At 61.6% G+C, this 56119-nt stretch carries 53 protein-coding genes (1 of these 53 cut by a window edge); 27 read left to right on the top strand and 26 right to left on the bottom strand.

Features of this window, described 5'->3' with window-relative positions:
- Positions 1-544: the start of a CoA-acylating methylmalonate-semialdehyde dehydrogenase gene (locus ACTJKS_RS24665; RefSeq protein WP_041067919.1), read on the bottom strand. 950 nt of this gene lie to the left of the window's left edge; the window shows 544 of its 1494 coding nt (coding positions 1-544); its start codon is at positions 542-544; its stop codon lies beyond the left edge, outside the window.
- Between the two features lie 76 nt (positions 545-620).
- The gene (locus tag ACTJKS_RS24660; protein WP_041067922.1) at positions 621-1970 is read right to left on the bottom strand and encodes an aspartate aminotransferase family protein; all 1350 of its coding nucleotides are present in this window, start codon (positions 1968-1970) and stop codon (positions 621-623) included.
- 138 nt (positions 1971-2108) lie between these two features.
- On the opposite strand from ACTJKS_RS24660, the gene ACTJKS_RS24655 reads away from it, so the two are divergent.
- The 9 genes from ACTJKS_RS24655 to ACTJKS_RS24615 all read left to right on the top strand — a co-directional run bounded on the left by ACTJKS_RS24655 (position 2109) and on the right by ACTJKS_RS24615 (position 12616).
- Positions 2109-3029, top strand: a complete 921-nt coding sequence (locus ACTJKS_RS24655; RefSeq protein ID WP_108181602.1) for a LysR family transcriptional regulator — start codon at positions 2109-2111, stop codon at positions 3027-3029.
- Positions 3030-3158: 129 nt separating this feature from the next.
- On the top strand, positions 3159-4547 hold the full coding sequence (locus ACTJKS_RS24650) for a uracil-xanthine permease family protein (protein ID WP_198760268.1): 1389 nt from the start codon (positions 3159-3161) through the stop codon (positions 4545-4547).
- Between the two features lie 87 nt (positions 4548-4634).
- Positions 4635-5285, top strand: coding sequence for a TetR/AcrR family transcriptional regulator (locus ACTJKS_RS24645; protein WP_027613646.1), 651 nt, complete (start codon positions 4635-4637; stop codon positions 5283-5285).
- Positions 5286-5292: 7 nt separating this feature from the next.
- Positions 5293-5874, top strand: a complete 582-nt coding sequence (locus ACTJKS_RS24640) for an IMPACT family protein (protein WP_108181600.1) — start codon at positions 5293-5295, stop codon at positions 5872-5874.
- A gap of 606 nt (positions 5875-6480) precedes the next feature.
- Positions 6481-8028: an ABC transporter ATP-binding protein gene (locus ACTJKS_RS24635; RefSeq protein WP_108181599.1), complete on the top strand. Its 1548-nt coding sequence runs from the start codon at positions 6481-6483 to the stop codon at positions 8026-8028.
- 14 nt (positions 8029-8042) lie between these two features.
- On the top strand, positions 8043-9149 hold the full coding sequence (locus tag ACTJKS_RS24630) for an ABC transporter permease (RefSeq protein ID WP_041067939.1): 1107 nt from the start codon (positions 8043-8045) through the stop codon (positions 9147-9149).
- On the top strand, positions 9149-10075 hold the full coding sequence (locus ACTJKS_RS24625; protein ID WP_003221385.1) for an ABC transporter permease: 927 nt from the start codon (positions 9149-9151) through the stop codon (positions 10073-10075). The genes ACTJKS_RS24630 and ACTJKS_RS24625 overlap by 1 nt, the downstream gene beginning before the upstream one ends.
- A gap of 248 nt (positions 10076-10323) precedes the next feature.
- Positions 10324-11010 (top strand): SDR family oxidoreductase, encoded by a 687-nt coding sequence (locus ACTJKS_RS24620; protein ID WP_095138233.1) that lies wholly within the window; start codon positions 10324-10326, stop codon positions 11008-11010.
- Between the two features lie 247 nt (positions 11011-11257).
- A complete protein-coding gene (locus ACTJKS_RS24615; protein ID WP_108181598.1) occupies positions 11258-12616 on the top strand; it encodes an 8-oxoguanine deaminase in 1359 nt (452 codons plus the stop codon).
- 109 nt (positions 12617-12725) lie between these two features.
- On the opposite strand, the gene ACTJKS_RS24610 is transcribed toward ACTJKS_RS24615, so the two are convergent.
- Positions 12726-13817: a calcium:proton antiporter gene (locus tag ACTJKS_RS24610; RefSeq protein WP_108181597.1), complete on the bottom strand. Its 1092-nt coding sequence runs from the start codon at positions 13815-13817 to the stop codon at positions 12726-12728.
- Between the two features lie 274 nt (positions 13818-14091).
- Between ACTJKS_RS24610 and ACTJKS_RS24605 the strand changes: the two genes are divergently transcribed.
- The 3 genes from ACTJKS_RS24605 (at position 14092) to ACTJKS_RS24595 (ending at position 17312) form a co-directional block, all read left to right on the top strand.
- Complete coding sequence (locus ACTJKS_RS24605) at positions 14092-15165, top strand: BMP family ABC transporter substrate-binding protein (protein WP_108181596.1); 1074 nt, start codon at positions 14092-14094, stop codon at positions 15163-15165.
- Positions 15166-15310: 145 nt separating this feature from the next.
- Positions 15311-16276, top strand: coding sequence for a 2-oxoglutarate and iron-dependent oxygenase domain-containing protein (locus tag ACTJKS_RS24600; RefSeq protein WP_108181595.1), 966 nt, complete (start codon positions 15311-15313; stop codon positions 16274-16276).
- Positions 16277-16358: 82 nt separating this feature from the next.
- Positions 16359-17312 (top strand): adenosine deaminase, encoded by a 954-nt coding sequence (locus ACTJKS_RS24595; protein WP_003221371.1) that lies wholly within the window; start codon positions 16359-16361, stop codon positions 17310-17312.
- Positions 17313-17420: 108 nt separating this feature from the next.
- Here ACTJKS_RS24595 and ACTJKS_RS24590 read toward each other — a convergent pair whose 3' ends face one another.
- The 3 genes from ACTJKS_RS24590 to ACTJKS_RS24580 form a co-directional block, all read right to left on the bottom strand.
- Positions 17421-18800: an MFS transporter gene (locus ACTJKS_RS24590; protein WP_108181594.1), complete on the bottom strand. Its 1380-nt coding sequence runs from the start codon at positions 18798-18800 to the stop codon at positions 17421-17423.
- Positions 18801-18929: 129 nt separating this feature from the next.
- Positions 18930-19661 carry an ArsR/SmtB family transcription factor gene (locus ACTJKS_RS24585; protein ID WP_041067961.1) on the bottom strand — a complete coding sequence of 244 codons (732 nt, stop codon included), beginning with the start codon at positions 19659-19661 and terminating at the stop codon, positions 18930-18932.
- A 316-nt stretch (positions 19662-19977) separates the two neighbouring features.
- A complete protein-coding gene (locus ACTJKS_RS24580; RefSeq protein ID WP_086794394.1) occupies positions 19978-20907 on the bottom strand; it encodes a LysR family transcriptional regulator in 930 nt (309 codons plus the stop codon).
- 118 nt (positions 20908-21025) lie between these two features.
- On the opposite strand from ACTJKS_RS24580, the gene ACTJKS_RS24575 reads away from it, so the two are divergent.
- From ACTJKS_RS24575 to ACTJKS_RS24565, 3 genes are all read left to right on the top strand, one after another.
- Positions 21026-21319, top strand: a complete 294-nt coding sequence (locus ACTJKS_RS24575; protein ID WP_041067967.1) for a putative quinol monooxygenase — start codon at positions 21026-21028, stop codon at positions 21317-21319.
- Positions 21320-21351: 32 nt separating this feature from the next.
- Entirely contained in the window at positions 21352-22365 is a 1014-nt protein-coding gene (locus tag ACTJKS_RS24570; protein ID WP_047291086.1) for a zinc-binding alcohol dehydrogenase family protein, read from the top strand.
- Positions 22366-22518: 153 nt separating this feature from the next.
- Complete coding sequence (locus tag ACTJKS_RS24565; RefSeq protein ID WP_169842458.1) at positions 22519-22692, top strand: hypothetical protein; 174 nt, start codon at positions 22519-22521, stop codon at positions 22690-22692.
- Between the two features lie 3 nt (positions 22693-22695).
- Here ACTJKS_RS24565 and ACTJKS_RS24560 read toward each other — a convergent pair whose 3' ends face one another.
- Positions 22696-23898, bottom strand: a complete 1203-nt coding sequence (locus tag ACTJKS_RS24560; protein ID WP_041067973.1) for a multidrug effflux MFS transporter — start codon at positions 23896-23898, stop codon at positions 22696-22698.
- Positions 23899-24113: 215 nt separating this feature from the next.
- Complete coding sequence (locus ACTJKS_RS24555) at positions 24114-24314, bottom strand: heavy-metal-associated domain-containing protein (RefSeq protein WP_047291084.1); 201 nt, start codon at positions 24312-24314, stop codon at positions 24114-24116.
- 148 nt (positions 24315-24462) lie between these two features.
- Here ACTJKS_RS24555 and ACTJKS_RS24550 point away from each other — a divergent pair, with 148 nt between their 5' ends.
- The 3 genes from ACTJKS_RS24550 to cueR all read left to right on the top strand — a co-directional run bounded on the left by ACTJKS_RS24550 (position 24463) and on the right by cueR (position 27813).
- Positions 24463-24846 (top strand): hypothetical protein, encoded by a 384-nt coding sequence (locus ACTJKS_RS24550; protein WP_041067979.1) that lies wholly within the window; start codon positions 24463-24465, stop codon positions 24844-24846.
- 163 nt (positions 24847-25009) lie between these two features.
- The gene (locus ACTJKS_RS24545; RefSeq protein WP_108181593.1) at positions 25010-27403 is read left to right on the top strand and encodes a heavy metal translocating P-type ATPase; all 2394 of its coding nucleotides are present in this window, start codon (positions 25010-25012) and stop codon (positions 27401-27403) included.
- Positions 27400-27813, top strand: a complete 414-nt coding sequence (gene cueR, locus ACTJKS_RS24540; RefSeq protein ID WP_007962968.1) for a Cu(I)-responsive transcriptional regulator — start codon at positions 27400-27402, stop codon at positions 27811-27813. The genes ACTJKS_RS24545 and cueR overlap by 4 nt, the downstream gene beginning before the upstream one ends.
- Here the strand turns inward: cueR and ACTJKS_RS24535 are convergent.
- The 3 genes from ACTJKS_RS24535 to ACTJKS_RS24525 all read right to left on the bottom strand — a co-directional run bounded on the left by ACTJKS_RS24535 (position 27767) and on the right by ACTJKS_RS24525 (position 31604).
- Positions 27767-29011: an MFS transporter gene (locus tag ACTJKS_RS24535; protein ID WP_108184360.1), complete on the bottom strand. Its 1245-nt coding sequence runs from the start codon at positions 29009-29011 to the stop codon at positions 27767-27769. The genes cueR and ACTJKS_RS24535 overlap by 47 nt on opposite strands.
- 184 nt (positions 29012-29195) lie before the next feature.
- Entirely contained in the window at positions 29196-30092 is an 897-nt protein-coding gene (locus ACTJKS_RS24530) for a PA4780 family RIO1-like protein kinase (RefSeq protein ID WP_041067990.1), read from the bottom strand.
- 234 nt (positions 30093-30326) lie between these two features.
- Positions 30327-31604, bottom strand: a complete 1278-nt coding sequence (locus ACTJKS_RS24525; RefSeq protein WP_108181592.1) for an acetyl-CoA C-acetyltransferase — start codon at positions 31602-31604, stop codon at positions 30327-30329.
- A gap of 235 nt (positions 31605-31839) precedes the next feature.
- On the opposite strand from ACTJKS_RS24525, the gene ACTJKS_RS24520 reads away from it, so the two are divergent.
- The 4 genes from ACTJKS_RS24520 (at position 31840) to ACTJKS_RS24505 (ending at position 37907) form a co-directional block, all read left to right on the top strand.
- Entirely contained in the window at positions 31840-33192 is a 1353-nt protein-coding gene (locus ACTJKS_RS24520; RefSeq protein WP_108181591.1) for a 3-oxoacyl-ACP reductase, read from the top strand.
- 2 nt (positions 33193-33194) lie between these two features.
- Complete coding sequence (locus tag ACTJKS_RS24515) at positions 33195-34049, top strand: MaoC family dehydratase (RefSeq protein WP_108181590.1); 855 nt, start codon at positions 33195-33197, stop codon at positions 34047-34049.
- Positions 34050-34350: 301 nt separating this feature from the next.
- Positions 34351-36102, top strand: a complete 1752-nt coding sequence (locus ACTJKS_RS24510) for a collagen-like triple helix repeat-containing protein (RefSeq protein ID WP_108181589.1) — start codon at positions 34351-34353, stop codon at positions 36100-36102.
- Positions 36103-36236: 134 nt separating this feature from the next.
- Positions 36237-37907, top strand: a complete 1671-nt coding sequence (locus ACTJKS_RS24505) for a ShlB/FhaC/HecB family hemolysin secretion/activation protein (protein WP_108181588.1) — start codon at positions 36237-36239, stop codon at positions 37905-37907.
- Positions 37908-37973: 66 nt separating this feature from the next.
- Here ACTJKS_RS24505 and ACTJKS_RS24500 read toward each other — a convergent pair whose 3' ends face one another.
- From ACTJKS_RS24500 to cpaB, 8 genes are read right to left on the bottom strand one after another with little or no spacing between them, the layout of a single operon-like run.
- Complete coding sequence (locus ACTJKS_RS24500; RefSeq protein WP_041068008.1) at positions 37974-38246, bottom strand: DUF3613 domain-containing protein; 273 nt, start codon at positions 38244-38246, stop codon at positions 37974-37976.
- A 17-nt stretch (positions 38247-38263) separates the two neighbouring features.
- Positions 38264-38986, bottom strand: a complete 723-nt coding sequence (locus ACTJKS_RS24495) for a tetratricopeptide repeat protein (RefSeq protein WP_041068011.1) — start codon at positions 38984-38986, stop codon at positions 38264-38266.
- Between the two features lie 23 nt (positions 38987-39009).
- Positions 39010-39894 carry a type II secretion system F family protein gene (locus ACTJKS_RS24490; RefSeq protein ID WP_041068014.1) on the bottom strand — a complete coding sequence of 295 codons (885 nt, stop codon included), beginning with the start codon at positions 39892-39894 and terminating at the stop codon, positions 39010-39012.
- A 1-nt stretch (position 39895) separates the two neighbouring features.
- The gene (locus tag ACTJKS_RS24485) at positions 39896-40780 is read right to left on the bottom strand and encodes a type II secretion system F family protein (RefSeq protein ID WP_108181587.1); all 885 of its coding nucleotides are present in this window, start codon (positions 40778-40780) and stop codon (positions 39896-39898) included.
- Positions 40781-40798: 18 nt separating this feature from the next.
- Positions 40799-42067 carry a CpaF family protein gene (locus ACTJKS_RS24480; RefSeq protein ID WP_041068020.1) on the bottom strand — a complete coding sequence of 423 codons (1269 nt, stop codon included), beginning with the start codon at positions 42065-42067 and terminating at the stop codon, positions 40799-40801.
- Positions 42064-43254, bottom strand: coding sequence for a pilus assembly protein (locus tag ACTJKS_RS24475; RefSeq protein ID WP_041068023.1), 1191 nt, complete (start codon positions 43252-43254; stop codon positions 42064-42066). Before ACTJKS_RS24475 ends, ACTJKS_RS24480 begins: the two co-directional genes overlap by 4 nt.
- A complete protein-coding gene (locus ACTJKS_RS24470; protein ID WP_086794445.1) occupies positions 43251-44474 on the bottom strand; it encodes a type II and III secretion system protein family protein in 1224 nt (407 codons plus the stop codon). Before ACTJKS_RS24470 ends, ACTJKS_RS24475 begins: the two co-directional genes overlap by 4 nt.
- Before the next feature lie 20 nt (positions 44475-44494).
- Positions 44495-45424, bottom strand: coding sequence for a Flp pilus assembly protein CpaB (gene cpaB / locus ACTJKS_RS24465; RefSeq protein WP_108181586.1), 930 nt, complete (start codon positions 45422-45424; stop codon positions 44495-44497).
- Between the two features lie 335 nt (positions 45425-45759).
- Here cpaB and ACTJKS_RS24460 point away from each other — a divergent pair, with 335 nt between their 5' ends.
- From ACTJKS_RS24460 to ACTJKS_RS24450, 3 genes are all read left to right on the top strand, one after another.
- Positions 45760-45975, top strand: coding sequence for a Flp family type IVb pilin (locus tag ACTJKS_RS24460; RefSeq protein ID WP_371260371.1), 216 nt, complete (start codon positions 45760-45762; stop codon positions 45973-45975).
- 119 nt (positions 45976-46094) lie between these two features.
- A complete protein-coding gene (locus tag ACTJKS_RS24455; protein ID WP_041068032.1) occupies positions 46095-46307 on the top strand; it encodes a Flp family type IVb pilin in 213 nt (70 codons plus the stop codon).
- A gap of 66 nt (positions 46308-46373) precedes the next feature.
- On the top strand, positions 46374-46781 hold the full coding sequence (locus ACTJKS_RS24450) for a response regulator (RefSeq protein ID WP_095138201.1): 408 nt from the start codon (positions 46374-46376) through the stop codon (positions 46779-46781).
- A gap of 61 nt (positions 46782-46842) precedes the next feature.
- On the opposite strand, the gene ACTJKS_RS24445 is transcribed toward ACTJKS_RS24450, so the two are convergent.
- The gene (locus ACTJKS_RS24445; RefSeq protein WP_108181584.1) at positions 46843-47628 is read right to left on the bottom strand and encodes a response regulator transcription factor; all 786 of its coding nucleotides are present in this window, start codon (positions 47626-47628) and stop codon (positions 46843-46845) included.
- Positions 47629-47746: 118 nt separating this feature from the next.
- Positions 47747-48217, bottom strand: coding sequence for an A24 family peptidase (locus ACTJKS_RS24440; protein WP_108181583.1), 471 nt, complete (start codon positions 48215-48217; stop codon positions 47747-47749).
- 76 nt (positions 48218-48293) lie between these two features.
- Between ACTJKS_RS24440 and ACTJKS_RS24435 the strand changes: the two genes are divergently transcribed.
- Positions 48294-48740 carry a TadE/TadG family type IV pilus assembly protein gene (locus ACTJKS_RS24435; protein WP_041068044.1) on the top strand — a complete coding sequence of 149 codons (447 nt, stop codon included), beginning with the start codon at positions 48294-48296 and terminating at the stop codon, positions 48738-48740.
- On the top strand, positions 48737-51484 hold the full coding sequence (locus ACTJKS_RS24430; protein ID WP_108181582.1) for a PAS domain-containing sensor histidine kinase: 2748 nt from the start codon (positions 48737-48739) through the stop codon (positions 51482-51484). Before ACTJKS_RS24435 ends, ACTJKS_RS24430 begins: the two co-directional genes overlap by 4 nt.
- Here the strand turns inward: ACTJKS_RS24430 and ACTJKS_RS24425 are convergent.
- The 5 genes from ACTJKS_RS24425 to ACTJKS_RS24405 form a co-directional block, all read right to left on the bottom strand.
- Complete coding sequence (locus ACTJKS_RS24425; RefSeq protein ID WP_108181581.1) at positions 51481-53484, bottom strand: pilus assembly protein TadG-related protein; 2004 nt, start codon at positions 53482-53484, stop codon at positions 51481-51483. The genes ACTJKS_RS24430 and ACTJKS_RS24425 overlap by 4 nt on opposite strands.
- A gap of 253 nt (positions 53485-53737) precedes the next feature.
- Positions 53738-54295 carry a DUF4136 domain-containing protein gene (locus ACTJKS_RS24420; protein ID WP_007963018.1) on the bottom strand — a complete coding sequence of 186 codons (558 nt, stop codon included), beginning with the start codon at positions 54293-54295 and terminating at the stop codon, positions 53738-53740.
- A 51-nt stretch (positions 54296-54346) separates the two neighbouring features.
- A complete protein-coding gene (locus tag ACTJKS_RS24415) occupies positions 54347-54958 on the bottom strand; it encodes a DUF4136 domain-containing protein (RefSeq protein WP_108181580.1) in 612 nt (203 codons plus the stop codon).
- A gap of 12 nt (positions 54959-54970) precedes the next feature.
- On the bottom strand, positions 54971-55720 hold the full coding sequence (locus ACTJKS_RS24410) for a methyltransferase (protein WP_108181579.1): 750 nt from the start codon (positions 55718-55720) through the stop codon (positions 54971-54973).
- Positions 55720-56022, bottom strand: coding sequence for a MazG-like family protein (locus ACTJKS_RS24405; RefSeq protein WP_108181578.1), 303 nt, complete (start codon positions 56020-56022; stop codon positions 55720-55722). The genes ACTJKS_RS24410 and ACTJKS_RS24405 overlap by 1 nt, the downstream gene beginning before the upstream one ends.
- Between the last annotated feature and the right edge of the window lie 97 nt (positions 56023-56119).

The raw sequence follows: 56119 nt of genomic DNA, 5'->3' as shown, positions 1-56119 counted from the left end.
GTGTCGAGCTTGGGTCACGCTCGGACGGTTTCAAAATGAAGCAGTTACCGCAGACGATCGCCAACGGGTACATCCACAGTGGCACCATCGCCGGGAAGTTGAACGGCGTGATTCCGGCAACCACACCCAGTGGCTGGAAGTCCGACCAGGCGTCGATGTTCGGGCCGACGTTGCGGCTGTACTCGCCCTTGAGGATTTCCGGCGCGGCGCAGGCGAACTCGACGTTCTCGATACCACGCTTCAGTTCACCGGCGGCGTCTTCGAGGGTCTTGCCGTGTTCTTCGCTGATCAATTGCGAGATGCGCGCTTCGTTCTGCTCCAGCAATTGCTTGAAGCGGAACATCACCTGGGCACGTTTGGCCGGCGGGGTGTTGCGCCATGCCGGGAACGCGGCCTTGGCGGCGTCGATCGCGTGTTGAATGGTTTCGCGGGTGGCCAGCGGCAGCTTGTGGATTGCCTGACCGGTGGACGGGTTGAACACATCAACCGCGCGACCGTTCTCGGTCACCAGTTCGCCATTGATCAAATGCGGGATAACGCTCATCGAAAACTCCTGAATTCTTGTGTACAGACGCCCGCATGGAGCGCCTGTTATTCGCAGGTATATATAGAGGGAAAAATCAGTCGAGCTTGTTCAGCACTTCGCCAACCGCGTCAAACAGACGATCGAGGTCTTGCGGCTTGCTGTTGAAGGTTGGGCCAAACTGCAGGGTGTCGCCGCCGAAGCGCACGTAGAACCCGGCTTTCCACAGGGCCATGCCGGCCTCGAACGGACGCACAATGGCGTCGCCGTCGCGGGCGGCAATCTGGATCGCACCGGCCAGGCCGTAGTTACGGATATCGATGACGTTCTTCGAACCTTTCAGGCCGTGCAGGGCATTTTCGAAATGCGGTGCAACCTCGGCCACGCTCTGCACCAGGTTTTCCTTTTGCAGCAGATCGAGTGCCGCCAGGCCAGCGGCGCACGCCACCGGATGCGCCGAGTAGGTGTAGCCGTGGGGGAATTCCACCGCATATTCCGGCGTCGGCTGATTCATGAAGGTCTGGTAGATCTCGGAGCTGGCAATCACCGCGCCCATCGGGATCGCGCCGTTGGTGACCTGCTTGGCGATACACATCAGGTCCGGGGTCACGCCAAAGCTCTCGGCGCCAAACATCGATCCGGTGCGGCCGAAACCGGTGATCACTTCGTCGAACACCAGCAGGATGTTGTGTTGATCGCAGATCTCGCGCAGACGCTTCAGGTAACCCTGAGGCGGAACCAGTACACCAGCGGAGCCGGCCATTGGCTCAACGAAGACCGCCGCGATGTTCGATGCATCGTGCAGTTCGATCAGCTTCAACAGTTCATCGGCGAGGGCGATGCCGCCCTGCTCCGGCATGCCACGGGAGAATGCGTTGCTGGCCAGCAGCGTATGCGGCAGGTGATCGACGTCCATCATCGCCTGGCCGAACAGTTTGCGGTTGCCGTTGACGCCGCCGAGGCTGGTGCCTGCGATGTTCACGCCGTGATAACCGCGGGCACGGCCGATCATTTTGGTCTTGGTCGACTGACCTTTCAGACGCCAGTAGGCACGGACCATTTTCACCGCGGTGTCGGCACACTCGGAGCCGGAGTCAGTGAAGAACACGTGGTTCAGGTTGCCCGGGGTCAGATCAGTGATTTTTTCCGCCAGTTGGAATGACAACGGATGGCCGTACTGGAAGCCCGGCGAGTAATCGAGGGTGCCCAGTTGCTTGGCGACCGCTTCCTGGATTTCCTTGCGGGTGTGCCCGGCGCCGCAGGTCCACAGACCGGACAGCGAATCGTAGATCTTGCGGCCCTTGTCATCGAACAGCCAGCTGCCTTCGGCCCCCACGATCAGACGCGGATCGCGCTGGAAGTTGCGGTTGGCGGTGTACGGCATCCAGTGCGCGTCCAGTTTCAGTTGGCTGGCCAGTGGCGACGGCGCGTTTTCAGGCATGTTCATCGGGCAAAACCTCGCAGGGCATAAGCATCAGGGAGATAAAAAGCGTTGTTGCAGCTAAATTGCCACGGCGATAAAGTCGGTGAAATCCAACTTTTCTAACCTTCAGTTAGAAGCCTGCTAAACAATGAGAACAACAGCATGAGCAGTCGTCGCCCCGATCCGCTGGCCCAGGTCAGTGATTTTGATATTCGCCTGCTGCGGATTTTCCGCAGCGTAGTGGAGTGCGGCGGCTTCTCGGCGGCGGAAACCGTGCTCGGTATCGGGCGCTCGGCGATCAGCCAGCAGATGAGCGATCTGGAACAGCGCCTCGGCCTGCGCTTGTGTCAGCGTGGCCGCGCCGGATTCTCGTTGACCGAAGAAGGCCGCGAGGTTTATCAATCGGCGCTGCAACTATTAAGTGCGCTGGAAAGTTTCCGCACCGAGGTCAACGGATTGCACCAGCACCTGCGCGGCGAACTGATCATCGGCCTCACCGACAACCTCGTCACCCTGCCCCACATGCGCATCACCCATGCCCTCGCCCAGTTGAAGGAACGTGGGCCGGACGTGCAGATCCAGATCCGCATGATCGCGCCCAATGAAGTCGAACAAGGCGTGCTCGACGGCCGCCTGCATGTCGGCGTGGTGCCGCAGGCCAGTGCACTGTCGGGGCTGGAATATCAGCCGTTGTACAGCGAGCGCTCGCTGCTTTATTGCGCAGTGGGTCATCCGCTGTTTTATGTCGATGACAAGCAACTGGATGACGAACGCCTGAACAGTCAGGACGCGATTGCGCCGACGTTCCGTTTGCCGGCGGAAATTCAGGCGCATTACCAGGCACTCAACTGCACCGCCAGCGCTTCCGACCGTGAGGGCATGGCGTTTCTGATTCTGACCGGGCGTTATATCGGTTATCTGCCGGATCACTACGCCAGTCTGTGGGTGCAGCAAGGGCGCTTGCGTCCGCTGAAATCGACGACGCGTTTTTATGACTTGAGCCTCGCATCGGTCACGCGCAAGGGGCGGCGCCCTCATTTGGTGCTCGAGAGCTTTCTGGAGAGCCTGGCGGCGACGCGTTGAAAGCAAGATCAACAGATCGCAGCCTCCGGCAACTCCTACATTTGGCAATCGCAATCCCTGAAAGCTGAGCAAGTGGACAGGTTTTTGCAGTGAAGGGTGAACTCGATCCCTGAACAAGAAGCCAAACCCATGCAGCCAGATTCTGAACCGTCCAGCGAACTGATCTACGGCCTCGATGACCGCCCAAAACCACCGGCAGCTATCCTCGCCGCCCTGCAACACGTGCTCGCCAGTTTCGTCGGCATCATCACCCCGCCGCTGGTGATCGGCTCGGCTCTCGGGCTGACCGCGCACTTGCCGTACCTGATCAGCATGGCGCTGATGGTTTCCGGGGTCGGTACTTTTATTCAGGCGCGGCGACCGTTCGGCATCGGCGCCGGGATGATCTGTTTGCAGGGCACCAGCTTCGCCTTCCTCGGCGCAGTGCTGTCGGCCGGGTTTCTGGTCAAGCAGCGCGGCGGCAGTCCGGAGGACATTCTGGCGATGATTTTCGGCGTGTGCTTTTTCGGCGCCGTGGTGCAGATCGCCCTCAGCCGTTTCATCGGTCAGTTGCGCCGGGTCGTCACGCCGCTGGTGACCGGGATCGTCATTACTCTGATCGGCATCAGCCTGATCAAGGTCGGCATCACCGATCTGGGCGGTGGTTTCAATGCTCCGGACTTCGGTGCACCGGGCAATCTCGCGCTGGGGGTGTTCGTGTTGCTGACGATCATCCTGCTCAACCGCTCGAACACGCCGTGGGTGCGGCTGTCGGCAATCATCATCGGACTGCTGCTGGGCAGTCTGGCCGCGTGGTTCAGCGGGAAACTGGTCCCGCAGGCATTGCCTGACTTGCCGCTGATCAGCCTTCCTACGCCATTCAAGTTCGGTTTCAGTTTCGACTGGACGGCGTTCCTGCCGGTCGCGCTGATTTATCTGATCAGCACCATCGAAACCGTCGGTGACCTCACGGCCAATTGCATGCTCGCCCGTCAGCCGATCAGCGGCCCTTCTTATATAAGCCGTTTGCGCGGCGGCGTACTCGGCGACGGCGTGAGCTGCATGATCGCCGCCACCTTCAGCGCCTTCCCCAACACCACGTTCGCGCAGAACAACGGCGTGATCCAGTTGACCGGCGTCGCCAGCCGCTATGTCGGGCTGTACATCGGCGCGATTCTGTTTTGTCTCGGCCTGTTCCCCATGATCGGCGCGGTGCTGCAGCAGATCCCGAAACCGGTGCTTGGCGGCGCCACCCTGGTGATGTTCGGCAGCGTCGCCGCAGCCGGGGTGCGGATTCTCGCGCAGTCGCCGCTGGACCGCCGCAGCATGCTGATCATCGCCACCTCGCTCGGCGTCGGCCTGGGCATTGCCGCGCAACCGAACCTGCTGCACCTGTTGCCGAAACTGGTGCAGAACCTGTTCGACTCGGCAATTACCAGCGGTGGCCTGACCGCGATCATCCTCTGCCTGTTGCTGCCGGAGGCGAAAACCTCGACCGTCGAATCCGGCGCATCGTTGAACAAGATCGAACAGGCGTAACGGTTTTATTGCATCAGGACTTGTCGGATGCCTGTGGGTGCGTTATCAACGCAACTGGTTGCACCCACAGACAAACCGGAAGTGCCTATGACCTTTGAAGTCCCAGCCCATGGCGGCAAACCCGCCAGCCGCATTCGTCAGAAGAACGAAGAGACCATCCTCAAAGCCGCCGAAGACGAGTTCGCCCGTCACGGGTACAAAGGCACCAGCATGAACACCATTGCGCAGAATGCCGGGCTGCCCAAGGCAAACCTGCATTACTACTTCACCAACAAGCTTGGGTTGTACGTGGCGGTGCTGAGCAACATCATCGAGCTGTGGGACAGCACCTTCAATACCCTGACCGCCGAGGACGATCCCGCCGAAGCGCTGACCCGCTACATTCGCGCCAAGATGGAATTCTCCCGCCGTCAGCCGCAGGCCTCGCGCATCTTTGCGATGGAAGTGATCAGCGGCGGCGAGTGCCTGACCGAGTATTTCAACCAGGATTACCGCGCCTGGTTCCAGGGTCGCGCGGCCGTGTTTCAGGCGTGGATCGATGCCGGAAAGATGGACCCGGTGGACCCGGTGCACCTGATTTTCCTGCTGTGGGGCAGCACCCAGCATTACGCCGACTTCGCCACGCAGATCTGCCGCGTCAGCGGTCGCAGCAAACTGACCAAGCAGGACATGGAAGACGCCGGCAACAACCTGATCCGCATCATTCTCAAAGGCTGCGGCCTCACCCCGACTATTTAAGACGTTTATGCCTTTCACCCTCAGCGGTTTTTGCGAGTACCGCGAAGAGATTCGCAAAAGCCGCTTCATCACCTTCGCCGCGCCGATCGCCAGCCCCGCCGACGCGCAGGCGTTCTTCGAACAGCACAGCGACCTGAATGCCTCGCATAACTGCTGGGCGTGGAAACTCGGGGCGCAATACCGCAGCAACGACGATGGCGAACCCGGCGGCACTGCCGGACGGCCGATTCTGGCAGCCATCGAGGCGCAGGATTGCGATCAGGTCGCGGTGCTGGTGATCCGCTGGTACGGCGGCATTCAACTGGGCACCGGCGGTTTGGCCCGGGCCTATGGCGGCGGCGCCAACAAGTGCCTGCAGAACGCGGAAAAAATCGAGTTGATCAGCCGTGTGCCGCTGCGCTGTGCCTGCGGCTTTGCCGAGCTGGCGCTGGTGAAGCTGCGGGTGGCGGACCTGGGTGGGTTGGTCGTCGAAGAAAACTTCACCGCCAATGGTGTTGAATTGCAGTTGGCGGTGGGTGAGGCGCAGATCGATTTGCTGCAAACGCAATTGGCGGATTTGAGCCGTGGGCGGATTGTGCTGCAGCGTTAGATGAGCAAAAGATCGCAGCCTTCGGCAGCTCCTGCACAGGACTTTGCGTTTCCCCTGTGGGAGCTGCCGAAGGCTGCGATCTTTTAGGGCATCGACGGATTTCTTTATTCCAGCAACTTGCCCACATCTGCTGTGCACCCGACTGTGGATAACCTGAGCACATCTGGCTGTAACCCTTCTGTCACGTGGCTTTGCGCGATTTGCTCACTTTTCGTCCACTCCACCTGAAAAAAGATTAATCCCGCGTAAAAACAAATAGTTAGCGCTGTTTATCACCAATGGAAGATAGCACCGCTGCGCTTATGCCAAGGATTCCCAATTGCACACAAATACTGTGGAGCAACCTGTGGATAACCCGTTCATGGCTGGCGCAGTCGCAGGGTCTGCATAGGCCCCACGCATTTGCTCGTTTTTTGATCAGTTGCCTACGGGCAAAACTGGAGCCTGATCAACGGCTTTGCTCTCAATTGGTGCCGCACCTCCCGAACATTTGCCCTTCGACGCTCTACGGCAGCCGTTGCCGTACGAGAGCCGCCAAGGTTCCTGACTCAATGGCCAGGAAATTGCTTTATCCACAGGCATAACTCCAAGCCAGTCGAGCCTGTCATGCCAAGCCCAGATTCAACACCGCGCCTGCAACTGCGCCAGATCAGCAAACGCTACCCCGGTTGTCTGGCCAATGACGCCATCGACCTGAGCATCGCGCCCGGAGAAATCCACGCCCTGCTCGGTGAGAACGGCGCGGGCAAAAGCACGCTGATGAAGATCATTTACGGCGTGACCCAGGCCGATGCCGGCGAAATGCTCTGGCAAGGTCAGCGGGTGAATATTCGTAATCCGGCGCAGGCCCGGCAGTTGGGGATCGGCATGGTGTTCCAGCATTTCTCGCTGTTCGAAACCCTCAGCGTCGCGCAGAACATTGCCTTGGCGATGGGCGCCAGGGCCGGCACGCCGAAACAACTGGAGCCGACAATTGCCGAAGTGTCGCGCCGCTACGGCATGGCGCTGGAGCCGGAGCGACTTGTCCACAGCCTGTCGATCGGCGAGCGGCAACGGGTGGAGATCATTCGTTGCCTGATGCAGGACATTCGCTTGCTGATTCTCGACGAGCCGACGTCGGTGCTGACGCCGCAAGAGGCCGAGGAATTGTTCATCACCCTGCGCCGTCTCGCCGCCGAGGGCTGCAGCATACTGTTTATCAGCCACAAACTCGCGGAAGTGCGCGCGCTGTGCCATAGCGCCACGGTTTTGCGCGGCGGGCGGGTCGCCGGGCATTGCGAGCCGGCCGAATGCTCGGATCAGCAGTTGGCGCAAATGATGGTCGGCGAAGCGGCGGCACTGATCGGCGAATATCCGAAGGTCAGCGGTGGCGCGGCGTACTTGCAGGTCAACGGCTTGAGCTGGCACAACCCCGATCCGTTCGGCTGCTCGTTGAGCGACATCAGCCTGCAAGTACGCAGCGGCGAAATCGTCGGTATCGCCGGGGTCGCGGGCAATGGCCAGGATGAATTGCTGGCGCTGCTCAGCGGTGAGCAAACCCTGTCCCGCGACAGCGCGACATCGATCTGTTTTGCCGGGCAAGCGGTCGCCGCTTTGCGCCCGGATGCGCGGCGCCAACTCGGACTGGCGTTCGTCCCGGCAGAACGCCTGGGCCATGGCGCGGTGCCGGAATTGAGCCTGGCCGACAACACCTTGCTCACGGCCTTTCAACAGGGGCTGGTGAGCAACGGTTTGATCGAGCGCAGTAAAGTCGAAGCCCTCGCCCAACAGATCATTCAGCGCTTCGGGGTGAAAACCCCGGGCACTCACGCGGCCGCGCGCAGCCTGTCCGGCGGCAATCTGCAGAAATTTATCCTCGGCCGGGAAATCCTCCAGCAACCGAAACTGCTGATCGCCGCGCACCCGACCTGGGGCGTGGACGTTGGCGCAGCGGCGACCATTCACCGCGCGCTGATTGCCCTGCGCGATGCCGGCGCGGCGATCCTGGTGATTTCCGAAGACCTCGACGAACTGTTCCAGATCAGCGACCGCCTCGGCGCCCTGTGCGCGGGGCGTCTGTCACCGCTGCGAAACACCACCGACACCCTGCTGAGTGACGTCGGCGGCTGGATGGCCGGGCAATTCAACGACGCGCCTTCATCGGCCACGCTTTGACGGAGTTTCCCCCTATGTTGCTTTCCCTCGAACCCCGTGGCCAGCAATCGCGCCTGATGCTGTGGTGCTCGCCGTTGCTGGCGGCGCTGCTGACATTGGGTTGCGGCTCGCTGCTGTTCATCGCTCTCGGCCATGACCCGCTGCAAACCCTGCACACGCTGTTGATCGCGCCGATCAGCGACCTGTATGGCGTCTCCGAATGGTTGGTCAAGGCGCTGCCGATTCTGCTTTGCGCACTCGGTCTGGCCGTGGCGTATCAAGCGCGAATCTGGAACATCGGCGCTGAAGGTCAGTTGCTGTTCGGCGCGCTCGCCGGCAGTGCGCTGGCGGTGAACATCATCGATATGCAAAGCCATTGGGCACTGGTGCTGATCCTGCTCACCGGCACTTTCGCCGGTGCCGCCTGGGCCGGGTTGACGGCGTGGTTGCGCACGCGCTTCAACGCCAACGAAATCCTCACCAGCATCATGCTCAACTACATCGCACTGAACCTGTTGCTGTTCTGCGTGCACGGGCCGCTGAAGGATCCGGCCGGCTACAACTTTCCCGAGTCGGCGATGTTCGGCGACGCCAGTCGCCTGCCGCTGCTGATGGAGGATGGTCGGGTGCATGCCGGGGTGTATTTCGCCTTGCTCGCGCTGGTCGCGGTGTGGGTGTTGTTGCAGAAAAGTTTCGTCGGTTTTCAGATCAAAGTGCTCGGTCTGGATAAACGTGCGGCGGGGTTTGTCGGTTTTCGCGAGAAACGCCTGATCTGGCTCGCGCTGTTGATCAGCGGCGGTTTGGCCGGGCTGGCCGGGGTCTGCGAAGTGACCGGGCCGATTGGGCAATTGGTGCCGCAAGTCTCGCCCGGCTATGGATATGCAGCAATCACCGTGGCGTTTCTCGGCCGGCTGAATCCGATCGGGATTCTGTTCTCAAGCCTGCTGATGGCGCTGCTGTACATCGGCGGCGAAAGCGCGCAGATGACCCTCAACCTGCCGCAAGCCATCACCCAATTGTTTCAGGGAATGATGCTGTTTTTCCTGCTGGCCTGCGACGTGCTGATTCTCTATCGGCCACGCCTGAAACTGCGCTGGGCACGGCGCACCTCGACCACCGCCGTAACCGCCGGAGCGCTGTGATGGATATCGATCTGCTGAGCAATATTTTCTACGCCATGGTGCGCTGCGGCACGCCACTGCTGTTGGTGGCACTGGGTGAGTTGATCTGCGAGAAGAGCGGCGTGCTCAATCTCGGCCAGGAAGGAATGATGCTGTTTGGCGCGGTGATCGGTTTTATCGTCGCCCTCAACAGCGGCAACCTGTGGCTCGGCGTGTTGTTGGCGATGCTTGCGGGGATGCTGCTGTCGTCACTGTTTGCCTTGGTGGCGCTGGTGTTCAATGCCAATCAGGTGGCGACCGGGCTGGCACTGACGATCTTCGGCGTGGGCCTGTCGACCTTCGTTGGCGCAGCATGGGTCGGCAAGCCACTGGCGGGATTCGAACCGTTGGCGATTCCGTACTTGAGTGAGATTCCGCTGATCGGCCGCATGCTGTTTGCCCAGGATCTGCTGGTGTATCTGTCATTCGCGCTGTTTGCGCTGGTGGCGTGGGTGATCATCAAAAGCCGTGTCGGCTTGATCATTCAGGCAGTCGGCGAGAACCCGGACGCGGCCAGTGCAATGGGCCTGCCGGTGCTGACCGTGCGCACCCTGGCGGTGCTGTTCGGCGGGGCGATGGCCGGTCTGGCCGGGGCGTATCTGTCGCTGGCTTACACGCCGATGTGGGCCGAGAACATGACCGCCGGACGCGGCTGGATCGCCTTGGCGCTGGTGGTGTTTGCCAGTTGGCGGGTGTGGCGGCTGTTGCTCGGGGCTTACCTGTTCGGACTCGCCAGCATCCTGCACCTGGTGGCGCAGGGGTTGGGGCTGGCGATTCCGTCGAGTCTGCTGGCGATGCTGCCGTATGTGGCGACGATTGTGGTGTTGGTGCTGTTGTCGCGCGATGCGGTGCGGACTCGGTTGTATGCGCCGGTGTCGTTGGGGCAGCCGTGGCAGGCCGGGCATTAAAGCGGTGATGTCACTGGCCTCATCGCTGGCAAGCCAGCTCCCACAGTGGCGGTGTTGTAGACATGATGTGCGAACATCGCTGAGCGGCCTGCGAATTTGAGAAGCAAGCATGCTAAAGCCTGGAGTATGCTCCGGGGTCAACAGCTCTTTTGAGAGCCGGTTCGATGTGCTGCGACGAGCGTTGCAACAACGACTCGGTCAGGCGTGTCCATTGAATCCGTGAACCGTAATATTCAAGGAACCCCGTCATGTCCCAGGCAAAAAACGCACTGATCATCGGCGCCTCCCGCGGCTTGGGCCTCGGGCTGGTGAAAACCCTGCTGGCCGACGGCTGGCAAGTGACCGCTACCGTGCGCAATCCGCAAAAGGCCGAGGCGCTGCAAGCGCTGGGCAAGGTGCGGATCGAAAAACTCGACATGGACGATCAACAAGCGGTGATCGCCCTGAGCCAACAGCTCAAGGGCGAGACTTTCGACCTGCTGTTCGTCAACGCCGGGGTCAAAGGTCCGGAGGTGCAAACCCCGGGCGGCGCGACCCTGGCCGAAGTCGGCCAGTTGTTCTTCACCAACGCCGTGGCGCCGATCAACCTGGCGCAGCGCTTCGTCGGGCAGATCCGCGACGGCAGCGGCGTGCTGGCGTTCATGAGTTCCGGTCTTGGCAGCGTGACCGTACCGGACGCGCCGGAGCTGGCGCTGTACAAGGCCAGCAAGGCCGCGCTGAACTCCATGACCAACAGTTTCGTCACGCAACTGGGCGAACAGAAACTGACCGTGCTGTCGCTGCACCCGGGCTGGGTGAAGACGGACATGGGCGGTGAAGGTGCTGACCTGGATGTCGAGACCAGCACCCGTGGGCTGATTGATCAGGTGAATGCGTATACCGGCAAGGGTGGGCATCATTTCATCAACTACAAGGGTGAAACCATTCCCTGGTAAACACTGAAAACCACCTGTAGGAGCTGCCGCAGGCTGCGATCTTTTGATTGTAAAAAACAAGATCAAAAGATCGCAGCCTTCGGCAGCGCCTACAGAGGGTGATGTGTTGGCTTGTCGGGTTGGGCTTGCCCGCTGTCGCGATTTGTTTGAAACTGCGCAGCTCGTCCAACGCGGCGACCCTGGATCAGCAGACAGGGCAACACTGAGCTGGCAACCCTGAACCCAACTTTCAGAGGAGCCGGCCACAATGCCTGCGACCCGTACCTGGTTAAAAAATCCCCTCGCCATTTTCACGGCCAATGCGCTTGATGCCCGTGGCGGTCTGGTGCTGCAAGACGGCGTGATCGTCGAAGTGCTGGCGGCCGGTCAGCAACCGTCCGCGCCGTGCAATGAAGTGTTCGATGCCCGCGAGCACGTGATCCTGCCGGGCCTGATCAACACCCATCACCATTTCTATCAAACCCTGACTCGCGCCTGGGCGCCGGTGGTCAATCAGCCGTTGTTCCCGTGGTTGAAAACCCTGTATCCGGTGTGGGCGCGGCTGACTCCGGAAAAACTCGCCCTCGCGACGAAAGTGGCTTTGGCTGAATTGCTGCTGTCGGGTTGCACCACCGCCGCCGATCATCATTACCTGTTCCCGGACGGCCTGGAAAACGCCATCGACGTGCAAGTCGACACCGTGCGTGAACTGGGCATGCGCGCCATGCTCACGCGCGGTTCGATGAGCCTCGGCGAGAAGGACGGCGGCCTGCCACCGCAGCAGACCGTGCAGGAAGGTCAGGTGATTCTCGACGACAGTCAGCGTCTGATTCACGAGTACCACGAGCGCGGCGACGGTGCACAAATCCAGATCGCTCTGGCGCCTTGCTCGCCCTTTTCGGTGACCCCGGAAATCATGTCGGCCAGCGCCGAACTGGCGAATAAACTCGACGTGCGTCTGCACACGCACTTGGCGGAAACCCTCGACGAAGAGGATTTCTGCCTGCAGCGTTTCGGCCTGCGCACCGTGGATTATCTGGACAGCGTCGGCTGGCTCGGCCCGCGCACCTGGCTGGCCCATGGCATCCACTTCAACCCGGATGAAATCGCTCGCCTCGGCCAGGCCGGCACCGGTATCTGCCATTGCCCGAGTTCGAACATGCGTCTGGCCTCCGGCATCTGCCCGAGCATCGATCTGACCGATGCCGGCGCGCTGTTCGGTCTCGGCGTGGATGGTTCGGCCTCGAACGACGCGTCGAACATGATCCTCGAAGCGCGGCAGGCGTTGTACATCCAGCGTCTGCGTTACGGCGCGGAGAAGATCACCCCGGAACGCGTGCTCGGCTGGGCAACCAAAGGCTCGGCGAGCCTGTTGGGGCGTACCGACATTGGTGAGCTGGCGGTGGGCAAGCAGGCGGACCTGGCGCTGTTCAAGCTCGATGAGCTGCGCTTCTCGGGCAGCCATGATCCGATTTCGGCGCTGTTGTTGTGCGGTGCCGATCGTGCCGATCGGGTGATGATTGGTGGCCAGTGGCGGGTGATTGATGGCCAGGTTGAAGGACTGGATCTGAAAGGCCTGATCGCCGATCACAGCCAGGCGGCTCGGCAGTTGATCGCCGGTACCTGATCCAATAAAGAACCCTGTAGGAGCTGCCGCAGGCTGCGATCTTTTGATTTTGAAAACAAGTCAAAAGATCGCAGCCTGCGGCAGCTCCTACACCGGATTTGTGGTGGGCTTAGAGACCCAACAGCGACAGCATGATAAACGTCGCAAACAGCACAAAGTGCGTCATACCCTCAATCGCATTGGTCTCGCCGTCATTCAGGTTGATCGCACTGACGATCAGCGTGATGAAGATCATCACTGTCTGCACCGGGGTCATCGCCATCTGAAACGGCTGACCGGTGTACAGCGCCATCGCTTCCATCACCGGCACGGTCAGAATCACCGTCGACAGTGACGCGCCCATCGCAATGTTCACCACCGATTGCATGCGGTTGGCCAACGCGGCACGCAACGCTGTCAGAATCTCCGGCGCCGCGGAAATCGCCGCCACCAGAATCGCCGTGATCACCGGCGGCGCGCCCGTGCCTTCCAGGCCCAGATCGAGGGTCTTGGACATCACTTCGGCCAGTGCGCCGATCACCACCACCCCAAACACCAGAATGCCGATCGACCACGCCAGGCTCAGCGGTTTCGGTTCATTTTCCACCGGTTCTTTCTTGCGGCGTTTATCCGGGTAGCTGTAGCTGAAAAAGTAACTGTGCGGCCCGACCTGCATGCGCAGGAACAATGCGTAAAGCACCACCATCGCACCGATGGTGAACGCTGAATAAACCTTCCAGTTGGCCGCCGGAATAAACTCCGGCACCACCATCGATACGCCCATGGCGGTGAGGATCATCACGCTGTAGCTGCGTGCCGAATCATCGTTGTACGACTGCTCGCCGTGCTTGAGCCCGCCCATCAACGCGGCGAGGCCGAGGATGCCGTTGATGTCGAGCATCACCGCCGAATAGATCGTGTCCCGCACCAGTGTGGCCGAGGCTTCGTTGCTCATCATGATTGCCAGGATCACCACTTCCACCAGCACCGCAGCGAGGGTCAGGATCATCGTGCCGTAAGGATCGCCGACTTTTTCTGCGAGCAGTTCGGCCTGATGGGCGACGCGCATCGAGGCGGCGACGATGAAGCCGATCAGCACCAGACCGCAGATCAGCGCGACGACCTGCCCGCTGTGGAGCATCCAGTGTTCCAGCGGGTAGGCGATGCACGCGGCGATCACCGCCAGCAGCAGAAAGCTTTCTTGCTTGAGGATCGTGAGCATGACGGGCCTTTTTGCCGAGAGGTTCGAATGAGCTACTGACTGCGGCGCGGCGCTAACGTTTCGTTACACCTTAGCGCACCAGCCGACAGCGTGAATCCACTGACTTGCACTGCGTTGGTTCCGGCGCTGAAAAGATCGCAGCCTGCGGCAGCTCCTACAGGTTGCGCATTCCCCTGTAGGAGCTGCCGAAGGCTGCGATCTTTTTGTTTGTTGTCCTGTTGGTCAGCAATTTGCATTGCCCCTGACCACACACAACAAAATGGAGCTCCAATTCATGCAAATACGTCCGCTGCACAAACTGCTGTGCGCCGCCATCGGTCTGGGGATCAGCCTGAGCGCCAGCGCTGCCGATCCGCTGAAGGTCGGTTTCGTCTACATCGGCCCGATCGGCGACCACGGCTGGACGTATCAGCATGAACAGGGGCGCAAGGCGCTGGCAGAGAAATTCGGCCCGCAGATCAGCACCAATTACGTCGAGAACGTGGCCGAGGGCGCCGACGCCGAGCGGGTGATCCGCAACATGGCCAAGGACAACTACGACCTGATCTTCACCACCTCCTTCGGCTACATGAACCCGACGCTGAAAGTCGCCAAACAGTTTCCCAAGGTGACCTTCGAACACGCCACCGGCTACAAGCAGGACAAGAACCTCGGCACCTATCTCGCGCGCACCTACGAGGGTCGTTATGTCGGCGGCTTCCTCGCAGCGAAGATGACCAAGACCAAGAAGATCGGCTACGTCGCCTCGTTCCCGATTCCGGAAGTGATCCGCGACATCAACGCCATCCAGCTGGCGCTGAACAAATACAACCCCGGCACCGAGATCAAAGTGGTGTGGGTCAACTCGTGGTTCGACCCGGGCAAGGAAGCCGACGCCGCCAACGCGCTGATCGATCAGGGCGTGGACGTGGTGTTCCAGCACACCGACAGCCCGGCGCCGATCCAGGCCGCCGAACGCCGTGGCGTGTACGCCGTGGGTTACGCCTCGGACATGGCGCACTTCGGCCCGAAAGCGGTGCTGACTTCGATCGTCAACGACTGGGCACCGCACTACATTCAGGCCACGCAAAGCGTGATCGACCACAGCTGGAAATCCCAGGACTACTGGGGTGGTTTGAAAGAAGGTACGGTTGAACTGCCGATCAGCGACCTGGTGCCGGCACCGGTGAAAGCCGAGGCCGAGCAGATCATTGCCGACATCAAGAGCGGTAAGTTGCAACCGTTCACCGGGCCGATCAAGGATCAGGCCGGCGTGGAGAAAATCCCTGCTGGGGTGAGCGCAACCAATGCCGAATTGGCGTCGATGAACTATTACGTGGAAGGGATGAAGGCCGAGATGCCGAAGTAAACCTTCGATTCACCACACAAAACCCGGTGGGAGCGAGCCTGCTCGCGAAAGCGGTGTGTCATTAAACAAAAATGTTGTCTGGCACCCCCTCTTCGCGAGCAGGCTCGCTCCCACATTGGAAACACAGCGTATTCAAGGATTGTGTATGGATCAGCTTCCGGTCATCGACATCAGCCCGCTCTATTCCACCGACCAAAACGCCTGGCCCGCCGTCGCCGCGCAGATCGACCAGGCCTGCCGCGAATGGGGCTTTTTCTACATCAAGGGCCACCCGATTTCCGCGCAGCGCATCGACTCGCTGCTCGACCACGCCCAGCGTTTTTTTGCGCAACCGGCAGAAGAAAAACTGCGGATCGACATCACCCGGACCCGCCACCATCGCGGCTACGGCGCCATCGCCACCGAACAGCTCGACCCGGACAAACCCAGCGACCTCAAGGAAACCTTCGACATGGGCCTGCACCTGCCGGCGGATCATCCCGAGGTGCTCGCGAATAAACCCTTGCGCGGGCCGAATCGCCATCCACCGATCGCCGGTTGGGAACCGCTGATGGAGCAGCACTACCTCGACATGCAGGCGCTCGCGCAAACCCTGCTGCGGGCGATGACGATTGCGCTGGGGATCGAACGCGACTTCTTCGATTCGCGCTTCGTTGAGCCGGTCAGCGTACTGCGGATGATCCACTACCCACCACGCCACACCGCCAGCAGCGCCGCACAGCAAGGCGCCGGAGCGCACACCGATTACGGCTGCATCACCCTGCTCTACCAGGACAGCGCCGGCGGCCTGCAAGTGAAGAACATCAACGGTGAATGGATCGACGCGCCACCGATTGACGGCACCTTCGTGGTCAACCTCGGCGACATGATGGCACGCTGGAGCAACGACCGTTATCGCTCGACGCCGCACCGGGTCATCAGTCCGCTGGGAGTGGATCGCTATTCGATGCCGTTCTTCGCCGAGCCGCACCCGGACACACGTATCGAATGCCTGCCCGGTTGCCAGGACGCACAGCATCCGGCGAAATATCCGACCACCACCTGCGCCGAATTCCTGCTGTCGCGCTTCGCCGATACCTACGCCTATCGGCGCGAGCCGCAAGCGGTGTGATGGATCGCTTGGTCAGGTTTTGCCAATTGTTTCGGCGCGCATCTGTAGAATGGCCGCCATCTGCACCTGATGAGAAAAGAATATGTACGATTGGCTCAACGCCCTGCCCAAGGCCGAACTGCACCTGCATCTGGAAGGCTCGCTGGAGCCTGAGTTGCTGTTCGCCCTGGCCGAACGCAACAAGATCGCCCTGCCGTGGAGCGATGTCGAAACCCTGCGCAAGGCCTACGCCTTCAACAACCTGCAGGAATTCCTCGACCTGTATTACCAGGGCGCCGATGTGCTGCGCACCTCGCAGGACTTCTACGACCTGACCTGGGCCTACCTGCTGCGCTGCAAAGCGCAGAACGTGATTCACACCGAACCATTCTTCGACCCGCAGACCCACACCGACCGTGGCATCCCGTTCGAAGTGGTGCTCAACGGCATCGCCGCGGCACTCAAGGATGGCGAGCAGCAACTGGGCATCACCAGCGGTTTGATCCTGAGCTTCCTGCGCCACCTGAGCGAAGACGAAGCACAGAAAACCCTCGATCAGGCGCTGCCGTTCCGTGATGCGTTTGTCGCCGTCGGCCTCGACAGCTCCGAGATGGGTCACCCGCCAAGCAAGTTCCAGCGTGTGTTCGACCGCGCCCGCCACGAGGGTTTCCTGACAGTCGCCCACGCCGGTGAAGAAGGCCCGCCGGAGTACATCTGGGAAGCCATCGACCTGCTGAAGATCCAGCGCATCGACCATGGCGTACGCGCCATCGAAGACGAGCGCCTGATGCAGCGGATCATCGACGAGCAGATCCCGTTGACTGTGTGCCCGCTGTCGAACACCAAGCTCTGCGTGTTCGATCACATGTCGCAGCACAACATCCTCGACATGCTCGAGCGTGGGGTGAAGGTCACCGTCAACTCCGATGACCCGGCGTATTTCGGCGGCTACGTCACCGAGAACTTCCACGCGCTGCACGAACACCTGGGCATGACCCAGGATCAGGCCAAGCGCCTGGCGCAGAACAGCCTGGATGCGCGTCTGGTAAAACCGTAAAAACGCTGAAGTTCCAATGTGGGAGCGAGCCTGCTCGCGAAGGCTTCGTGTCAGTCACAGTTTGAGTTGTCTGACACACGCCTTTCGCGAGCAGGCTCGCTCCCACATTTACACCGGTGTCGACTCTGTAAGCTCTTCCAGCGTCTTGCCCCGCGTCTCCATTCCGAACAGCCACACCACCCCCGCCGCAATCGCAAAGCACAGCGCCCCCAGTGCAAACACTCCGCCCTGCCCGGTAATCGGGAACACCAATCCGGTCACCAACGGCCCGAGCAGCGAACCGACACGCCCAATCGCCGAGGCAAAGCCCGAACCTGTGGCGCGCGCCGAAGTCGGGTACAACTCCGGCGTATAGGTGTAAAGCACCGCCCACATGCCGAACAGGAAAAACTGCATCAACAATCCCGAGCCGATCAGCAGCGCGACATTGCCCCCAAACACCGCACTCTGGCCGTAGATGAACGCCATCACCCCGCCGCCCAGCAGCGTGACGATACACACCGGTTTACGCCCCCAGCGTTCCACCAGCCACGCCGCCATCAGAAACCCGGGAATCCCGCCCAGAGAAATCAGCACGGTGTAATACACCGACTGGGTCACGGCGAAACCCGACTGCTGCAACAAGGCACTGAGCCACGACGTCAGCCCGTAAAAACCGAGCAAGGCGAAAAACCACAGGCTCCAGATCATCGTCGTGCGCTGGCGGTATTGCGGCGACCAGATCTGCTGCAGAGCCGAGAAGAAGTTGCCCGGCGGCGTCACTGTCCTTGGCAGGCGCACCGGCTCCGGCAGCGTCGCCCCCCCGAGCGACGTGCGCACGCGCGTCTCTATTGCGCTCAGAACCTTGTCCGCCGCCTCATGGCGTCCGGCTTGCTCCAGCCAGCGCGGTGATTCGGGGATAAAGAAACGGATCGCCAGCACAAACACCGCCGGTACCGCCAACACCAGGAAGATGTCGCGCCAGCCAATCAATGGCAGCAGGAAGTAAGACAGTACGCCGGCAGCGACAAAACCCAATGGCCAGAAACCGTCCATCAACGCGATGTAGCGACCGCGCCGTTGCGCCGGGATCAGCTCCGAGAGCATCGACTGCGCAATGGGAAACTCCATGCCCATGCCGATCCCCAGCAGGATCCGGAACAGCGTCAGGCTCTCGACCGTTTGCGCGGTCGAACACAGGTAACTGGCCACGCCCCACAACACGATGCTCCACTGAAACACCGGTTTGCGTCCGAAGCGGTCGGCGAGCATGCCCGACAGCGATGCCCCCAGCACCATCCCAAAAAAACTCGAACTGGCGAGCAGGCCGGCTTGTGCACTGCTCAGGCCAAACTCGCTTTTGATCGAGCCGAGCAGGAACGTCATCATGGCCAGATCCATGGAATCGAAAAAGAACGCCAAGGCGATGATGATGAAAATGACCCGGTGATAACCGCTGAGCGGCAGCCGTTCCAGGCGTTCTGCCGCGCTGAAGTTTCGCGTATCCATACCTCATCCCCCATCCACGAAGTGTGCGGACCGAGTGTGCGCGATAACGCCTCAACGCTTTTTCTGGATACGACCTGTTCGCAGTCACAGACGACGCAAGCCCCGAAGTGTTGACCGGCGAATGCTCTATTACGCCAGTTCCAGCTCGACTTCCTTAGCGAAACAGTGGATTTCCCGCTGTCCGGCCGGCGTGACTTGCAATGCGCGAGAATCCTTGGGCAGCACCAGCCAGCCGGACTGCATGAACAATTGCAGCAACGCGGCGCCCAGTGAACCGCCCAGATGCGGACGGCGTTCGCTCCAGTCCGGACAGGCACACGCCACCTGGGCCTTGCGATGAGCCAGGGCCTGAATGAACACCCCGCGATTCGCCAACTGCGTCGAGCCTTTGAGCGTCACCACGACCCGCTGCTCGATCTGTTCGATCCAACCGGCATCAAGCAAACGCTGGTACAGATCGGCGGCCAGCGTGCCGCCCAAATGATCATCGCAAAAGCGCGCACGCAGCAGCGAGGACGGTGCGGTTCGTGGATTGTTGATCGGCGTCGAGCGTTTGAATACGTGAGGGACGTCCCGCGGCGCACTGGCAATCGTGGCACTGGCCAGGGCTTCAATGGCGGCTGCGATTTCCGGAGCCGCCAGACGGAAGAAACGCTTGCGTCCACGGACCTCGACTTTCAACAGGCCACCCGCGGACAAACGCCCCAGATGCGCACTGGCCGACGACGGCGACAGCCCTGCCAGCAGCGCCAGCTCCTCGGTCTGGCGGGCCGAGCCATCCATCAACGCCCACATCATCGCGCTGCGCTTGGGGTCGGCCAGCAGCGTGGCGATCTGGCTGATGCAAGGTGCATGTTCCATGTATTCACTCCCTGTTGAATCGTATCGTCTACTGCTCGAAGACATCTTGACCAGTAATGTGTCGTCGGCCAAGACGGGTAAAACGCCATGAGCCGGTGCAAGCCAGGTCAGCACTGCCACACCCGTCGATGGCGTGTTCACAGCGTTTGTATGGCGCAGGCACGGCCCTGGAAAAACCGGCCTGATTCTGCCCTGGCCAGTTGTCGGTGCAGGTTTGAGGCGGTCGCTAGTATAAGCGGGATGCACGCTGCTTCCTGCGCCGTGGCTGACGCGAATGGTGATAGTTCCTGAGTGAAATTTCGCTAATTGCCTGCGACTAATGATCAAGTTTCGGGAAATTGGGAAATTGACTACTCAATTCGACGCATCGGCTGGCGAGCATTTCCCTTAAAAGGTTTACCGGCTTACTCAATTGCGCGCGATGGGCGCACAACAGATTCAGCGGAGCACGCTCGCAGAGAAGCTCCGGCAGCAACACTTTGAGGCGTCCGGCGAGGACATCGGTGCCGACATCGAGCCACGATTTATAAGCAATGCCCGCCCCCGCCACCGCCCACAACCGTACGACGTCGGCGTCATCACTGAAGCGATCACCACTGACCGTCAGACCGACTTCGCGCTTGCCGTCATGAAAACTCCAATGGTCATGCACGCGGCTGCCGAGCATGTACAGCAGGCAATTGTGCTGCGCCAATTGTTCGAGCTGACGCGGCTCGCCGTGGCGCGCCAGGTAGGCCGGCGAGGCGCAGAGCACGCGGCGATTGTCCGGGGCGATGGGCAGGGCCACCAGGCTCGAATCTTCCGGTTCGCCATAGCGCAGGGCGATGTCCACTGGCTGGCGGAACAGGTCGGCGATACGGTCACCGAGCAACAGGCGCACGGTCAGCTTCGGGTGCTCGCGCTGAAACTCGTCGAGCCACGGCAACAGCAGGTTACGCCCGAAATCCGAAGGCGCCGATAACTGCAGGATGCCGCTGACCTGATCCTGCGCGCTGGAGAGAAAGCGCCGGCCCTCGTCCAGCGAACCGAGCGCGGCCCGGGCATATTCGAGAAAGCCTTCGCCCTCGGCGGTCAGGCGCAGGCTGCGGGTCGAACGCGCCAGCAAGCGCACGCCCAGTTGCTGTTCGATACGCTTGAGCGCGGCGCTGGCCACCGCGGCAGACATGTCCATCACCCGCGCGGCTGCCGACAGACTGCCCAGGTCCGCAGCGCGAACGAACAACTGTAAATCGTCGAAACGCAGCATTCTCAGCCTCGATTATCAAAATAAAATTGAAAGAGACTGCTCTTTTAGCCGGTTTTATCGCGCCGAGAAATAGCCAATGATTGGCCCAAGCCCATTTATCCCGCGACTGGAGCCAAACATGTCCCAAGCATTCACCGCCATCGCCACCCTGATCGCTAAACCCGGTCAGCAGGACACCCTCGAAAACGCCCTGCGCGCACTGGTTGAGCCGAGCCGCGCCGAGGAAGGCTGCGGCCAGTACGACCTGCACCGCGACCTCGCCGACCCGCTGACTTTCTATGTGATCGAACACTGGGCCAGCGAAGAAATCCTCCAGGCGCACAACGCCAGCGCGCACTTCCAGAATTTCCAGACCACAGCCGGCCACTGTATCGAACACTTCCAATTGAAACGCCTGGGCAGCATCGCCTGAGCCCTTCTTCTATTACCGCTACGGAGCAAGTCATGAAAGCCATCGCCTATTACGCTTCCCTGCCGATCAGCGACGAAAAATCCCTGCAAGACATCGAACTGCCGGAGCCGGTCGCCGGCCCGCGCGACCTGTTGGTGGAAGTCAAAGCCATCTCGGTCAACCCGGTCGACACCAAGGTGCGGCAGAACGTGGCGCCGGAAAACGGCGCGGCAAAAGTGCTGGGCTGGGACGTCGCCGGCGTGGTCAAAGCCGTCGGCAGTGAAGTGACGCTGTTCAAGGCCGGCGACAAGGTGTTCTACGCCGGCTCCATCGCCCGTGCCGGTGGCAACAGCGAACTGCACGTGGTGGATGAGCGGATTGTCGGCCACATGCCCAAGTCCCTGGGTTTCGCCGAAGCCGCTGCCCTGCCGCTGACCGCGATCACCGCGTGGGAATTGCTGTTCGAACGCCTGCAGATCCGTGAGGGCAAGACCGATGAAGGTCAAAGCCTGCTAATCGTCGGCGCCGCTGGCGGTGTCGGTTCGATCCTCACCCAACTGGCCCGCCAGTTGACCGGCCTGAAGGTGATCGGCACTGCGTCCCGTGCACAGACTCGCGACTGGGTGACTGAGTTGGGCGCCGATCTGGTGATCGATCACAGCCAGCCGTTGAGCGAAGAGCTAAAGCGCGCCGGCATCGATCACGTGACCCACGTCGCCAGCCTGACCCAGACCGATCTGCACCTCGATCAACTGGTCGAGGCCTTGGCGCCGCAAGGCAAACTGGCGCTGATCGACGATCCTAAGTCACTGGACGTGAGCAAACTCAAGCGCAAGAGCCTGTCGCTGCACTGGGAATTCATGTACACCCGCTCGCTGTTCGAAACCCCGGACATGATCGAGCAGCACAAACTGCTCAACCGCGTGGCCGAGCTGATTGATGCGGGGACTTTGAAAACTACGGTGGGCGAGCATTTCGGCACGATCAATGCGGCGAACCTGCGACGCGCGCACGAGTTGCTGGAAAGCGGCAAAGCCAAGGGCAAAATTGTTTTAGAAAGTTTCTGAGAATCCGACGGCCGCAATCAGCGCCAGACCCGTCAAGGGCTGGCGCTGTTTTTTGCCGTCAGTCAGATGCTTCTCCGTTGTCACAAATGCGATCGTATTCAGGTCTACAATCGAAACCTCTGCGATGCATCTTTTACACAAGGGAGGTCAGCAATGAAGATCCTGATAAAAGAAGTGGCAAAGTCTCAATGGCAAGTTCGTCTGGACCAGCACGCCGTGACCTTTCGCAGTGAAGCCGAGGCGCTCGCCTTCACCCGCACCCTCGAAGCGCGCCTGCACGCGCCCCATCAGATTCCCCAGCCCGGACAACAACGCGCCGTCGGCTGAAGTTCAGGCTTCGGCCTGTGCTTGCGCCAGTGCCCGGGCATTCTGCAAACGCCGGGTGTACATCGCAATGCTCACCACCAGCAGTCCGCACAGGCTGATGACCATGGCCATCGGCATGGCGCTGCCGTCGTGCAGGACACCCACCAGCGAGGCCGCGCCGGAGGCCACGCTGAATTGCAGGCAGCCCATCAGCGCCGAGGCACTCCCGGCACGCGCGCCCTGGCCGTTCATCGCGCATGCCGCAGCATTGGGCAGGATGCAGCCGAGGCTGGCAATGCACACGAACAACGGAATCAACAGCGGCCACAATGCTTCGGTGTGCATCGCGCTGACCGCGAGCAGCGAAACGCCGGCCAACAGGTATACCCACACCGCTCGCGCCAGCAGGAAGGACGGACCGCGCTTGGCCAACAGCCGCGCGTTGACCTGAGCCACCAGAATGAAACCCGCTGCATTGGTGCCGAACAGCCAGCCGAAATGCTCGGCGGGTACGCCGTACAGTTTGATGAAGACAAATGGTGAGCCGGCGATATAGGAAAACATCCCGGCGACCGCGATACCGCCGGTCAGTGCGTGGCCGAGAAACACCCGGTCGCCGAACAACCGGCCGTATTGACGCAACGCACCGGACAGCGGCTGGCGCGGCACGTAGGCCGGCAGGCTTTCCGGTAACCCCAGCGCCACAGCGAGGCCGGCCAGTGCACTAAAGCCGGTCAGCACAAGGAAGATCGACTGCCAACCCGTGGTGTTGACCAGCAGACCGCCGAGCAATGGTGCGAGGATTGGCGCCAAACCCATCACCAGCATCAACTGCGAGAAGACTTTCGCCGATCCGACGGCATCGCATTTGTCGCTGACCACCGCCCGGGAAATCACCATCCCCGCGCAGCCGCCCAAGGCCTGGACGAAGCGGGCCCCGATCAGCCATTGCAGATTCGGCGCATAGGCGCAGGCCAACGAGGCCAGCGTGAACAGGCCGACACCGACCAGCAGCGGCAGGCGCCGACCAAACCGGTCGGCCACCGGGCCATACAACAACTGCCCGATCGACAGACCGGCGAAATACGCTGCCAGTGTCAGCTGGACGTGCTTTTCATCGGTGCCAAAGGCCAGCGCCATTGACGGGAACGCCGGCAGATAGAAGTCGATCGCCAGCGGACCGAAGGCGCTCAAGGCACCGAGAATCAGAATGGTACGGAAGTTCATCAGGCATCCAGGTTGGATTGGAGTCGGCAGCCCGACAGTCTAGCCGCGCAAAGACACCTTGAACATTCCGATAGCTCGCTAACTATTAAAAAGTCAGACGAACTGCCCTGTGGAGTTTTCCTGCAAAAATCAAAAGATCGCAGCCTGCGGCAGCTCCTACATTGGAATGCGTTTCCTGTAGGAGCTGCCGAAGGCTGCGATCTTTTGGCTTTTGATCATCCGGCGAGTTTTACCGGGTAGCCCTCTTCGCTGATGACCTCGATCACCTGCTCAGGGCTGAGCGAGCTTTCGACGCCGACTTCTTTGGCTGCCAGATCGACCCGCACGCTGGCCGCCGGATCTTTCGCCTGCACGGCGTTGGTGATGGCTTTGACACAGTGGCCGCAGGACATGCCTTGAACGCTGAACACTTGCATGGAGGGACTCCTTTGAGTGAGGTTGCCGGCAGTGTCGAGCTTGCCACCATGGCAAGGTCAAGTTCTGCGTAAAACTGCCGGGCTGGCAATCGGCGCTGCGCTCAGCCAAGCTGCGTGCATCAATGACTCAAATTCAGGAGATTCAGCCATGCGCTGGTCAGCTTTCAGCCTGTTTGGCTTGCTCAGCCTCTTTGCCGCCCTGCCTCAGGCCAATGCGACCGGCGAGGACTATGCGGTTCTGATCATCTCGCGCGAGCGCCTGGAAGTGCCGACTTCCTGCGAGATTGGCGTGTACGTCAATGATCAACTCGCTGGGCGTCTGCTGCAGGAACAGACGACTTCCTTTAACCTGCCCCACGGCACGCTGTCCATTCGTCTGAAACAATTGCCTGGCCAGGTGCCGGGTTGCCAGGCAGGCATGCTCGCGCCGCCCGCGCAGCAGATCTCGCTCAAGGCCGGCGATGTGCTCAAGTACCGGATCGCGGCCAACGCCAAAGGGCTGTACCTGCGACCTGCCGCCCTCGAATATTGAGTCAACGAAAAAGATCGCAGCCTTCGGCAGCTCCTGCATTGGAATGCAATCCACCTGTAGGAGCTGCCGAAGGCTGCGATCTTTTGCTTTTCAGATTGGCGCTTGACCTTGCCCGCATGGCAAGGTTGATCCTTGTAGACATCTTCTACAGGGAGTAAGACCGATGTCCGATTCCATCACTTTCGATCTGCCGATTGCCGGCATGACCTGCGCCAGTTGCGCCGGGCGTGTCGAGCGGGCGTTGCGCAACGTCAGCGGCGCCAGTGGCGTCAGCGTCAATCTCGCCACCGAACAGGCCCGCGTCCAGGCACCCGGTGACCGCTTGCCGGCGTTGATGGAGGCGGTTGAACGCGCCGGTTACAGCGTCCCACAACAAACCGTGGAACTGAGCATCGACGGCATGACCTGCGCCTCGTGCGTCGGTCGCGTCGAGCGCGCCCTGAACAAAGTCCCCGGGGTGAGGAGCGTCAGCGTCAACCTCGCCAACGAACGCGCCCACCTCGAATTGCTCGGTCAGACCGATCCGCAATTGCTGCTCGACGCCGTGAGCAAGGCCGGTTACTCGGCCAGCGTCTGGCAAGCCGAACATCCTGCAACTGATAACCAGCAACAGCGCCTGCAACATGAACGCTGGGCGCTGATCTGCGCCATCGTTCTGGCCTTGCCGCTGGTGCTGCCGATGCTGCTGCAACCATTCGGCATTCACTGGATGCTCCCGGCCTGGGCGCAATTTGCCCTTGCCACGCCGGTGCAATTCATTTTCGGCGCGCGATTTTATGTGGCCGCGTGGAAAGCCGTGCGCGCCGGCGCCGGCAACATGGACTTGCTGGTCGCCCTCGGCACCAGCGCCGGTTATGGCCTGAGCCTGTACGAATGGGCCACCGCCGCCGGGCGCATGCCGCATCTGTATTTCGAAGCCTCAGCCGTGGTGATCGCCCTGGTGCTGCTCGGCAAATATCTGGAAAGCCGCGCCAAGCGCCAGACCGCCAGCGCCATCCGTGCCCTCGAAGCCTTGCGCCCGGAACGGGCGATTCAAGTCATCGACGGTCGCGAGCAAGACGTCGCGATCAGCGCCCTGCGCCTCAACGATCTTGTTCTGGTCAAACCCGGCGAACGCTTCCCGGTGGACGGTGAAGTGCTGGAAGGCCAGAGCCACGCTGACGAAGCGCTGATCAGCGGCGAGAGCCTGCCAGTGCCAAAACAGCCGGGCGACCAGGTCACCGGCGGTGCGATCAACGGCGAAGGTCGCCTGCTGGTGCGCACCACCGCCCTCGGCGCGGAAAGCGTGCTGGCGCGGATCATTCGGCTGGTGGAAGACGCCCAGGCAGCGAAAGCGCCGATCCAGAAACTGGTGGATAAAGTCAGCCAGGTGTTCGTGCCCACCGTGTTGCTGATTGCCCTCGTCACGTTGATTGGCTGGTGGCTGTACGGCGCGCCTATGGAAACCGCGTTGATCAACGCCGTCGCGGTGCTGGTGATCGCTTGTCCGTGTGCCCTCGGCCTCGCCACGCCGACAGCGATCATGGCCGGCACCGGTGTGGCTGCGCGTCACGGCATTCTGATCAAGGACGCCGAAGCGCTGGAGCGAGCCCATGAGGTCGACAACGTGGTCTTCGACAAGACCGGCACACTGACTTCCGGCACGCCGCGCATCGCCCATTTCAGTGCGCTGGATGGCGATGAAAATACCCTGCTGACACTGGCCGGCGCCCTGCAGCGCGGCAGCGAGCATCCGCTGGCCAAAGCTGTGCTGGACGCTGCTGCCGAGCGCGAGCTGCCGGTGCCGGACGTCAGCGACAGTCAGTCCCTGACCGGACGCGGTATCGCTGGCACGCTTGATGGTCGGCGCCTGGCGCTGGGCAATCGGCGCTTGCTGGAAGAAAGTGGCCTGAGCGCGGGCAATCTCGCCGAGTCCGCCAAGGCTTGGGAAAGCCAAGGCCGAACCCTGTCGTGGCTGATCGAGCAAAGCCCGAAACCGCGTGTACTCGGCTTGTTCGCCTTCGGCGACACGCTCAAGCCCGGCGCACTGCAAGCCGTGCAGCAACTGGCCGCCGGAGGTATCCACAGCCATTTGCTGACCGGCGACAACCGTGGCAGTGCGCGCGTGGTGGCCGAGGCGCTGGGCATTGAAAACGTTCACGCCGAAGTGCTGCCCGCCGACAAGGCCGCCACCGTCGCCGAGCTGAAAAAAGCCGGGGTGGTGGCGATGGTCGGTGATGGCATCAACGACGCCCCGGCATTGGCCGCAGCGGATATCGGTATCGCCATGGGCGGCGGCACCGATGTGGCCATGCACGCGGCCGGCATTACCTTGATGCGCGGCGATCCACGACTGGTGCCCGCCGCGCTGGAGATCAGCCGCAAGACCTACGCGAAGATCCGCCAGAATCTGTTCTGGGCCTTCGTCTACAACCTGATCGGCATTCCGCTGGCGGCGTTCGGTTTTCTCAACCCGGTGCTGGCCGGCGCGGCAATGGCACTGTCGAGCGTCAGCGTGGTGAGCAATGCGCTACTGTTGAAAACCTGGAAACCGAAGGATCTGGAGGAGCACCGATGAACATCGGCCAAGCGGCCCGGCACAGTGGCCTGAGCGCAAAGATGATCCGCTATTACGAGTCGATCGGCCTGCTCAAGGCTGCCCATCGCACCGACAGCGGCTACCGTGTCTACAGCGATGATGACCTGCACACGCTGGCGTTCATCAAGCGTTCGCGGGACCTGGGATTTTCTCTGGAAGAAGTCGGCAAGCTGCTGACCCTGTGGCAGGATCGCCAGCGCGCCAGCGCCGATGTGAAAGCCCTGGCACGGCAGCATATTGACGAGCTGAACCAGAAGATCCGCGAACTCGGCGAGCTGCGCGACACCCTGCAGGACCTGGTCGAGCACTGTAATGGCGACCATCGCCCCGACTGCCCGATCCTCAAGGAACTGGCGTCGGGCTGCTGCGCGCAACCCGCCCGCGCCTGAGCGCCAACAGCTTAACGGTCAACAACGTACCGAGCGGGATGCCGTGGAACAGCAGCACCACGGCACCCGGCGTCCACCAGCCGTAGAACGGCGCGGCGATCAACATGCCGACACCGAACCCGGTCATTTGCAGCAAGGTCAGGAAGCTGAAAACCGGCAAGCGCAAATGCTCCGGTTCGCGTTGCAGGCGCGACATCAGGCCGACCTCGGAAATGCCGTCCCCCAACCCCGCCGGCAGGGAAAACAGCAGCAGACCGAGAAGGCTGTGCTGCTGGAACATCAGGATAAAACCGCAGGACATCAACGCCACGCCGAAGAAATACCGTCGCTCCAGCTCACGGTTATCAGAACCTTTGAGGCGACTGGCAATCCGCGCACCCAGCAGTTTGCCGCTGGCCCACACCGCCAGCATCAGGCCCAGAGTGGTGCTGGCCGAATCGGGCGTCAGCAGTTTGGAGATGATCGGAAAGCCGACATTGTGCGCGGCGCTGCCCAAGGTGTCGGCCATGGTCACGGCGAGCATCGCCGCAATCACCGGAGCGCTGCGCAGGCCTTGTTTCAGGGCTGACCATTCGCTGCGTTCGTTGGTCGATTGTTCGCAGACGTCTGCAGCGGCGAAGCGCAACGGCGCAATCAACAGCGCCGCCAGCACATAGGTCAATGCGTTTAGCGCAAACACCGTTTCGAAACCGAATGCCGCCACCAGCAAGCCGGACACCAGGCTGCCACCGACCATTGCCGCCGATGAAGCCGAGGTGATCCAGGCATTGGTTTTCAGTAGCTGCGCGGCTTCGATCAGCCTCGGCAATTGACTGTTGAGGCCGATGGCGAACATCGAGTTGCCAAAGCCCAAACCGAAGGCAATCACCGGCAACAGCAACGCCTGCTGGCTCCCCGGCAGGATCAACAGCAGACCCAGCAACACCGCGCGCAGCAGATCGAAGGCAATCAACGGCATCCGGCCGCTCCAGCGCCGGTAAAAGCGAGTGCCAATCAGGCTGGCAAAAATCCCCCCGCCGACACGACTGGCGAGAAACACCCCGACGCTCATGGCGCTGTTGCTCAGCAGGTAAACGTAAGTCGCCAGCGCGACCATGTTGAGGAAAGCGCCGAAGTCGGAGATCAGCCGGGCGCTGATGATGAGGCGGGCGTTCACATTCAGTCCTTGAGTGTGCGAGGGCTGACAAGATTCCCACATAAAGTCCATAGACACCACCGGCCCCTGTGGGAGCTGGCTTGCCAGCGAAGAGGCCGGTACATCCGATAAAATTTTTCAGCTGAACCTCCACTATCGCTGGCAAGCCAGCTCCCACAGTGAGGTGTGGTGAAGGAACATGCGGGCACAAAAAAACCCGGCCGAAGCCGGGTTTCTGTTCAAGCGCTTACTGCATCCACGGTGGCGGCGGTGGTTCGTCGGACTTGCCTTTGGGCGCATCGTCGGCGGCACGGATCGCCTGCTTGCGCTCTTCATCCAGACGCGCCGCTTCGATCTCGCGCAACACTCCGCCAACGTCGGCCAGGTCCTCAGGATCGTCGAACTCGCCGGTCAGCACACTGTTCGGGTGCAAGGTGCCGGCTTCGTACAGCGCCCACATTTCTTTCGCGTAACGGGTTTTCTTCAGCTCCGGGGCAAAGCGCCCGAAGTACGAAGCCATGTTGCCCACATCACGCTCCAGCATGCTGAACGCGTGGTTGTTACCGGCGGCATCCACTGCCTGCGGCAGGTCGATGATCACAGGACCTGTCGGGGTCAGCAGCACGTTGAACTCCGAGAGGTCACCGTGCACCAGACCGGTACACAACATCAACACGATCTGCGAGATCAGGAACGCGTGATATTCGCGGGCCTGATCCGGCTCCAGCACCACGTCGTTCAGACGCGGCGCGGCATCACCGTATTCGTCGGCCACCAGCTCCATCAGCAGCACGCCATCGAGAAAATCATACGGCTTGGGCACTCGCACGCCAGCTCCTGCCAAGCGGAACAGCGCCGCGACTTCGGCGTTCTGCCAGGCGTCCTCGGTCTCCTTGCGACCGAATTTCGAACCCTTGGCCATCGCCCGCGCCTGCCGGCTGTTACGCACCTTGCGCCCTTCCTGATACTCGGCTGCCTGGCGGAAACTGCGTTTGTTCGCCTCCTTGTAGACCTTCGCGCAACGTAACTGGTTACCGCAGCGCACCACATAAACAGCTGCTTCTTTACCACTCATGAGTGGGCGCAGCACTTCGTCGACCAGACCGTCTTCGATCAGGGGTTCAATGCGTTTTGGAGTCTTCATCAGCTTTTATTGTGGGTCCTTTATTACCAAACACGCGAATGTCACTCGTTATACGGCAATCCTCGCGCTACGGGGAGGGGTTGCCGACCTGTGAACCCTGTGGATGCACACACTGTGCCGAAATAATCGACCGCTGCCGATCATAGCCGAGCCCACCGGACTTGTAGTGATCGGGCGTCGAGGGCATTTGCGACAGAATCTGACATCGCCTGCATTTCCCCGGGGGAATTGCGCTCAGCGTTCGATGATTGCGGTGACACCCTGGCCGCCGGCAGCGCAGATCGAGATCAGTCCTCTGCCTTTGCCCGCCGCATCCAGCAATTTCGCCAGATTGGCGACAATCCGCCCGCCCGTCGCAGCAAACGGATGCCCCGCCGCCAGCGAGCTGCCTTTGACATTCAAGCGGCTGCGATCGATTGAACCGAGCGGCGCATCCAGTCCAAGACGGGTCTTGCAGTATTCGGGGTCTTCCCAGGCCTTGAGCGTGCACAGCACCTGCGCGGCGAACGCTTCGTGAATCTCGTAGTAGTCGAAGTCCTGCAAGGTCAGGCCATTGCGCGCCAGCAGACGCGGCACCGCATACACCGGTGCCATCAACAGCCCTTCGGCGCCGTTGACGAAATCCACGGCCGCCGCTTCGCCGTCACGCAGATAGGCAAGGATCGGCAAACCACGCTCTTTCGCCCATTCTTCACTGCCCAGCAGCACCACCGAGGCACCGTCGGTGAGCGGCGTGGAGTTGCCCGCCGTCAGCGTCCCCTTCGGGCTTTTTTCGAAGGCAGGTTTGAGCGTGGCGAGTTTTTCCAGGGTCAGGTCCGGGCGCAGGTTGTTGTCGCGGGTCAGGCCGAGAAACGGCGTCATCAGGTCGTTGTGCCAGCCTTCGCTGTAGGACGCGGCGAGTTTGTGATGGCTTTCGAGGGCCAGTTGATCCTGCTCTTCACGAGGAATGTTCCAGGTCTGCGCCATCAATTCGCAGTGCTGGCCCATCGACAGGCCGGTGCGTGGCTCGCCATTACGCGGAAATTCCGGGATCAGGTGCCTTGGGCGCAGTTGCAGAAAGGTTTTCAGCTTGTCGCCGGTGGTCTTGGCGCGGTTGGCCTGCAGAAGGATTTTGCGCAAGCCTTCGCTGATGCTGATCGGCGCGTCCGACGTGGTATCAACGCCGCCAGCGATGCCGCAATCGATCTGGCCGAGGGCGATTTTGTTCGCCACCAGCAGCGCCGCTTCCAGCCCGGTGCCGCAGGCTTGCTGAATGTCATAGGCCGGGGTGGCCGGTGACAGCCGCGAGCCGAGCACACATTCTCGGGTCAGATTCATATCCCGTGACAATTTAAGCACCGCACCGGCAACCACTTCGCCAATGCGCTGGCCGTGCAGGTTGTAGCGTTCGATCAGGCCTTCCAGGGCAGCAGTGAGCATCACCTGATTGCTGGCGGTGGCGTACGGCCCGTTGGAGCGGGCGAAAGGAATACGGTTACCACCGATGATGGCGACGCGGCGCAGCTGACTCATGAAAAGCTCCTTGTTGATCCGAATTCATGGAAATCCCTGTGGGAGCTGGCTTGCCAGCGATAGGGCCGGCACATCCAGCATTTCCAGTGGCTGACACGCGCCATCGCTGGCAAGCCAGCTCCCACAGGGACGGTGGTCTACTCTGCTGTTCAAGCGTAGGCCTTATTGCGTGGATCGAACGATTGATTGCCGTTGGTAGTCCACACTTTGAACCCCAACTTTTGGAGAGCGTTCCATGTCTGACCGCTATATCGACTTCGCCAACTCATCCATCGGCCATCGTCTGGTCGGGGCGTTGGGCCTGCCGTCGCCGGTGCGGCTGGAACGCTGGCAGGCCGGGCGCCTGCGGCCGGTAGACGGTGCGCTGTTGATCGGCGGCGGGCCGCTGGCCGAGCGGGTCATTGCATTCGCCAACCGCCTGACCGATGCGATCTACAGCTACGGCACCGAACCGTCGCTGGCCACCGCGTGGATTCCCGGGCACGGGCCGAAACTCAAGGCCGTGGTGTTCGACGCCAGCGACCTGCAGCACACCGACCAGCTCAAACAGCTGCGCGAATTCTTCCAGCCGCTGATGAAAAACCTCGACCACAGTGCGCACCTGGTGATTCTCGGCCGCGCTCCGGAAACCCTGCGCGATCCCTTTGCCTCCAGCGCACAACGGGCACTGGAAGGTTTCTCGCGCTCGCTGGCCAAGGAGCTGCGCAGCGGCGGTACGCTGCAACTGATTTATGTCGGTGAGGGCGCCGAAGAGCAACTGGAAGGCCCGCTGCGGTTTTTCCTCTCGCCGAAAAGTGCCTTCATCTCCGGGCAGGTGATTCGCCTGACCGCGTGCGCCACGCCAGTCACCGACTGGACCCGGCCATTGGCCGGACGCAAAGCGTTGGTCACCGGGGCAGCTCGCGGGATCGGCGCATCCATCGCCGAAACCCTGGCCCGCGATGGCGCCGAGGTGATTCTGCTCGACGTGCCGCCGGCCAGGACCGATCTGGAAGCCCTCGCCGCACGGCTAGGCGGCCGCGCTATCACCCTCGACATTTGCGCTGAAGACGCCGCTGCGCAATTGATCGAACAACTGCCGGACGGTCTCGACATTCTGGTGCACAACGCCGGGATCACCCGCGACAAGACCCTGGCCAACATGACCCCGGAATTCTGGGATGCGGTGCTGGCGGTCAACCTCCATGCGCCGCAGGTGCTGACCAAGGCCCTGCTCGACAGCGGCACCTTGCACGACAACGCGCGGGTCATTCTACTGGCCTCGATCAGCGGCATCGCCGGCAATCGCGGACAGACCAACTACGCCGCGAGCAAGGCCGGGCTGATCGGCCTGGCTCAGGCCTGGGCGCCGACGCTGCACGAACGCGGCATCAGCATCAACGCCGTGGCGCCGGGTTTCATCGAAACCCAGATGACCGCGCACATTCCGTTCGGCCTGCGTGAGGCCGGGCGACGCATGAGTTCGTTGGGCCAGGGCGGTTTGCCGCAAGACGTCGCCGAAGCCGTGGCTTGGCTGGCCCAACCGGGCACTGGCGCGTTCACTGGCCAGGCGCTGCGGGTCTGTGGACAAAGTGTTCTGGGGGCGTAGACATGAGCATTGAATGGCACACCCTCGACCGCGAACCGAGCCTGCCCGGCCTGTATGCGCGGGCCGCGACAAGGCGCAAGATCACCGGCACCCGACTGCCCGACAGCGGCTTGCGCTGCTGGATCGATGTCGACGGCCAGAAGCTGGCGGCCTATCGCAAGGTTTGCGGCTTTGCCGATGACGGCCTGCTGCCGCCGACTTATCCACACATCCTCGCGTTCGCCCTGCAAATGCAATTGCTCACGCAGAAGGATTTTCCGTTCCCGCTGCTGGGGTTGATTCATCTGAGCAACCGCATCCGTGTATGGCGGCCGATGGGCGGAATCAGTCGCGCACAAGTCAGCGTCCGCGTGCACAACCTGCAGCCACATCCCAAAGGGGCAACCTTCGATGTGTTGACCACCCTCGATGATCAACTCGGGCCGCTGTGGGAAGCCGAAAGCCAGATGCTTTGTCGTGGCGTGAAACTCGACGGCGAACCGGTCGAACAACAGTGGGAACCTGCGCAGGCCCTGACCCAGGTGGCGCAGTGGAAAGCGCCGGCCGATATCGGTCGGCAGTACGCCAAGGTCTCGGGCGACTACAACCCGATTCACCTGAGCGCCGCCAGTGCCAGGCTGTTCGGTTTTCCCACGGCGATTGCTCACGGCTTGTGGAACAAGGCACGAACCCTTGCGGCACTGGCCGATCACTTGCCAAAAGCCAACCTGGAAATCGTCGTGCACTTTCGCAAACCGGTGCGTTTGCCCAGCGAGGTTTCGTTGCTGGCGAGTGCGGCAGGGTCGAGTGGCGAATTACGCCTGATCGGTGCTGGCGATCTGGAGCATATGGTTGGTCAGTGGCAACCGGTTGCCTGATTCCACCCCGGGCAAGCCTGTAAATTGTGTATATATCACTTAAGTTTTTCCGCCCTTCACGCGGCCCCCTGGAAAACTCCCAGCCTTGATTTTCAAGGCTTTTTTTTGCGCGTTTATATCCTGGGTATTAGTCCTTAGGCACTGCGCGGCGCCTTATATATAAAGGCGTTAATACCAACTTGAGAATGGCGGCAAGCCGCGACGCGATCGAGATTGACACCACGGACGAGGCATCACCGGCGACAGACGGGTGAGCCATCGAAAACGACGAATGTTGTTACAGGTGCAAGGAATCTCAATCATGAAAACTCAAGTGTGGTGCAAATCGGCAACAGCTCTGGCATTGATCCTCTCCCTTGGCCTCGCGGGCTGCAGCAGCGGCGGTGGCGGCCATCACAGCAGTTCCGGCAGTTCGTCCCCAGACAGCGCGGCAGCAGGCGCGGGTGGCAGTGGTGGCACGAGCGGTACGGGAGGTACCGGTGGTTCGGATACCGGGACCGGTGGGACCGGTGGAACCGCAGGCACCGGCGGAACGGGAGGAACCGGTGGGACTGATACCGCCGGCACTGGTGGTACAGGCGGTACCGGTGGAACTGGCGGCACCGGCACCGGTGGCACCGGTGGCACTGGAGGAACCGGGGGTACCGGCGGCACTGGCGGCACCGGCGGAACAGGTGGAACTGACCCGACCGGCCCGACCAACCCGACGACTAACCCGCTGGTGACCACCACCCTGTTACAGGATGTCGGTAAAACGGTCAGCGGCGTTGGCGATGGCGTCGGTACGGTTGGTGACTCGCTGAGCACTGTTCCGGTGGTCGGTGGCGTCGTGCAAAGCGCAGCGAATACCGCCGGCAATGTAGTCAGCACCCTGGGTGATGGCGTGACCAACGGCATTGGCAAATTGGGCAAGGTCGACAATGGTCTGGGCGTTACCGCGTCATCGGTCGGCGGAGTGGTCGCCGATGTCGGCGACGGCGTCTCGGACCTGAGCGGCAAGCTGTCGACCGCTACCGGCAGTGTCCCGGTAGTCGGCGGCGTGGTCACCAAAGTTGCACCGGTACTCGACGGTGTCGGTGAGAAAGTCACCATGCTCGGCGACACCCTGAGCCTGGCTACTACCACCGGACCGCTAGGTTCGGTGACCAAAAATGTCGGTAACAGCCTTGTCCCGGTCATCGCGATGGTTGAAAGCACCACCGACAAAGTGGGCAGCGCGACCGGACTCGGTGCTCCGCTCAACGGTGTCATCGGCCAAGTGGGTGGTGCAGTGAAAGGGTTGGGCGGTCAAGTCACCGGGGCCGGTAACGGTAACGCACTGACCAGCACGGTCGGCGGCGCGCTGAGCAACGTCGGCACCACAGTCGCCAAGGCCGGCGGGCTGGTGGACAACGGCACCGGCTCTGGTGGTGGATTGGGCGGCGGCCTCGGCGGGACCGGCCTGCTGCAAACCGTAGGCGGTGCCGTGGTTAACGTCGGTTCTGGTTTGAACGCCGGCAACACCAACGGCGCGGTCAGCGCCGCGGGCGTCACCACCGCGTCCCTGGGCAACACCATCGCCTCGGTCAACACTGTTCTCGGCGGATCGGGCACGCCGATCACCGCCACCACCTCGCCGCTCGCGACAGTGGGAGCCACTGTGGGTGCAGGGCTGAATCCGGTCACGAGCGCCGTGACCAGCGTGACCCAACAAGTCGGAGCCACGACAGGTCTGGGCGCACCGGTCGCAGGCCTCACCGGCCAGGTCGGCGGCGCTGTCAGCAGCATCGGCACCACCATTGCAGCCACCAATAACCCGGTTACAACCGCCGTCGGCGGCGTGGTCAACAATGTTGGCGCCACTGTCGCCTCGGTCGGCGGCCTGCTTAACGGAGGTACCAGCGGCACTACCGGTGGAGTCGGCGGCGTCGTATCCACAGTTGGCGGCCTGCTCAATGGCGGCACTGCCACTACCGCCACTACCGCCACTACCGCCACTGGCGGCACCGCAACCGGTGGCCTGGGCGGTGTACTCGGTGGCCTGACCGGCACCCTTGGAGGCACCAAACGCTAAATTGCACCTGGCCGATTCGACGGCCTCACCTACAGCGCCTACGCTTGGTTGAGGGCGGAAGATTCCCACGAGTCTTCCGCTTTTTTCTTAGGAAAAATTCAGCCCAGCGCTGTGATCTGACCATGGAGTGTCCTATGCGCGTAATGGCATCCCTGCTGTTCCTCAGTCTCAGTTCCGCCGCCCTCGCCGACACCCTGCCCAGTTTTCTCAACAGCAACGAAACCACGCGTAACCTGCCCGTGCCCAACCTGCCGGCCGATGCCTATCGCCCCGCCGCCACGCCCCTGCAAGTACCCGACCCGGGCGCCGCGGCTGCGCAACCGTTGTTGATGGAGACCAGGATCAATCTGAAAACCGTGCAAATCGAGGGCGGCACGATCTACCCGCTCAACGAACTGGCCGAAGTCTACAAACCCCTGATCGGCCACCAGACCAGCCTCGCCGATCTGATCGAAGCCACACGCAACATCACTCGCCGCTATCAGCAGGACGGCTACTTGCTGTCCTATGCGTTCCTGCCGCAACAGCGTTTCGACGATGGCGTGGCGCGGGTCGTGCTAGTGGAGGGTTATGTGCGCGATGTGCAGGTACAAGGCGATGTCGGCCGGGTCAAAGGCCTGCTCGACGAACTGGCAGCCAAAATCCAGGCCGAACGTCCGCTGACCCGCAAGACCTTCGAACGCTACACCACCTTGATAACCCGCATCCCCGGCGTGACCATCCAGGCGCAAGTGCCGCCGCCCGGCACCACCGACGGCGCCACGACGCTGGTGGCCCAGGCCAGCCGCAAACCGATCACCAGCACCCTGAGCACCACCGAAGACAACCGCAATGGCACCCAGGCGTTGCTCGGGGTCAGCAGCAACTCGCAGACCGCCATGGGCGAGCAATTGACCCTCAGCGGGCTGTTTCCGCCGGGGGATGACCACGAGTATTACTACCGACTGGACTACAACCAGTTCCTCAACAGCGAAGGCACGCAACTGAGCCTGTTTGCCTCCCGCTACCGGGCCGATCCGGGCACCAATGTGCTCACCAGCGATGGCTTCGAACTCAAGCCGCACAAGGAAGACGACCGTTACTCAATCGGTGTCAGTCACCCGTTCATCGCTGCGGCCAACGAACTGCTCAATGCCGGCGCGCGGCTGTATGCGGTCGATAGCACCAACCGCTACAAGGTGGTTGGCTACCCGTTGAGCATCGAGGAACGCACTGACGTACGCGCCCTCGCGTTCGAAAGCGACTGGCGCAAGAGCGACGCCCGGCAACTGCGGATTGTCAGTGGCGGCTTGTATCAGGGGCTGGACAGCATGGGCGCACATTCCAACAACCCGGCACTGGACCTGAACTTCCTGCGCCTGCGCCTCTCCGGCGTGCAGAGCGACAAGTTCTTCGACAACTGGCAAGGCGTGTTGTCGGCCGCGTTGTACTGGAGCGATGACACCTTGCCCGACAGCGAACGCGCCGTGTTCGGCGGGCAGAATTTCGGCCGTGGTTACCCGGACGATCAGGCGTCGGGGGATAAAGGCTGGGGCGCGGCCTACGAGGTCAACTACAGCTTCAACCGCGACGGCAACTGGGTGCGCATCCTGCAGCCATATGTGGTGCTGGACCGTTCGAAAACCTGGTTCAACAAGCTCGCGGTACAGAGCAACGATCTGTCATCGGCGGCAGTGGGGCTGCGCTTTGGCGATGCCAAGTACTACAACATTGCATTGGAGGCCGCCAAGCCGATGTCCGATGAGGCGCTGGATACGTTCAATCGTCGGGCGCGCTACAGCATCAGTTTCAGCTATCAGTTGTAGACCACAGCCATTGCGTCAACGCCGCTTTAGCGGCGATGGCGCAATGGATTGAGCCTCGCCAGCAACCTAGTTCTTGGTCTCGATCTTGCCGCCCGCGTCCGGGTCGTAGAAGTCCGGGATCTCGTACTTGTACTTCTTCAGCCAGCGCTGCATCGCCTGTTCCCGCTCGGCCGCCGTAGCGGTTTGCGGTTTCGTCGAGGCCGCCTGGTTACGGCTTTGCAGCACCAGCCAGCCTTCGGTTTCCTGTTGCTGCGCCGAGGCCGGGCCGGCGTCGATGGCCTGGGCTGCTAGCGGCAGGCTCAGCAGTATCAGGCAGCTTAGGCGGTGCACGGTGTTCATGGTGATCTCCCGGAATGTCACTTGAGCGTCGACGGTTGTGGGTCAGCCACCACCGCCACTTGATTACCGGCCGCGGTCGGGGCCTTGGCCGGCACCTTGAGTTTTTCCGCACGGGCCTGGGCTTCGGAGAATTGCTCCGGCGTCAGGTGCGCGCGGCTGACGACTTCGGCGGCTTGCTGCCAGTTGTTCTGGTAGAGCAGCAAGGTCACCAGATTCAGCGGAGCCAGTTGATCGTTCTGCTTGAGTTCAATAGCGGTAAGGAATTCGAAGCGCGCGTCCTCAAGACGCAACTGGTTGAGGTAGACCACGCCGAGGTCGTTGCGGATCTTGTCATTGGTTGGCGCCAGACGCACCGCGCGCTGCAGGTGCGCCTGGGCCTGACCGTTATCGCCACGGGCGGCATAGATTTGCCCCAGGCCATGTTCGGCGTCCGCCGTCAGGCACGTGCCGAGCAGGCCGCGATACAGCGGCTCGGCCTCGTTGCGCCCGAGCAAGCGGTAAACCCTGGCCTTGCGCAAGCGCACCTCGACCAGGTTGTCGGGCAGGCTTTGCAGGTTGGCCAGGCTGGCGTGCAGCTTGCCGTCGTTGGCCAGATCATCCGCCAGGTTCAGGGCCAGTTCCTGTTCGGAGTCGAGCTTGCTGCAACTGCTCGGCGCCAGCATTGCCGACCACGGTGCCTGGCCGTCAGTGGCACAGCCACCGAGCATCAACAGACTTGCCACGACAATCAGTGCTTTCATCAAACGCTCTCCATGAGCCCACGTCAGTTTGCAAACGCCCGGGTAATCGCGGTGAACCCCGGGCCGGCCAGTACGATCAGCAAGGCAGGAAACAGAAACAGCATCATCACCACCGACATCTTCGCCGACATTTTCGAGATGTATTCCTGCAGTCGGGTCAGGCGCCGGTCGTCGAGCAATTGTTTGAGCGCCAGCAACGATTTCATCGCCCCGCCGCCCTGCTGAATCAGCTGTTGCAAGATCACGCAGGTGTCGGTGAATTCATCGACGGCGAGCATCACCGAGGCCTTGTTCAGTTCCTGCCCCAACTCCAGTCCCGAATCGACCCTGGCCAGAATCAGGCGCAGTTCGCGGGTCAGTTCCGGCAGCAGTTTCTGTCCTTCGCTGCTGAGCACGCGCAGGGCTTGTTCGACCGCCATGCCCGACTCGAACAGGATGCGCAGCAACGGGATGAACGTGGAGATTTCCACGGCGATGGCTTTCTGTCGACGCCCGGCGGCGTACGCCAGCACTCGCTTGGGCAGCAAATAGCCGGCACCGGTGGCCAGCATGGGCACCAGCCAGCCGTTGGCCGCGTGCGGAAAAAACACTTCCTGCAGAAACAGCGCCAGCCCCAGCGCCAACAGCGGTGTGCCGATCTGGCACGCGGCGTACAGCGAACGCTCACTGGCGCGGCGCCAGCCGAGCCGGCTGAGCAGGGTCTGGGTTTCACTGTCGATGCTCACCGAACGCTGGCCGAACTTGCTGTTGCCCAGCGCTCGCAGCCAGTTGCCGAAACGGTTCTCGCGCACCAGATGCCCCTGCAACCGCTGGTTGACCTGGCGCACCCGACGCCGCTCCGTCAGCAGGTGATTGACCACCAGCAACAGCGCGCCGAGCAGCAGCATCAGAGCGGCGAGATAGACCATGTCAAACACTCCGCAACATGCGCCACAGCGCCAGGCAGCCGGTCACTTGCAACACCACGGCGATGATCAACATGGTCCGCCCACCGCCGTCGTGCCACATGCCAAGCATGTAACCGGGATTGGTCAGCATGAAGTAGCCCACCAGGATCACCGGCAGCGAACCCAGCACCCAGGCCGTCATACGCGTTTCGCCGGTGAGCGCGCGCAGTTGCCGGGCACCCTGGTCACGCTCGCGGATCAACTTGATCAGGTTCTCCAGCAACTCGCTGGCATTGCCGCCATAGCGATGATTGACCTTCAGGCCGAGGGCGAACATGCGCAATTCGTCCTGTTCATAAAGCTCGGCAAAGTCACTGACCGCATCCGGCAGATTGACGCCCAGTTGCACGTTGCGCTGCACCCGGCCCATGGCTTCTTTCAGCGGATCGTCACTCGACTCGATGCCGCCCATGACCGCGTCACTCAGGGTGCGGCCGGACTTGAGACTGCGCACGGTGTAGTCGAGCAACTGCGGTAACTGCTCGATCATGCGTTTGATCCGCCGGTGGTACCGCCAGGACATGTACAGACGCAGAATCAGCGGCGGTGCCAACAGCATCGTCAGCAGACCGATCCAGCTCGCCAGCAGATACCCGAGGGCAATGGCCACGCCCCACAAGGTCAGCCACAGGCCGAATCGTTCGTTGGGACGGCCCAGCCCCGCTCGCAGGAACATGCGTTCGAACCCGACCCACGCCGGTTTCTGGGCAACGAGTTGTGGCTGCCCTGCCGCAAGGCGATTGAGCACCCGTTCGTTGCCGCTCTTGTGGATGCCGTGCACGAACAGCCAGATCGACAGCCCGAGCAGAATCAGACAAAGCAGGATGAGAATGGCCGGTCCGATCATGATGTGCGTCCAATGCTCTCAGCTCAGGTTCATCTCGTGGCGCAACTTGTCGCCCGCCGGATTGACCGCTTCGCGCAGGAAGCCGAAACCGGTACGCCGATCAAGGCGAAACAAGGTGTTGGTGACGTAGACGTCTTCGCGGATGCCGACCACTTCCACCACCTCGCTGACACAGCGGCGGCCGTCCGGCATGCGGGTCAGCTGGATGATCACGTCGAGGGCGGCGCAGATCATCTGACGCAGTGTGCGCTCGGCGATCGAGCGTCCGGTCAGCCCCACCAGCGTCTCCAGGCGCAGCAGCGCATCCTGCGCATTGTTGGCGTGCACGGTGCTCATCGAGCCGTCGTGGCCGGTGTTCATCGCGGTCAGTACATCGACCACTTCGACCCCACGAATCTCGCCGAGGATGATCCGGTCGGGACGCATGCGCAGGGCGTTGCGGATCAGGTCGCTGGCCTTGACTTCGCCGTGACCCTCGGCATTTGGCGGGCGGGTTTCCAGGCGCACGACGTGCGGGTGGCCAAGCTGCAATTCGGCGACGTCTTCGATGGTCACCAGCCGTTCGTGGGGGTTGATCAATTGGCTGAGGATGTTCAGCAGCGTGGTCTTGCCGGTGCCGGTACCGCCGCTGATGAGCACGTTGCAGCGCTTGCCCACCGCCTCTTGAAGAAACTCGAAAATCGCCAGATCGATGGTCTGCATCGCCATCAGGTCACTGCTTTTGAGCATGTCCTTGCGAAACTTGCGAATCGACAGGCACGGGCCATCGAGAGCGATCGGCGGGATGATCGCGTTGACCCGACTGCCATCCGGCAGGCGTGCATCGACCATCGGCGAGGACTCGTCGAGGCGTCGCCCGAGCGGCGCGAGAATCCGTTGCATGACCCGCTCGACGTGATGCGCATCGATAAAGCGCAGGTCACTTTGATGCAGCACGCCGTCGCGCTCGATGAACACCCGGTGCGGGCCGTTGACCAGAATCTCGGTCACCGACGGATCGCGCAGCAGCACCTCCAGCGGGCCGAAACCGGTGAGTTCGTCGACGATTTCTTCGGCCAGGCGCTCCATCTCGTAGCGGGAAATCGCCAGGTGCAGACGGGCGATGTATTCGGCGACCTTGTCGGTGACAAATTGCGCCAGCAACTGGCGCGAACCTTCCAGCAGGTTTTTCCCCGACTCTTCGATGGCGTCAATGATGTAGCGATGCAGGACCAGCTTCAGGCCTTCGTGATCGGTGTTGCCGGTCGCGCCGTGCTGTACCGCGCCGAACAGTTTTTCCGCGCTCATGAGGTGCCTCGCAAGCGGTCGAACCAGGTGACCTTCGGTTTGGCCAGGCCCTCGGAGCGCTTGGCCAGGCGTTCGCCGAGGGTGCGCAGGCTTTGTGTGAGTTTTTCCCGCGGGGCCAGTTCGAACAGGCTGACGCCCTGGTTCTTGGCGTTCAAACGCACTTCAGCGTTGGCTGCCAACACCGCGATCACTTCCAGGTTGAAGGTCTTGCCAAGGGTTTCGGCGTCCGGGGCGACGCTGCTCAAGTAACCGTCCACCAGCAAGCGTGCGTGGTCGAGTTTCATGCCTTTCTCGCGCCACTGGTTGAGCACGGCAAGGTTGCGACGGCAGTTGAGCACGTTCTGATCGGTGTACCAGATCAGCTTGTCGCAATGGCTGACAAACGTGCGCAAGGCTTCACTGTCGGACTGCCCGGTGAGGTTCACGACGATGTGCTGGAAGTGTTGACGCAAGGCGCTGAGCAACATGTACAGCTCGGCGGCACTGGTACTGTCCAGCGGCTCGTCGCTGCTGGCGTACGCCAGAATCCGCAGGCCGGCTTCCGTGCTGGTGAAGGCACTGTCGATCAACGTCGCATCGAGCCTGCGCAAGTGGCGCAGGGCATCGCCGAAGTGAAACGAACTCTCGAGCCCGAGCAGCGCCAGACTGTCGCCCCGGGGCAGGCCCAGATCCAGCAGCAAGGTTTGCTGACCGCTCTTTTGCACCACCAGCGCCATGTGATTGGCCAGCAGCGCACCGTCGGAATTGCTCTGGGTGCCGTACAACACGGTGAGGCCACCCAGTTGGGTGTTGGTGGTCACCGGTGGCAAACGTTTGTTCAGGCGCCGCACCAGCCCGGCGACCTCACTGGCCCGCGAACCGTACGCGACGAAATCCCGGGCGCCGGCACGCATCGCATTGAGCACCAGTTGGTTGTCCATGCCATCACCCAGAGCAACGATGGCGAGCATGGGTTTGGCTTCCAGCGCACCTTCGATCAACGCACTCTGCGCCACCACGTGGTCACGGTCGAGGCCGACGAACACCAGGCTGGCGAAGGTGACATCGACCAGCGCCAGCAACTCGTCCAGGCTCCCGGCCCCGGCGCTGACCACCTGGCCCAGCGGCGCGAGAGCGCCTTGCAGCCACTCCAGATCGGTGCTGTTACGGGTGATCGCAAGAAAGGTCTGGCTCAGGTTCTGGTTCATTGGGACAACCCACTGCGCTTGTCGAAGTTGCCGTTTTCGAGGAAGAACATGCGGTAGAAATTCGGGTCGTAGTTGCGCAATTTTTCGCCCGGCAGCGACGGCAGCTGCGCATCGGCCGCCAATGGCTGCACCAGGTGCGGGGTGACGATCATCAGCAGTTCGCGCTCCTCGCGCTTGATCTGCGAATCACGGAAAAACGCGCCGAGCACCGGGATATCACCCAGCCCCGGAAACTTGTTCACTTGCGAGGTGTTGCTGGTGCTGATCAAGCCACTGATGACGAAACTTTCGCCGTCGGCCAGCGATACGCTGGTATCGGTACGGCGTACGGTCAGGGCGGGCACCGGGGTGCCGGCGATATTGATGGCGTTGGCGTAATCCAGTTCGCTGACTTCCGGCGCGACCTTCAGCGCCACGCGATTGCGGTCGATCACGGTCGGCGTCAGGGTCAGGCGGATGCCAAACTCCTTGTACTCGATGGTCACCGTATCGCTGCCGGAACTGGGCACCGGAATCGGGATTTCGCCACCGGCCAGAAAGCTTGCGCTCTGCCCGCTCAGCGCGACCAGACTCGGCCGCGCGAGGGTGTAGGCAAAGCCGCTGCCTTCCAGCGCGTTGATGATCGCCATGGTCTTGCCGCCGATCCAGGAAAAATTGAACTGGCCGTTATTCACCGGCAACTTCGGTGTCGGCACACCACCGACATCGGGCAGCGTGCCGGGCGAGCCAAACAGAAAATTGCCGCGCACGCCGATCAAAGAGGCCGTGGCTTCCTTGAGTTTGGTGCGGCTGACTTCGACGAAGCGAATGTCGGTCTGCACTTGCGAAGGCAGCGTCGGGTCATCGGAAGGCAGTCTGCTGGTGCTGGTCAACGCCGCTGTGGCGCTGCCTTGCACGAACACCATGCTCTGACGCGGCTCACTGGAGCACGAGGTCCAGACCATCAGGCTGGTCGCGCCGGGGGCCACGCCAGTGAGCAAAAAAGAAGCGCTGCCGGTGTCATGCACATCGGCGATCTTCGGATCACCGATGGCCACCCGGGTGATTGCCACGGGCGACTGGATGTCCTGCTGGAACCCTTCGCCGATCTCGATCACCGCTGGCAGGCGACCGAGCGCCGAGCAATTGCCGGTGGCCGCGATGGCCGCGTTCATCGTCAGTCCCATCAGTATCAAGGCCGGGACTACCGGTTTTAATAACGGCCTGAATCGACTCTGCATGCACGTGGATCCTTGCTCAGTCATGGGGCTTGTTGGGAAAGCTGATTGCCGCGGATCACTTCCATCGGCTTGCGTTCATGACCACCTGAGGACGGCGCTTTCGGCGCCGCGCCCAAGGCCAGTTGCGTGAACTGGAAGAGTTGGCTGTTGGCGTTATCCAGGTGCGCCGGCGCCTGCTGTTCACCGGCCCAGTATTTCGCCAGCCGCTGCTCTTCGCTGCTGCGCACGGCCAGACGCAAGGTGCCGACCTGGGTGGCGAGCATCATCCGGCTGAGCAATTGTTCAGGTACGGCCAGAACCACGGTGCGCGCAGCGATCCGGCGTTGATCCTGTTTGAGTTTGTCGTCGGCGCTGAGGGCCGGATTGGCGGGCTGGCCGTCGTTGGTCAGGCCGTATTGTTCACCCACGCCAAGCACACGCATGGCCGGCACGACGATTTGCGCCGACTGCTGCAGATTGCTCGCATCCTGGCGCAGGTAGAGCAGCACATCGACATAGTCGCCGGGGAGCAGTTGCCCGGCAGCGCCGATCACTTCATCCACGGCCACCGTCAGAGCGCGCTCGTCGCTGTGGATCATCCGCGCCAGTGAGCCACCCGCCTCGAAGCTTTCATCGTTGAGCCAGGTGCCGGCGCTCAAATGCCGCCACGGGGTACGACCCACTGCCTGATCAACACTGGCAAGGCTGCCGGCCGGCGCATTGCGCAATTTTTCCACAGTCACATCGGCAGCGGTCAGCGGAGTGAACGGCGGAACATCGTGCAACAACACGACCACGGGCTGACGGGTCTGATCTTCGGCGGCGACGGTTTTTTCCACCACGACGGGCGCAGCGGCAGGCACCTGAGCAACCGGGGCCGGTTGCCGACTGAGCACCAGCCCCCAGTAACCGACGATGATTGCCCCCAGCAGCAGCACAGCTGCAAGGCCCATGGTGACGCGACTGTTCATGACGGCTCTCCCTTTCCTGCTGCACCGACAGCCTGTACTTCCTGCCGAGAGAATTTTTCGCGATCAGGCAGCTATGAACATGCAACGATTTCGCTATTTCCAAGCTAGCTGATACGAGCCAAAACGCCATTAGTGACAGGAAAATAACTCACTAAAGTATGAGTCGTGGCCAATTAACTGTAGGGATTGGCTCAATTAACAATCCGGTTAATCCTTTGTGATTAATCCGTTCTTACAGTTGTTGACCGGGGGTTTGTTGACAATGCTCTGATAGCACGGTGAAAGCATGCCGCTGTAGCGTTGGATCGGCGCCAGAGGCGCGAAGGAGTGGACGTATGTTTCGGATGATCATCGACTATCTACTGGCCAGGGCCAGGCTGCTGTGCAGAAGTGAAGAAGGTGCGTCGGCCATCGAATACGCGATCGTGGTGGCAATGGTGGCGGTGGTGGTCGTGGTGTTTGTGTCGCCCATCGGCGACAAGGTGCTGGCCATTTTCAACGTGGTGCTGACCAAGCTCGGTGGCACGGCACAGGTCAGAACGACGCCTTGATCAACATCCCTCCCGTCGTCCAGTGTCCAGGCCCATGCTGACCAGCAGCATCGCTCAGACACTGGCAAATCTTCGGATTTCACAAGTCCGATCACCCGCCGTTACGAAGGAGAATGTCAATGATCCTCGAATATCTGATATTGCGCCTGAGGTCGTTTCTGGCAAGTACAGAGGCTGCATCCGCCATCGAGTACGCCATCGTGGTGGCAATGGTAGCGGTCGTTGTGGTGGTGTTCATCACACCACTGGGCGCGAAAATCTTTGCGATTTTCAACAGCGTCCTGGTATCCCTCGGCGGCACCGCGCAGACCGCTCCGGTGCAAACCCCCTGATGTGAGTCGCGTCTGGCGAATGTCGCGCTACACTCGATTGCACTTTCAGCTTTTCAGGGACTGCCCATGACTGCTTCCTCACTCCCCCGCCAACAGTTGCTTCTGGTTGACGACGAAGAGGACGCGTTGCTTGAGCTGGCCGAGCTACTGGAGGGCGAGGGCTTTGTCTGCCACACCGCCACGTCGGTGAAACTCGCCCTGCATCACCTCACCCGTTTTCCGGATATCGCCCTGGTGATCACCGATCTGCGTATGCCGGAGGAGTCCGGCATGTCGCTGATCAAGCGCCTGCGCGAGCACACGTCGCGCCAGCATCTGCCGGTGATCGTGACCTCCGGACATGCCGATATGGAGGACGTCAGCGACATGCTGCGCCTGCAGGTTCTGGACCTGTTTCGCAAGCCGATCTACCACGTGCGGCTGCTGGAAACCCTGGACAATCTGTTCCCCAAACCCAAGACACAGGCCGGGTAATACAGGCGAAGGTTTTTTGGCAGAATTGACTGCCTGCCCGGGAAGGGGCAGGCAAACAGAATCAGTGTGCGGTTACACGCTGACGGGCGGCCGAAGCACTGGGTGAAAGGGCCAATGCCAACTGCGTGCGGTTGTGCATGTGGGTCAGGCGCAACACCTGGGAAACGTACAGTTTCACGGTGTTTTCAGTGATGCCCAACTCGCAGGCAATCTGATAGTTGGTCTGCCCTTTACCCACCAGCCGCGCCACATCCAGTTGCCGTGGCGACAACTGATTGAAGATCGCCGGAATCTCCTGCTCGGCTTCGGCGCTGTCGCCACCGAGCATGTCTTTGACCACCGCCGCCGGGTTACGCCGGACCTTGTCCAGGTCCTGGTAAAGATCGTCGATGGATTCGGAAAGAAACTGCAGCTTCTGGTTCAGGTGGCCCAACTGCACATTCTTGTGCCGCTCCTGCAGAGCCGCTTCCTGACGCTTCACGCCTTCAAGCAGTTCATCCAGCTCGATCGGCTTCTGATAGTAATCGGCGATCCCCGCGCGCAGGGCCTTGATCACGTCCTGTTTATCGGCGCGGCCGGTGAGCATGATCGCTTCGAACACCCGGTGTTTGCCGCAGATTCGTTGCAGTTCCTGCACCAGCTGAATGCCGTCCATGTTCGGCATGTGCAGATCGCTCAGCACCAGGCCGATTTCCACGTCTTCGCTGAAACGCTCGATCGCCTGCGCACTGGATTCACACGGCACACAGCGGTACCCGCTGCTTTCGAGAAACTCGCACAACTCTTCGACGATCAACGGCTGATCATCGACCACGAGCACTTTTACCGCCGACGTAAGCTTGTTCACGAACCACTCCATTGCTCGGGCCAAAGCTGACTTTTTCTGCACTTTGGCAATGTAACGACTTCATTTGAAAGTAGACGCACTTTCCGACTATGTACATAGAACTAGTGGCACCTGGCGACTAATGGATCCAATGAATCGAAGCCAGTACGCCCAGCAGCACGAACGGTGCAAATGGCAGCTTCTTTGACACTCCAGGCTCCATATATCGAAGATGTTCTCTAAGTCGTTGACTCATATGAAGCCAGACTCTTGGCGCAACAAGCAGCCAGAGCAGACTGGCGACGCCGGCGCCGATAAACGCACAAAGAATGAATAAACCGTTCGTCGCAAGGCCCATGGCTGTCATTAGTTTCACATCGCCGGCACCCATGCGCCCCATGAAATAACCCGGCAGGGTCAACACCAGAGCGATCACGCCCGCCCACAGTCCCTGCTGCGCTTCGGCACCGAGCCAGGTCGTGCCAGTCACCAGCAGATAGATCAGCGCCAGAGCTCCCGCGCCGAATGTCAGTGCATTGGCGATACGCCGGTGTCGGGCATCCTGGGCGGCGCAAACCGCCAGCCAGATCAGGAGAACGAAACTCTGCATCCGGTTAAATCCCGTCCGATTTTGCTGATTGATTCTATGCTGATACTACGCAGTGAACGTCAGGGTAGACGCAGTCATGAAAACCGGCTTCGCAAAATCACAGGCAGGCGCAGTGGCGATCGAATTCGCCCTGGTATTCGTGATTTTTTTCGCCGTGTTTTACGCGCTGGTCAGTTACAGCCTGCCGTTTGTATTGATGCAGACCTTCAACGAGGCGACATCCGAAGCGGTGCGCCGCAGCGTCGGAGTCGACCCCAACACGCCTGGTTATGCCTCCGTGGTGGTGAGCACTGCCAACACCGCGTTGACCCAGCAGTTGCAGTGGGTGCCACCCGCGCTGAACCTGGTGGTCGGCGTCGACACCTCAGCGGTGTATGACGCCACTCAAGGTACGCTGACGGTCAGAGTCGATTACCCCACCAGCAAGCTCAATCAGGTCATTCCGTTTCTGGTGCTGCCGGGCGTGGGTGCCGTGCCGAGCCTGCCCGCCACCCTCTCCGCCGCGTCGAGCCTGAAATTTTGACCTCCGGCGACCATCTGTTCGGACGCCTGCTCAAACGCGCGCCGGCGCCCGCCAGTGAACTGCCCGACCACCTCGGCTCACCGCCGCAGGGTTTGCACCTGCACCTGGATCACGACGGCGGCGTACTGCAGATGGCCGGGCCGTTGCGTCATCTGTTGGCGCAACAGCCGCCCCACGATTCGCCGCTACCGTTGGCGGCGTATTTACTCGCACACAGTACGCTGGCGATCGAAGGCCGGCCGCAGGACTGGCAAGGGCAAATGCTCGACCTGGATTTCCCCGGGCTCAGTGACCAGACCCTGCATTTGCGCGGCTGGGTGCAGCCTTCGGCGGCGGGCTGGGTATTGCAACTGATGGACATCGGCGACCTGCTGCTGGAGCGCCAGCAATCGCGCCACCGCGAATCCTGTCAGGCCCTTGCCGGGCAGATCAGCGACCACCTGCGCACCTGCAGCCTGATGCGCCTGCCGGTGGTGCTCAGCGAGCAGTTGCAGGCCATCGCCCAGCGCTGGCGAATCCCGTGCCTGGCCATCGCCCTGCTCGACGAACAGGCACAGGGCTGGCAGATTTTTCAACACTATCGCGCCCACGATGCCCCCACGCTGTGGCAGGACGGCCAGCGTCTGGGCACGCCGCTCGACAGCCTCAACGGCAGTGCACCGCAGCGTCTCGGCGCGCATCACGGTTTGTTCGAACACTCGCGCGTTGCAGCGATCTTCGGCAACGCCGATGGTTTCGCCGTGCCCTACAGCGATGATCGCGGGGTGGCGGCATGGCTGCTCTGTGGTTTCTACACCGTGGACGTTGTCGCGCCACACCTGAGCGACCGCGACTGGATGTCACTGACCGGCGCGCTCGCCGGCCCGCTGCTCAGCCGTCTGCGGGATCAGCAACATCATCACTACACCGAGCGCCTCGAGTCGCTGCAAACCCTGCTGGGTACCGGCTGGTGGGAAATGCTCGGGGACGACGTGTTGCTGGCGCCGTCGCTGCTCGCTGCGCTGCCGGCGGACAGCGCGCGAATCTCGCTGCAAGACTGGCTGGCGCTGATTCATCCGGCCGACCGCGAAGAACTGCGCAGCCGTCTGCACGCCCTGCAACTGCACGGCGAAGCCCTGAGCCTGAGCGTTCGTCTGCACCGCAGCGAATCAGGACAAACACCGCAGTGGTATCGCGTGCAAGGTCAGGTCGCCGGCAGTGGTGAACAGCGGCGACTGGTGGGGTTCATGCTCGACATCAGCGACATCCGGAACCAGCAGCAGCGAGCCGAAGCTGCGCACGCGCGACTGGACAACCTGATCGCCAGTTCGCCAGCGGTGATTTATGTGCAGCGTTACGTCGAGGGCGCGCTACGTCCCGATTTCTTCAGCGCCAGTTTGCAGCCGCTGCTGGGCTGGACGCCGGACGAGGGCATTGGCACTGACTGGGTGCAATTGATTCATCCTGAAGACCGCGATCTGTATTTCGCCCGTACCCGCCAACTGCTGCGCGAAGGCTCGGTGCGCGGGCGCTTTCGTTTACGCGACGCGCGCGGCGAATACCACTGGCTGCTCGATGAAGCCAAGCTGCTGCGCAATGACCTGGGCCTGCCGGTCGAAGCCGTCGGCCTGTGGCTGGACGTCACCGAAGCGACCCTCGCCGCCGAACAGGTCAAACAGAGCGAAGAGCGCTACCGGATTCTGGTGGAAGACTCGCCGGCGATGATTTGCCGTTATCGTCCGGACCTGACCCTGACCTTCGGCAACCGGCCGCTGGCGACTTATCTGGAATGCTCGCCGGAGCAATTGCCGGGGGTCGATCTGGGCAGCTGGATGTCCGACGAACAACGCGCCGCCTTCGTGCAACGCCTGGCGCTGCTGACTCCTGAGCTGCCGGTGAGCACCGCCGAAATCAGCCTGCAACTGCCCGGACGCGAGCATGCCTGGTGGGTGTGGTCCGATCGCGGGGTGTTCGATGAACACGGGCGCCTGCTCGAAGTGCAGGCCGTGGGCCGCGACAACACCGAGGTGCGCCGCTCGCAACAGCAACTCACACAAAGCGCGAAAATGGCCACCCTCGGCGAAATGGCCACCGGCCTGGCCCACGAAATCAACCAGCCGCTGAACGTGATGCGCATGGCCATCGTCAACGTGCTCAAGCGTCTGGGCAACGGCGATGTGCAGATCGACTACCTGACCGACAAACTCAATCGCATCGACGCCCAGGTGCAGCGCGCGGCGAAAGTGGTCGATCACATGCGCGTGTTCGGCCGCCGCTCGGAGGTCGAGCAGCAACTGTTCAACCCGGCCTCGGCCATCGAAGGGACGCTGTCGTTGCTCGCCGAAGGCATGCGCGGCAAAGGTGTCGACCTGCGGATCAGCGAAACCGGTTTTAGCGTGCAGGTGCGCGGTTATGTCGATCAACTGGAACAGGTGCTGATCAATCTGATGGTCAATGCCCGCGATGCGCTGCTCGGCAAACGCGAGAAGGACGCGTCATTCAAACCCTGGATTTCGATTTACGCCGAGCGCGATGAAAGCAAGGTGCGGCTGTGGGTTGAGGACAACGGTGGCGGCATCGACCCGCGTTTGCTGGAGCGCATATTCGAACCGTTCTTCACCACCAAACCGGTGGGCGTCGGCACCGGTCTGGGGCTGTCGGTGAGCTACGGCATCATTGAAAACATGGGCGGCCATTTGAGCGTGCGCAACTCGCTGGAGGGCGCACGTTTCTGCATCGAGTTGCCGATAGCGCCGGGCGTCTAGATCACCAGATAAGCCTTGCCGGTCTGGCCGCAGGTCATGTTGGCGCCGACGTCGACGTCCATCAGGTTGATGCCCAGGCTTTTCAGCAGGTTGTTGAGCAAGGGGTCGAGCAACGGGCTGACGAGGTTGGTAATCAGTGGCTGCAAAATCGCCGTGACATCACTGATCAGGCTGGCCACGCCAGTGACGATGGCGCCCAGTGGATTGCTGCCCTGTGGTTTGTAAACGATCAGATTGATCCCCGCCAACGTGTTCGCCAGGCTGTTGACGATATTGCTCGACGGCGCCGCCGAAATCACGCTTGGCGGCAGTTTGAGGTTGGCCGGCGTGGCGAACGGCGTGCTGCTGGAATACAGCAGATCCTGAGCGTTTTGCGCGACACTGGTGTTGACCATGATCGCGATCCCGCCCGCCCCGTACTGCACGTGGGTGCTCTCGTCGCAACTGCCGATGCCGAGAATCTTGTGGCAGGTCACGGTGCCGAGATCGACCAGTGGCAACGGTGTAACCGTCGGTTCGGCGAGCGAGGAAAAAGCATTGGTCGGGTCGATCTTGCCGACCTTGAGGTCAGCGATCGAGGTGATCGTGTGGGCGGTCAGGCTTTTCGTGCCCGTAGTGCCCTGGCCTGCCGGGCAGCTGTAATCGGTGACGTAGCTGACCGCCCCACCGGCATCCAGGGCGATGTCGATTTGCGGCGATGGCAACAGCAGCGGATCAAGCTGTTCGCAACCGGCACCCAGCAGACAACCGACCGAGTTGAGGGTCGCCACCAGATTCAGACTCAACAGCGCATTGAGAGTCGGGGTCAATGTTCCGACCAGCCCCAATACGGCATTGGTCAACCCGGTCACCCCGGTCAGCACCGGCAGATTCACCGAGAGCAGCGTGCGAATCTGCGCCGTGCGCACATAAATCCGGTCCGGCCCCAACGGATTGGCCTTGGCCCGCGCCGGATCACCAATGGCCGAGAACTGCGGCGGCTCGATGACCTTGACCCGCACCGTGACATTCGCTAGCCCCAGCACGCTGATCGGCAAGGTCGCAGCCACCGCGCTTTTGCTGTTGGCCAGTTGCACCACGCCCTGAATCAATTGCAGCAGTTGCAGGTTGGCATCCAGCCCGGCTGCCGTGGTACCGGTCTGTAACTGCAGGATGTCGCCGAGCTTGACCGGCGCCGCATTGATCGCCGCAACCTGCAACTGACCCAGCGCAGTGATCACCGTGGCGGTCGCGCCATTGAGCTGCACCACCGTCGCGGCCGCCTGAATCAGTTGGGTGACCGTGGCCTGGGTATTGAGCAGTTGCGTGTAGTTACCGGCCGCGACGTTGAGGTTGATTGCCAGTTGGTTGAGGTAGCTGAGCAGGTTGATGTCGGTATTGAGCAGGCCATCCCAGCCCAGAGCCGTGAGGTTGACGTTGCCGCCGAGCAGCCCGGAGAACAGCGGATTGAGGATGTTCGATTGTGCAGTGTTGATGCTCGCAAGGTTGCTGCGGATGTTCAGTTGCGCGACCGTCGGCGTCGGCTGGGCGGCGACAGCCGAAGCATTCAGCGTGGTGTTCAGACTGACCGCCGAGCCCGTGAACAGCGCTTGTACCCCACCGGCAAAACTGGTGGTCACCGTGCGACTGGCAGCGACTTTCACCGCCGTCGACTGCGTCGCATCGGCAGTGAACGCGCGCAGTCCGGTGGCGGCGGTCTGTACGCTGCCGCAAGTGGTCACCAGCGTGTTGTTGCCATCGACGGTGTAGCCATTACGCACCGCGCTTTGCCCGGCATAAGTAGCAGCGCTGAGACCGGACTGGCAATTGCCGCCGCGACTGACGGCTTCCAGCGCGGCACTGTCGACCACCCGCTGCAACTTGCGCTGCTCCATGTACAGCCGACCGGTGTCGACCACCAACAGCATCAACACCAGCGCCAGACTGAGGGTCGCAGCCGCCATCAAGCCGATCGCCCCGCGTTGCCGGGCCTTGCCATTGAACTGCGTACGAGGCGACATGGCGCACTCCTTTGCTGGCGCGTTGCCGAGCGCTACCTCCGATGGTGGGTTTGAGTGTAGACGGCGCTAGTGGCAACGCGCCATTTGGTGCCGCACAAAACCCTGCAGACCTCGCCTGCTCGCGAATGCGCGGTGTCATTCAACATGGATGTGGCTGACACGCCGTCTTCGCGAGCAAGCTCGCTCCCACAGGGGATTTGTGGCGGGGCAAAAAAACGGGAGCCTCCTGGGCTCCCGTTTTTTTTACAGCGCACTAGCGCGGTGGATAGTTGGCCAATATCCGGCTGACGGTTTCGCGCACCGCGTTGCTGCGATCCTGCGGATTGGGCGTGCTGCTGAGCATCTGTTCATCGCTGCCGCGCCACACCAGTTTGCCGTCCTTGCCATCGAGCAAATCGATCTGGATGGTCGCCACCTTGTAGGTGATGTTGCGGGTTTCGTTGTACATCGGCGCGCCCCAATACCCGTTCCACGGGCCACCCCAACCGCCGCCGTAGTTGGTGGTCACTTGCTGCTGACGGTCTTCGACAATCAGGTAGGTCTGCACACTCAGGTCACCCTTGGCCCCCGCTGCGGCGGGACGCAAACCGCGCTGGTCGAGCTGATCACTGACGGCCTGGCGGATGCGTTGCTCGGTCAGGTCGCTTTTGATCCGTGGGTCATCCGGGCGATATTGCAGCGCGGGTTCTTTCCAGCTCCAACTGCGATAGGCGGCGAAGTCGCGGCTGGCATCGAAGTCATGGTTGACCTGATTGGCGGCGCAGGCACTGAGCAGCGCGGCCATGGCCAATAAAGCGAGACGGCGGAACATGATTTTTCTCCGGTTGAAGGCCTGAACCTGCGAAGCGTTCTCATATGAAGTCTAGCTCGGCGGATAGGCCGACAGGGCTTTTTCCAGCGCCTCGCGAATGGCATCGGTGCGCACCAGTTGGCTGCCCTGGTTGGCCGTCTCGGCGCTGGCGCTCCACACCGGTTGCCCGGTGCCGGCGTCGAACAGATCGACCTGCACTACCACGACCTGCTCCTGATAGGTGCGAACAATCGGCACAGTGTTGTACATGCCGTAACCGTGTCCGTAGCGATCATAGCCACCGTATCCGCCGTAATAGCCGTAGTCGTCCTGCACCTGACGCAAGCGGGTTTCCAGACGCAGGTTGGCGCTGACCAGCAGGTCGGCCGGCCGGTTGTCGTGCAACGGCCGCAATCCGCGCTGATCCAGCGCATTGCTCACCGCTTCGGCCACTTGCGCCGAGTCGGCCCACGCCGTGCCCGGCGGCAACTGGCCGTTGAGCCAGGCCCAACTGCGATAGCGCCCGTAATCGCGTGGCGGTGCCGGATAAGCACTGCGATCGAAGGTGTTGGCCGCTTGCGGCGGTGCCGGCGGCAACGGCCGTGACTGCGCGACGTACGGGTTGCTGCCCTGGCAAGCGGCCAGCCCCAGGCAGATCAGCAATAAACCGGATTGAGCTTTCATGCGGTGCTCCGATCAGATCGGCCGGCAGATCCAGTGCAAGTAACGCCCAAGCCCGGCGAAGCTTGGGTGGCGACGGTGAGCGAGCTCCATCTCCAGCAAATCCACGAGTTCGGCGCGGGCCTGGAATTCCACGGGCATGTAGTCGTGAAAAACCCGGATCCCGCTCTGGGTTTCGACCTGCCACAACCCTTCGAGTTGCGTTGCCAGCTCCCGCGGATCAAGCGGCTGCTGCGGGGTCAGGCTCTGCTTTTCACCGGCCATGGTGTTTTTGCGCATTTTCTTGAAATGGCCTTTGAGCAGGTTGCGATAAATCAGCGCATCCCGGTTGTAGAACGCCAGCGACAGCCAGCCGCCGGGGCTGGTCAGCTGATGCAGCACCGGCAGGATCGCATGGGGTTCGGCCAGCCATTCGAGTACGGCGTGGCAGATCACCAGATCGTACGGTTCGGTGAGCTGACCGAGCAGCTCCTGCCACGGCGCCTGAATGAACGTCGCGCTCTGCCCTGCCTCGGCGAAGCGCTGGCGGGCACCTTCGAGCATCGGTTCGGCCGGCTCGGTGAAGGTTACGTCATGGCCGCGCTCGGCCAGCCACAGCGACATGTGGCCCAGACCGCCACCGACGTCCAGCACGCGCAACGGCCGGTCCGGCAACGCTTCGGCCAGGTCGGCCTGCAACACCGCCAGGCGAATCGCGCCTTTGGCACCACCGTAGATTTTTTCGGCGAAACGGGTCGCCAACTGATCGAAATGCCGGTCGCTCATCAGCTGAACCGCCGTTCGCTGTCGGCGAGCTTGCTGCGCACCACTTCATTCATATCCAGCCCCAACTCGCTGCACAGCAGCAACAGATACAGGACGATGTCGCCGACTTCCTGCCCGGCATGCGCCAGTTTGTCCGCCGGCAACTGGCGTGACTGGTCTTCGGTCAGCCACTGGAAAATCTCCACCAGCTCGGACATTTCCACGCAGGCGGCCATGGCGAGGTTTTTCGGGCTGTGAAATTGTCGCCAGTCATTACGGTCGCGGATGGCGTGCAGGCGTTCGGTCAGTTCAACAAGGTTCATCGGGTTCTCCTGAAGGCGTATAGCTTCGGGGGGATACGCGTTGAAGGCAAGGCCCACGTAGGAGCTGCCGCAGGCTGCGATCTTTTGATCTTGCCCC

Source organism: Pseudomonas sp. 22189 (assembly GCF_052045635.1).
In the GTDB taxonomy this organism is placed as follows: Bacteria; Pseudomonadota; Gammaproteobacteria; order Pseudomonadales; family Pseudomonadaceae; genus Aquipseudomonas; species Aquipseudomonas parakoreensis.
This window is presented reverse-complemented; position numbering and strand designations above follow the sequence as displayed.

Bases quoted from the DNA above. Each gene is read 5' to 3' on its own strand.
- ACTJKS_RS24520 (WP_108181591.1), top strand. From the start codon at position 31,840: ATGTCTGACCGCTATATCGACTTCGCCAACTCATCCATCGGCCATCGT.
- ACTJKS_RS24575 (WP_041067967.1), top strand. From the start codon at position 21,026: ATGTCCCAAGCATTCACCGCCATCGCCACCCTGATCGCTAAACCCGGT.
- ACTJKS_RS24530 (WP_041067990.1), bottom strand. From the start codon at position 30,092: ATGAAGACTCCAAAACGCATTGAACCCCTGATCGAAGACGGTCTGGTC.
- cpaB (WP_108181586.1), bottom strand. From the start codon at position 45,424: ATGAACAGTCGCGTCACCATGGGCCTTGCAGCTGTGCTGCTGCTGGGG.
- ACTJKS_RS24415 (WP_108181580.1), bottom strand. From the start codon at position 54,958: ATGAAAGCTCAATCCGGTTTATTGCTGATCTGCCTGGGGCTGGCCGCT.
- ACTJKS_RS24660 (WP_041067922.1), bottom strand. From the start codon at position 1,970: ATGAACATGCCTGAAAACGCGCCGTCGCCACTGGCCAGCCAACTGAAA.
- ACTJKS_RS24475 (WP_041068023.1), bottom strand. From the start codon at position 43,254: ATGAACCAGAACCTGAGCCAGACCTTTCTTGCGATCACCCGTAACAGC.
- ACTJKS_RS24460 (WP_371260371.1), top strand. From the start codon at position 45,760: ATGTTTCGGATGATCATCGACTATCTACTGGCCAGGGCCAGGCTGCTG.
- ACTJKS_RS24545 (WP_108181593.1), top strand. From the start codon at position 25,010: ATGTCCGATTCCATCACTTTCGATCTGCCGATTGCCGGCATGACCTGC.
- ACTJKS_RS24500 (WP_041068008.1), bottom strand. From the start codon at position 38,246: ATGAACACCGTGCACCGCCTAAGCTGCCTGATACTGCTGAGCCTGCCG.
- ACTJKS_RS24645 (WP_027613646.1), top strand. From the start codon at position 4,635: ATGACCTTTGAAGTCCCAGCCCATGGCGGCAAACCCGCCAGCCGCATT.
- cueR (WP_007962968.1), top strand. From the start codon at position 27,400: ATGAACATCGGCCAAGCGGCCCGGCACAGTGGCCTGAGCGCAAAGATG.
- ACTJKS_RS24630 (WP_041067939.1), top strand. From the start codon at position 8,043: ATGTTGCTTTCCCTCGAACCCCGTGGCCAGCAATCGCGCCTGATGCTG.
- ACTJKS_RS24525 (WP_108181592.1), bottom strand. From the start codon at position 31,604: ATGAGTCAGCTGCGCCGCGTCGCCATCATCGGTGGTAACCGTATTCCT.
- ACTJKS_RS24485 (WP_108181587.1), bottom strand. From the start codon at position 40,780: ATGATCGGACCGGCCATTCTCATCCTGCTTTGTCTGATTCTGCTCGGG.
- ACTJKS_RS24420 (WP_007963018.1), bottom strand. From the start codon at position 54,295: ATGTTCCGCCGTCTCGCTTTATTGGCCATGGCCGCGCTGCTCAGTGCC.
- ACTJKS_RS24435 (WP_041068044.1), top strand. From the start codon at position 48,294: ATGAAAACCGGCTTCGCAAAATCACAGGCAGGCGCAGTGGCGATCGAA.
- ACTJKS_RS24515 (WP_108181590.1), top strand. From the start codon at position 33,195: ATGAGCATTGAATGGCACACCCTCGACCGCGAACCGAGCCTGCCCGGC.
- ACTJKS_RS24585 (WP_041067961.1), bottom strand. From the start codon at position 19,661: ATGGAACATGCACCTTGCATCAGCCAGATCGCCACGCTGCTGGCCGAC.
- ACTJKS_RS24620 (WP_095138233.1), top strand. From the start codon at position 10,324: ATGTCCCAGGCAAAAAACGCACTGATCATCGGCGCCTCCCGCGGCTTG.
- ACTJKS_RS24610 (WP_108181597.1), bottom strand. From the start codon at position 13,817: ATGCTCACGATCCTCAAGCAAGAAAGCTTTCTGCTGCTGGCGGTGATC.
- ACTJKS_RS24550 (WP_041067979.1), top strand. From the start codon at position 24,463: ATGCGCTGGTCAGCTTTCAGCCTGTTTGGCTTGCTCAGCCTCTTTGCC.
- ACTJKS_RS24650 (WP_198760268.1), top strand. From the start codon at position 3,159: ATGCAGCCAGATTCTGAACCGTCCAGCGAACTGATCTACGGCCTCGAT.
- ACTJKS_RS24440 (WP_108181583.1), bottom strand. From the start codon at position 48,217: ATGCAGAGTTTCGTTCTCCTGATCTGGCTGGCGGTTTGCGCCGCCCAG.
- ACTJKS_RS24590 (WP_108181594.1), bottom strand. From the start codon at position 18,800: ATGGATACGCGAAACTTCAGCGCGGCAGAACGCCTGGAACGGCTGCCG.
- ACTJKS_RS24535 (WP_108184360.1), bottom strand. From the start codon at position 29,011: ATGTGGGAATCTTGTCAGCCCTCGCACACTCAAGGACTGAATGTGAAC.
- ACTJKS_RS24635 (WP_108181599.1), top strand. From the start codon at position 6,481: ATGCCAAGCCCAGATTCAACACCGCGCCTGCAACTGCGCCAGATCAGC.
- ACTJKS_RS24580 (WP_086794394.1), bottom strand. From the start codon at position 20,907: ATGCTGCGTTTCGACGATTTACAGTTGTTCGTTCGCGCTGCGGACCTG.
- ACTJKS_RS24570 (WP_047291086.1), top strand. From the start codon at position 21,352: ATGAAAGCCATCGCCTATTACGCTTCCCTGCCGATCAGCGACGAAAAA.
- ACTJKS_RS24625 (WP_003221385.1), top strand. From the start codon at position 9,149: ATGGATATCGATCTGCTGAGCAATATTTTCTACGCCATGGTGCGCTGC.
- ACTJKS_RS24410 (WP_108181579.1), bottom strand. From the start codon at position 55,720: ATGAGCGACCGGCATTTCGATCAGTTGGCGACCCGTTTCGCCGAAAAA.
- ACTJKS_RS24495 (WP_041068011.1), bottom strand. From the start codon at position 38,986: ATGAAAGCACTGATTGTCGTGGCAAGTCTGTTGATGCTCGGTGGCTGT.
- ACTJKS_RS24470 (WP_086794445.1), bottom strand. From the start codon at position 44,474: ATGCAGAGTCGATTCAGGCCGTTATTAAAACCGGTAGTCCCGGCCTTG.
- ACTJKS_RS24490 (WP_041068014.1), bottom strand. From the start codon at position 39,894: ATGGTCTATCTCGCCGCTCTGATGCTGCTGCTCGGCGCGCTGTTGCTG.
- ACTJKS_RS24425 (WP_108181581.1), bottom strand. From the start codon at position 53,484: ATGTCGCCTCGTACGCAGTTCAATGGCAAGGCCCGGCAACGCGGGGCG.
- ACTJKS_RS24565 (WP_169842458.1), top strand. From the start codon at position 22,519: ATGAAGATCCTGATAAAAGAAGTGGCAAAGTCTCAATGGCAAGTTCGT.
- ACTJKS_RS24640 (WP_108181600.1), top strand. From the start codon at position 5,293: ATGCCTTTCACCCTCAGCGGTTTTTGCGAGTACCGCGAAGAGATTCGC.
- ACTJKS_RS24655 (WP_108181602.1), top strand. From the start codon at position 2,109: ATGAGCAGTCGTCGCCCCGATCCGCTGGCCCAGGTCAGTGATTTTGAT.
- ACTJKS_RS24600 (WP_108181595.1), top strand. From the start codon at position 15,311: ATGGATCAGCTTCCGGTCATCGACATCAGCCCGCTCTATTCCACCGAC.
- ACTJKS_RS24615 (WP_108181598.1), top strand. From the start codon at position 11,258: ATGCCTGCGACCCGTACCTGGTTAAAAAATCCCCTCGCCATTTTCACG.
- ACTJKS_RS24505 (WP_108181588.1), top strand. From the start codon at position 36,237: ATGCGCGTAATGGCATCCCTGCTGTTCCTCAGTCTCAGTTCCGCCGCC.
- ACTJKS_RS24455 (WP_041068032.1), top strand. From the start codon at position 46,095: ATGATCCTCGAATATCTGATATTGCGCCTGAGGTCGTTTCTGGCAAGT.
- ACTJKS_RS24405 (WP_108181578.1), bottom strand. From the start codon at position 56,022: ATGAACCTTGTTGAACTGACCGAACGCCTGCACGCCATCCGCGACCGT.
- ACTJKS_RS24480 (WP_041068020.1), bottom strand. From the start codon at position 42,067: ATGAGCGCGGAAAAACTGTTCGGCGCGGTACAGCACGGCGCGACCGGC.
- ACTJKS_RS24450 (WP_095138201.1), top strand. From the start codon at position 46,374: ATGACTGCTTCCTCACTCCCCCGCCAACAGTTGCTTCTGGTTGACGAC.
- ACTJKS_RS24595 (WP_003221371.1), top strand. From the start codon at position 16,359: ATGTACGATTGGCTCAACGCCCTGCCCAAGGCCGAACTGCACCTGCAT.
- ACTJKS_RS24560 (WP_041067973.1), bottom strand. From the start codon at position 23,898: ATGAACTTCCGTACCATTCTGATTCTCGGTGCCTTGAGCGCCTTCGGT.
- ACTJKS_RS24510 (WP_108181589.1), top strand. From the start codon at position 34,351: ATGAAAACTCAAGTGTGGTGCAAATCGGCAACAGCTCTGGCATTGATC.
- ACTJKS_RS24605 (WP_108181596.1), top strand. From the start codon at position 14,092: ATGCAAATACGTCCGCTGCACAAACTGCTGTGCGCCGCCATCGGTCTG.
- ACTJKS_RS24555 (WP_047291084.1), bottom strand. From the start codon at position 24,314: ATGCAAGTGTTCAGCGTTCAAGGCATGTCCTGCGGCCACTGTGTCAAA.